Origin of the sequence: Pseudomonas hunanensis (genome assembly GCF_013393325.1) — a bacterium.
In the GTDB taxonomy this organism is placed as follows: Bacteria; Pseudomonadota; Gammaproteobacteria; order Pseudomonadales; family Pseudomonadaceae; genus Aquipseudomonas; species Aquipseudomonas putida_P.
In genome coordinates, this window is the sequence record NZ_QJRC01000071.1 from 1 (window position 1) to 57,150 (window position 57,150).

A 57,150-nucleotide genomic window follows, 5' to 3' on the forward strand; every position below is an offset into this window, starting at 1 on the left:
GCGATCTCTCGTAGCGGGAGGCGAATCATACAGCACCAAGAAGCGCTGTCAACCACCATTTCAACCGCTTGCGATCATTCGATCGTAGCCCTTCCAACACCACCTTAACTACTTAACTCATTGAATCTCAAGGAGTTTGTCGTTCCGATGTCGCTGGAAGTGGGGCGCATTATAAGGGGATTCGAAACCCCGTCAACCTTTAATTTCAAGAAACCTTCATATCGCTGAAAAACAAACCGGGGAGGCCTACCGGCCTCCCCGCTTCTATATAGCTACACCACCAGACGATCACTCGGCCTTAAGGGTAACCCGGCCAAACGACTTCTTCCCCGCCTGGCACACGTGAGTAGCACCGAGGACAAACATGAAGTCCTTGTCGACCACCGCACCATCAACCTTCACCGCACCGCCATTCAGCAAGTCACGCGCCTGTGCCGAGTTCTTAACCAGGCCAGCCCGGTTCAGCACGGCAGCGATCGGCAGGTCTTCCGACGCAGCCACTTCGATCTCCGGCAGGTCTTCCGGCAGCTCGCCTTCCTTCATGCGGTTACCCGCAGCACGGTGAGCATTGGCGGCAGCCTCTTCACCATGGAAGCGCGCAACGATCTCTTCTGCCAGCTTGATCTTGATGTCCCGCGGGTTGGCACCCTTGGCGACGTCGGCGCGGAACTGCTCGATCTCCTCCATCGAACGGAAGCTCAGCAGCTCGAAGTAGCGCCACATCAGGGTATCGGGAATCGATACCAGCTTGCCGTACATAACCCCCGGCGCTTCCTGGATACCTACATAGTTACCCAGCGACTTCGACATCTTCTTCACGCCATCAAGCCCCTCGAGCAGCGGCATGGTGACGATGTTCTGCGCTTCCTGGCCATAGGCGCGCTGCAGTTCGCGCCCCATCAACAGGTTGAACTTCTGGTCGGTGCCACCCAGCTCGACGTCCGCCTTCAGCGCCACCGAGTCGTAGCCTTGCACCAGCGGGTAGAGGAACTCGTGGATGGCAATCGGCTGGTTGGTGGTGTAACGCTTGTCGAAGTCATCGCGCTCGAGCATGCGCGCAACGGTATATTGCGACGCAAGGCGAATGAAGTCGGCTGGGGTCAGCTTGTCCATCCAGGTGGAGTTGAACGCGACCTCGGTCTTGGCCGGGTCGAGGATCTTGAACACCTGCTGCTTGTAGGTCTCGGCATTGTCCAGCACCTGCTCGCGAGTCAGCGGCGGGCGCGTGGCACTCTTGCCGCTGGGGTCGCCGATCATGCCGGTGAAGTCACCTATAAGGAAGATGACCTGATGACCCAGTTCTTGGAACTGGCGCAGCTTGTTGATCAGCACCGTATGGCCAAGGTGCAGGTCAGGTGCGGTCGGATCGAAGCCGGCCTTGATGCGCAGAGGCTGGCCGCGCTTGAGCTTCTCCACCAGTTCCGACTCGACCAGTACTTCTTCCGCACCGCGCTTGATAAGCGCCAGCTGCTCTTCAACCGACTTCATAGACAAACCCGCAAGGCTCAGATTCAGGGGGAGCCAACCATACAAGATCGGCCGTCAATTACAAGTTTCGCAAAGGAATGTGACCCGGACACAGGTTTGCGGCGTCTACGCGCCCTTGCGTGAAAATGGATTTGGTTATATTTTATACAGTTATTTCATCTTCATCATGTCATTCATCTTTTCCATTTCACCTTTTTCAAAGTCACCTTGCCCATGACCAACGAACCGCCTAAAGCGCCCCCGCTTTATCCGAAGAGCCATCTGTTGGCCGCCAGCGGCATCGCCGCCCTGCTCAGCCTGGCTTTGCTGGTATTTCCCTCCAGCGAAGTGGAAGCCAAGAAAACCACCCTCAACCTCGAGCTGGAAAGCCCTGCCGAGCAACTGAAAGACGAATCCCGCGCAGCGCCGCTGGTGCAGGCAGAAGGAGAGCAAGGCTCGCCTTTCGCCCAGATCGAAGACGCTGCCCCCGAAACCCAGAAGGCCGAACAGCAAACCCCCACCGCCGAACCCGTCGCAGAAGCCGCCAAGGAACCTGGCCACCGCGAGGTTACCGTGGCCCGTGGCGATACTCTGTCCACGCTGTTCGCCAAGGTTGGGCTGCCGGCCAATGCCGTGCATGACGTGCTGGCAAGTAACAAGCAGGCCAAGCAGTTCAGCCAGCTCAAGCACGGTCAAGTGCTGCAGTTCGAACTCGACAAGGATGGCCAACTGGCCAGCCTGCACAGTAAGGTCAGCAACCTCGAAACCATTCGCCTGACCAAGACCGCCAAGGGCTATGCCTTCAACCGTGAAATCAGCAAGCCGGTTGTGCGTACCGCCTACGCCCACGGTGTGATCAAGAGCTCGCTGTCGGCCTCGGCCCAGCGTGCCGGCCTGTCCCACAGCATGACCATGGACATGGCACGCGTATTGGGCTACGACATCGACTTTGCCCAGGATATTCGCCCAGGCGACGAGTTCGACGTGGTCTACGAGCAGAAGGTGATGGACGGCAAGGTCGTCGGCACCGGCAACATCCTGTCCGCCCGCTTTACCAACCGCGGCAAAACCTACACCGCCGTGCGTTATACCAACAAGCAGGGCAACAGTACCTACTACACCGCAGACGGCAACAGCCTGCGCAAGGCCTTCATCCGTACCCCGGTCGACTTCGCTCGCATCAGCTCGCGCTTTTCCGCTGGCCGCAAGCACCCAATCCTGAACAAGATTCGCGCCCACAAAGGCGTAGACTACGCTGCCCCGCGCGGTACGCCGATCAAGGCTGCCGGTGACGGCCGCATCGAACTGGCCGGGCGCCGTGGTGGCTACGGCAATACCGTGATCATCCAACACGGCAACCGCTACAAGACGCTGTACGGCCATATGCAAGGCTTTGCCAAGGGCATCAAGACCGGCAGTTCGGTCAAGCAGGGCCAGATCATTGGCTACATCGGTACCACCGGCCTGTCCACCGGGCCGCACCTGCACTACGAGTTCCAGGTCAACGGTGTGCACGTCGACCCGCTGAGCCAGAAGGTACCAATGGCCGACCCGATCGCCAAGAACGAGCGCCAGCGCTTCCTGCAGCAGAGTCAGCCGCTGATCGCCCGCATGGATCAGGAAAAGGCCACTCTGCTCGCAGCGAACAAGCGCTAAACCATGGCGCTCTACCTGGGGGTAATGTCCGGCACCAGCCTCGATGGGCTGGACATCGCCTTGATCGAACAAAGCGAGCAGCTTGAACTGCTCGCCACCCTTTACCTGCCCATGCCCAGTGACCTGCGTCAGGAACTGCTTGCCCTGTGCAGCAGTGGCCCTGACGAGATCGCACGTGCGGCATTGGCAGAAAACCGCTGGGCCAGCCTGGCGGGCGATGGTATCCGCCAGTTGCTGGCCCGTCAGGGGCTCCAGGCCAGTGCCATTCGCGCTATCGGCAGCCACGGTCAGACCATCCGCCACGAACCCGCACGCGGGTTTACCGTGCAGATCGGCAACCCGGCGCTGCTCGCCGAGCTTACCGGTATCAGCGTGGTTGCCGACTTCCGGCGGCGTGATGTGGCTGCCAGTGGCCAAGGTGCGCCGCTGGTACCGGCGTTTCACGAAACCCTGTTCGGGCACCTGGGCCAGCGCCTGGCGATCCTGAACGTGGGCGGCTTCAGCAACCTGAGCCTGATCGAACAGGACAAGCCGGTTCACGGCTTCGACTGCGGCCCCGGTAACGTGCTGCTGGATGCCTGGATCGAACGCAAGCGCGGTCAGGCCTACGATGCCGACGGTGCCTGGGCGGCCTCGGGGGTGGTACAGGCTGGCTTGCTCAACGCATTGCTCGCCGACCCATTCTTCGCCGGTAGCGGCCCGAAAAGCACCGGCCGCGAGGTGTTCAACCTGCTTTGGCTGGATGGCCACCTGGCGCACCTGCCCGCTTACCAGGACGAAGATGTACAGGCGACGTTGCTGGAGCTTACCGCTCGCAGCATCATCGACTCACTCGGCAGTGCCCAGCAGGGCACCGAAGCGTTGTTGGTGTGCGGGGGTGGCGCACGTAACGGCGCCCTGATGGCCCGCCTCGCCCAGCTGCTACCCAGGGCCCGTGTCGCCAGCACCGGCGCCCATGGCGTAGATCCTGACTGGGTCGAGGCCATGGCCTTTGCCTGGCTGGCCCACTGCTGCCTGGAGGGCATCGCCGCCAACCGCCCCAGCGTCACTGCAGCCAAGGGCCTGCGGGTATTGGGCGCAATCTACCCGGCATAATCGCTACGCCAGAAAGCAAAACGCCGCGCAATTGCGCGGCGTTTCGTTTTGGCCAGGCCTCAGATCGAGAACGACGACCCGCAACCACAGGTGGTGGCCGCATTCGGGTTCTTGATGACGAAGCGCGACCCTTCCAGGCCTTCCTGGTAGTCCACTTCGGCGCCGGCCAGGTACTGAAAGCTCATCGGGTCGACCACCAGGGAAACGCCCTCTCGCTCGACAATGGTGTCGTCTTCGGCCACGTCTTCATCGAAAGTGAAGCCGTACTGGAAGCCCGAGCAACCGCCACCGGTCACGAACACCCGCAGCTTCAGACGTTCATTACCTTCCTCATTGACCAGGTTCTTCACCTTCTGGGCTGCCCCATGGGTAAACTCCAGACCGGTAGGGGTGAAGGTTTCGACGCTCATGTTGATTCTCCCGGCGCGGTAGCCGCCATAAAACTCGATGACGCGCATTATCCGCTTTCCCGAGAAAATCGGTCAAGAATTGTGCGGCTTTAGTCGCGACATGCAAAAAGGCCCGCACGACGCGGGCCTTTTTCGAACGCAGGGTGATTAAGGCAGCAAGCCGGCATGGGACAGGCCCATGCGCTCATCTAGGCCGAACAGGATGTTGAGGTTCTGTACCGCCTGGCCAGAGGCCCCCTTGACCAGGTTGTCGATTACCGACAGCACCACCACCAGGTCACCACCCTGCGGGCGATGAACGGCAATGCGGCAGACGTTGGCGCCGCGCACGCTGCGTGTTTCCGGGTGACTGCCAGCGGGCATCACGTCGACGAACGGCTCGTCGGCATAACGCTTTTCGAATAACGCCTGGAGGTCGACCGACGTATCGACAACATTCGCGTACAGGGTGGCGTGGATACCCCGGATCATCGGCGTCAGGTGCGGCACGAAGGTAAGGCCGATGTCCTTGCCAGCAGCCAGGCGCAGGCCCTGGCTGATTTCAGGCAGATGACGGTGACCTTTCACTGCGTAGGCCTTCATGCTTTCGCCAGCCTCACAGAACAGCGAACCGACCGCAGCACCACGGCCAGCACCGCTGACACCCGACTTGCAATCAGCGATCAGGCGCGACGGGTCGGCCAGGCCCGCTTCCAGCAGCGGCAGGAAGCCCAACTGGGTTGCGGTCGGGTAGCAACCCGGCACCGCGATCAGGCGTGCCTGGCGGATCTTCTCGCGGTTGACTTCAGGCAGGCCGTACACCGCATCCTTGAGCAGTTCTGGCGCACCGTGCGGCTGGCCATACCACTTGCCCCACTCGGCGGCATCCTGCAGGCGGAAGTCGGCCGACAGGTCGATCACCTTCGTGCCAGCCGCCAGCAGTTCACCTGCCAGGGCGTGGGCAACACCATGCGGGGTAGCAAAGAACACCACATCGCAAGCAGCCAGGGCCTTGCTGTCGGGCACGCTGAAGGCCAGCCCGTCATAATGGCCGCGCAGGTTCGGGTACATGTCCGCCACCGCCACGCCCGCCTCGGAGCGCGAAGTGATGACCGCCACTTCGGCCTGTGGATGCTGTGCCAGCAGACGCAACAGTTCGACGCCGGTGTAACCCGTGCCGCCGACGATACCGACCTTGATCATAACGCTTGCCCCTTATCAACGAGCCGTCTGGAAAGCGCACGATAATAGGGGCGCAAGGCGCCTGTAACAACTCTTCGGGTGACCCTTCGGGCGCTTGACCACTACTATCTGACGACCGTGAATACCTGAAGGAACTCCCTCCATGCTTTACCTATGGATCAAAGCGCTGCACATCGTCAGCGTGGTCTGCTGGTTCGCCGGCCTGTTCTACCTGCCGCGGCTGTTCGTCTACCACGCCCAGAGCCAGGACAGCATCAGCCAGGAACGCTTCATCACCATGGAGCGTAAGCTGTACCGCGGCATCATGAACCCGGCGATGATCGCCACCTACGTGTTCGGTGCCTGGATGCTGTACCTCACCCCCGGCTGGCTGAGCCAAGGCTGGCTGCATGCCAAGCTGACCCTGGTGATCCTGCTGACCGGCTACCATCACGTATGCGGTGCCCAACGCAAACGCTTCGCCAGCGGCACCAATACCCGCAGCCACGTCTACTATCGCTGGTTCAACGAAGTGCCCGTGCTGTTCCTGCTGGGTATCGTAATTCTGGTGGTGGTCAAACCGTTCTGACATAGCCACCCGCTCAAGGAGCCTTGCCATGTCGTTACCTGCCTTGCTCGAACAACGCTTGCGCCTGCCTGTGGTCGCGGCGCCGATGTTCCTGATCTCCAACCCCAAACTGGTGCTGGCCTGCTGCGCCAGCGGTGTGGTCGGCAGTTTCCCGGCCCTTAACCAGCGCGACAGCGCCGGTTTCAAGGCCTGGCTGGAGGAGATCGAGGCGGGCCTGACGCAATTGCAGGCGCCAGCCCCCTATGCCGTCAACCTGATCGTGCACCCGACCAACCCACGCCTGCAGGCCGACCTGGCCTTGTGCGTAGAACATCGCGTGCCGATCGTCATCACCAGCCTGGGGGCGGTAAAGGAAGTGGTCGACGCCGTGCATGGCTACGGCGGCCTGGTGTTCCACGATGTCACCACTCGCCGCCATGCCGAGAAAGCCGCCGAAGCAGGTGTCGATGGCCTGATCGCCGTCGCCGCAGGTGCGGGTGGCCACGCCGGCACCTGGAGCCCGTTCGCCCTGGCAGCGGAAATTCGTCAGTTTTTCGACAAGACCCTGCTGCTGGCTGGTTGCATCAACCACGGCCACGAAATCCTCGCGGCACAATTGCTGGGCGCCGATCTGGCCTACATGGGCACGCGCTTCATCGCCACCGCAGAAAGCCACGCCCAGGATGCCTACAAGCAGATGCTGCTCGATGCCCATGCCGCCGACATCATCCACACCCCGGCAGTGTCCGGCATCCCTGCCAGCTTCCTGCGTTCGAGCCTGGAGCAGGCCGGCTATGACATGAATGCCCTCAAGAGCGGCCACGAGCAAGGCAAGCTCAAGCCGATCGACGACGAGGCTAAAGCCTGGAAGACCGTATGGTCGGCGGGCCAGGGCGTCGGCGAAATCCATGACCTGCCCAGCACCACTGAATTGATCGAACGGCTCCAAAAGGAGTACCGGGAAGCCTTGGAGCGCTGCCAGGTTCTGCGCATCCGCACCTTGTAGCAAAAGGCAACACCTTGCCCGGCCAAGCTGTACACTAGGCGCCCTCTTTAGCCCCCAGGAGCCTTGCATGACCCGTTACGCCATGATCACTGGTGCTTCCAGCGGCCTGGGCCTGGCCCTGGCGGAAGCGCTGGCACGGCGTGGGCGCAACCTGATCCTGGTAGCACGTCAGCGAGAAACACTGGAGCCTGTAGCCATCGAGCTTACCCAGCGCTTCGGGGTCGAGGTGCTGTTCCGCGCCTGCGACCTCAGCCAGCCGCTGCGCCTGTCTGGCTTCGTACTGGAACTGGAAGAAGGCGAACGGCGTATCGACCTGCTGGTCAACTGCGCGGGGTTACGCACCTACGGGCCGTTCCTGGCCCATGAGTGGGCCGACGAGCAAGACCTGCTGGAGGTCAACGTGCTGGCCCTGAGCCGCCTGTGCCACGCCATCGGCAACCTGATGGCCGTGCAGGGCGGCGGGCAGATCCTCAACGTCGCCGGCCTGGCCGGGATGGCACCCGGCCCGTGGATGGCAGCCTATGCCGCCAGCAAGGCGTATGTACTGAGTTTTTCCCAGGCGCTTCGCGAAGAGCTCAAGCGCACCGGCATCAAGGTCTCGGTACTGTGCCCCGGCCCAGTGCGTTCCGCGCGCCGGCGCATTGCGCGGCTCGACGGCAAACCGCGCTGCCTCAGCCCCGAGGAAGTAGCGCTGTACACCGTCCGCGCACTGGACAAGAACCGCGCGCTGATCATGCCCGGCCGGCGCAACCGCTGGCTGGCATTCGCCCCGCGCCTGCTGCCACGCTGGTTGGTGCGCAAGCTGGCCGGGGCCATCCACCGCCGCTATTGCCCGGTCGGCATGGAATAGCCACTGGGCGAGCGGCGCCCGGCTGAGTACACTCGGCCCGACCCTCACCATGGAGCAAGTGCTGTGGACGATCTATTCCTCAAAATCATCAACCGGGAAATCCCGGCGGATATCATCTACGAAGACGACCAGATCCTGGCCTTCAAGGACATTGCACCCGCGGCACCGGTACATTTTCTGGTCATCCCGAAAAAGCACATTCGTACGCTCAATGACCTGACCGAAGAAGACAAGGCCCTGGCTGGCCACATCCTCTTCACTGCCCAACGCCTAGCGGTCGAGCAAGGCTGCGAAGAGGGCTTCCGCGTGGTCATGAACTGCAACCCGAAAGGCGGCCAGACGGTCTACCACATCCATATGCACGTGCTTGGCCAGCGCCAGATGAACTGGCCACCGGGCTGATCCACGGCAAGCGACCCCGCTGCTATTGCGGTAAACTGTCGGGCACATTCTTGCGGAGGTGCCCGATGGCTACCGAACGTCACTACTCGCCGCTCGACCGCTTGTTGCTGCAGGCCGATACCGCCATGCGCACCTTGCTGCCCTTCAGCGGCCAACCCGCCCGCCCATCGCCGGCCATCATCCAGCCAGACGCCGACCTGGACGAGCAACAATCCCGCCACATTGCCGGGCTCATGCGCATCAACCACACCGGTGAAGTCTGCGCCCAAGCGCTGTACCAGGGCCAGGCACTGACCGCCAAGCTGCCCGAAGTGCGCAAGGCCATGGAGCATGCCGCCGAGGAAGAAATCGACCACCTGGCCTGGTGCGAACAGCGGATTCGCCAGCTGAACAGCCACCCGAGTGTGCTCAACCCTCTTTTCTATGGCATGTCGTTCGGCATCGGCGCACTCGCCGGGCTGGTCAGCGACAAGGTCAGCCTGGGCTTCGTCGCCGCTACCGAGCATCAAGTGTGCAAGCACCTCGACGAGCACCTGGAGCAGATCCCGCACGAAGATGAAAAATCCCGGGCCATTCTCGAGCAGATGCGCATCGACGAAGAGCAGCACGCCGAGTCTGCACTGGAAGCCGGTGGTTATCGCTTCCCGGCTCCGGTCCGTTTTGGCATGAGCTTGCTGGCCAAGGTCATGACCAAGAGCACCTACCGCATCTGAAGGCATCACCATGACGGACCGTTTCGACGCCAAGGACCTGGCACGCGCAGTACACGCTGGCATTCTCCAACCGGGCCAGGACCAGACCTTGTTGGCATTCCTGCGCCAGCAACCGGCACCACGTGGCAGTTTTCAGCTGGCCCATGTTGCCTTCTACTTTGGCGCCATGTTGATCATGGCGGCCATGGGCTGGTTGCTCACCGAGGCCTGGATGAGCATCGGTGATGGCGCGCTGTTGATCATCGCCACCCTCTACATCCTGCTGATCACCCTGTTCGCCCTCAACCTGCAGCGCCGCGCCCAACCGGTAGCTGCCGGGGTACTGGCAGCAGTGGCGGTCAGCATCGTGCCGCTGGCAGTGTTCGCCATCGAACGCCTGGCAGGCTGGTGGCCACTGGACGACGCCCAGGCCAACTACCACCAGTACTACACCTACGTGCAAGGCGGCTGGCTGGCGATGGAAGCGGCCACGGTGCTGGCCGGGTTGCTGATGTTGCGGCTGATCCCCTACCCGTTTGTGGTCATGCCGATAGCCGTGGCCTTGTGGTTCATGTCGATGGACCTGAGCGAGTGGTTCTTCGGCTCGCCGTTCAGCTGGGAGCAGCGCCGGGAGGTTTCGCTGTGGTTCGGGTTGGCCTTGCTGGTGGTGTTCCTGGTGATAGACGGCCGCACGCGTGAGGACTACGCCCGCTGGGGCTACCTGGCCGGGCTGGCGGCATTCTGGGGCGGACTGACACTGGTGGACAGTGGCAGTGAGTTGGGCAAGGCCCTGTACTGCCTGATCAACATTGTGCTGATGGGCATGGCGGTGCTGCTGCGCCGGCCGGTGTTCATGGTGTTTGGTGCGCTGGGGGTGGCGGCTTACCTGGGGTACCTGTCGTACGAGGTGTTTGCCGAGTCGCTGCTGTTCCCGGTGGTGGTGACCTTGATCGGGCTGGGGGTTATCTGGCTGGGGCTGGTTTACCAGAAGCGGCGGGAGCGGTTGAGCCAAGTGATGCGAAGGTGGTTGCCGGGGTGGGTGCAAGCTGCACTGCCCGCGCTTCGGAGCTGATAGTGTCGGGGCCGCTCCTACAGGAAGTACGCGTTCCCCTGTAGGAGCGGCCTTGTGTCGCGATGGGCCGCGAAGCGGCCCCAAAATCTCAGCTTTAACCCAGTTCTACAATCTCGTAGCCATGGGTAATCTCAACCCCGGCACGCTCGAGCATGATCGAAGCCGAGCAGTACTTCTCTGCCGACAGCTCCACCGCCCGCTTGACCTGCGCTTCTTTCAGCCCACGCCCTTTCACCACGAAGTTCATGTGAATCTTGGTGAACACCTTCGGGTCTTCGCTGGCGCGTTCCGCCTCCAGGAACGCCTCGCAGCTTTCCACCGCCTGGCGCGACTTTTTCAGAATGCTCACCACGTCAAAACTGCTGCAACCACCCAGGCCCAGCAACAGCATTTCCATCGGGCGCACACCCAGGTTGCGACCGCCGGCCTCGGGCGGGCCGTCCATCACGACGACATGGCCGCTCCCCGACTCGCCGAGAAACATTGCTTCACCGGCCCACTGGATACGTGCCTTCATCTACCCGGACTCCTGATTTTCGGAAAAGGGTGTCAGCTTAGACCTTGTGCGGCTGTGGGAAAAGCACGAGACGTGTCGGTTTAATACCGAAACATCCCGTAGTGTCTGATAAGCTGGCGCCAAATGACTGGCGCTTGCCGTCAGCCAACCTCTAAAAAAAGCCTATGCCTCGTATCGAACAGGATTTCGTGATGGTTGCCTCCGCCCTACCCGCCAAGATCAAGAACATCGACAAGTTGCTGGTGCACTGCCAGCGCCGCCGCTACACCGCCAAAAGCAACATCATCTGCGCCGGCGACCGGGCCGAGACTCTGTCGTTCATCATCAAGGGTTCGGTCACCATCCTCATCGAGGACGATGACGGCCATGAAATGATCATCGCCTACCTTAACAATGGCGATTTCTTTGGCGAGCTGGGCCTGTTCGAGCCCGTCGAGGGCGAACAGCAGCGCAGTGCCTGGGTGCGCGCCAAAACCGAGTGCGAAGTGGCCGAAATCAGCTACGAGAAGTTTCGCGAACTGGCGCGCCAGGACCCAGAAATTCTCTACGCCCTGGGCAGCCAGATGGCCCAGCGCCTACGCAACACTACGCGCAAAGTCGGCGACTTGGCATTCTTCGACGTGACCGGTCGAGTAGCCCGTTGCCTGCTGGAACTGTGCAAGCAACCCGACGCCATGACCCATCCCGATGGCATGCAGATCAAGATTACCCGGCAGGAAATCGGCCGTATCGTCGGTTGCTCGCGGGAAATGGTCGGCCGCGTCCTCAAGGACCTCGAAGAGCGCAGCCTGGTACAGGTGAAAGGCAAGACCATGGTGGTCTACGGTACCCGCTAGTCCTTGGGCAGCTCGGCCAGCACCTTGGCGTAGGCCTGTGAAAGGCGCTCGAACCAGGGCACCGCGGGCGCCACTTCGTGCAAGGCAATGTGCGCATCGGCGCGGCAGCGTTGCTCCAGCTCGCAGCATTCGTTGAAGCGGTTGACCGCCGCCACCATCGACTCACGCTCGTTGTCCAGCAGCAGCGCACCGTGCACCAGCACCACCGGGCGCTTGCCCCCCAAACCCTGGCGCCAGCGCTGGGCGGTGCCCACCAGTTTGCGGCCATTGAGGTTGACGTTGTAGCGGCCATCGCAGAAGGCCCCGTCGATTTCCCCCACCGATGCTACCCCGCCCCACTCGCGCAGCACATCGCACAGCGGCAGGCACAGGCGCTCGTAGGCATTTTCGATGCGACCGTGGTCGCCTTCACTGCGCGGGGCGGCGTAGACCAGTGCAACGTTTACCGTCGAATGCGACTGCGGCACCGGCTCACCACCCGTTTCACGCAACAGTACCGGCCAGCCGGCAATTGCCAGCTCCGCGCAGGCGGCCTCGAAGTTGTCCAGCCGGCTCATGCGTCGAGGCATGACCAGAGCGTGATCGGTCGGCCGCCAGAACAGCACGCCACTCTCGCGTTCGCCACGGCAGACGGCGGCCAGCAGTTCCTGTTCGGCGTGCAGGCCTTGTTCGACGGTCAAGGCCAGGGGTTGATCGCTCATTGATCCACCTTTGATATTGTTGTTGATGGCCCTTTCGCGGGTAAACCCGCTCCCACGGGGATATCACAGGTCCTACAGGCGGTGAACATCCTGTGGGAGCGGGTTTACCCGCGAAAGGGCCATTACAGGCATACAAAAAAGCCGGCAAGAACGCCGGCTTCGTTTGATCAGTCCAATGGCTGTACAGTTTTCTTCACCTGTTCTGGGAAGAACAACCGCTGCAATTCCAGGCCAGGCTGCTCCGCTCGCATGAACGCCTCGCCGACCAGGAACGAGTAAACCTCGTTGATCGCCATCAGTTCCACGTCCGCTCGGTTGAGAATACCGCTCTCGGTAATCGCCAAGCGATCACGCGGAATGCGCGGCAGCAGGTCGAGGGTGGTTTCCAGGCTCACCTCAAAGGTGTGCAGGTTACGGTTGTTCACCCCAACCAGCGGCGTGTCGAGGGTTTTCAAGGCGCGCTCCAGCTCATCGCCATCGTGCACTTCCACTAGCACATCAAGGCCGACATCCTTGGCAGTGGCGGCCAGTTCGGCCATCTTCACGTCGTCCAGCGCCGACACGATCAGTAGCACGCAGTCCGCGCCCAAGGCCCGGGCTTCGACGATCTGGTAAGGGTCGACCATGAAGTCCTTGCGGATTACCGGCAAGGAAACTGCTGCGCGAGCCTGCTGCAGGTACACATCGGCACCCTGGAAGTAATCGACATCGGTCAGCACCGACAGGCAGGTAGCGCCACCCTTCTCGTAGCTGACCGCGATTTCCGCCGGCACAAAGTGCTCGCGGATCACGCCTTTGCTCGGCGAGGCCTTCTTGATTTCAGCAATCACCGCCGGCTGCTTGCGCTTGGCCTGCTCGATCAGCGCGTTGGCAAAGCCACGCGGAGCATCGGCGGCCTTGGCCAGGGCCTCCAGCTCGGCAAGGCTGACGCGCGCGCTGCGCTCGGCCACTTCCTGAAACTTGCGGGCAATGATCCTTTCCAGCACTGTCGGCACACTCATGCTTCGTTCTCCACCTTGAATACTGCAGTAAAGGCACCCAGTTCCTGCAGCTTCTCCCAGGCCAGCCCGGTGTGCAGTACGTCGTGGGCCAGCTCCACACCTTGAGCCAGGGTCATTGCATGATCGGCGGCATACAGTGCCGCGCCCGCATTGAGCACGATCATTTCCGCAGCCTTCTGGCCGTTTTCGGTCTTGCGGCGGCCCAACGCATCGCGGATCAGCTCCAGCGACGCCTGCGGGTTGTCGACGGCAAGGCCATGCAAACTCTGGCTCTTCATGCCGAGGTCTTCCGGCTCGACCCAGTATTCGGTGATTTCGTCGTTCTTCAGTTCGGCAACGAAGGTGGGTGCAGCCAGGCTGAACTCATCCAGGCCGTCCTTCGAGTGCACCACCAGCACATGCTTGCTACCCAGACGCTGCAGTACCTCGGCCAACGGGCGGCACAGGGCCTGGGCAAACACGCCGACCACCTGGTGCTTCACTCCGGCCGGATTCGTAAGCGGGCCGAGCATGTTGAACAGGGTGCGCAACCCCAGCTCGCGACGCGGGCCAGCGGCATGCTTCATCGCCGAATGATGGCTTTGCGCGAACATGAAGCCGATGCCCAGGCTGTCAATGCAGCGGGCCACTTGGGTTGGCGTCAGGTTCAGATAGATGCCGGCCGCTTCCAGCAAGTCGGCACTGCCGCTCTTGCCGGACACCGCGCGGTTACCGTGCTTGGCGACCGTGCAACCCGCCGCCGCCAGGACGAACGCGGAAGCAGTGGAGACGTTGAAGATATTGGCGCCATCGCCGCCGGTGCCGACGATGTCGACCACACCATCGAGGCTTTTGAGTTCAACCTTGTCGGCCAGCTCACGCATCACCGACACCGCACCGACAATCTCGTCGATGCTTTCACTTTTCATGCGCATACCCATCAGGAAGGCGCCGATCTGCGCCTCGCTGCATTGGCCGGTCATGATCTGGCGCATGACATCGCGCATTTCTTCGGTAGAGAGGTCCAGGTGGCCGACGATACGGGCCAACGCGCTCTTGATATCCATGTTCGATCCTTAGCGGCGGCCGCCGGTCTGCTTGAGGAAGTTGGCGAACAGCTCGTGGCCCTGCTCGGTCAAGATCGACTCGGGGTGGAACTGTACCCCTTCGATATTCAACGTTTTATGGCGCAGGCCCATGATCTCATCGACCGAACCGTCCTCATGGGCAGTCCAGGCGGTCACCTCCAGGCAGTCGGGCAAGGTCTCGCGCTTTACCACCAGCGAGTGATAACGGGTCACGGTCAGCGGGTTGTTAAGGCCGGCGAACACGCCCAGGTCGCGGTGATGTACCGGGCTGGTCTTGCCATGCATGACCTGGCGTGCACGTACCACGTCGCCGCCAAAAGCCTGGCCGATGGACTGGTGACCCAGGCATACGCCGAGGATCGGCAGCTTACCGGCAAAATGCAGGATAGCCTCGATGGACACGCCCGCCTCGCTTGGCGTGCACGGGCCTGGGGATACGACGATGCGCTCAGGGTTGAGGGCTTCGATCTGGGCGATGGTCATTTCGTCATTGCGAATGACCTTGACCTCGGCGCCCAGCTCGCCAAGGTACTGAACGACGTTGTAAGTGAATGAGTCGTAATTGTCGATCATCAGTAACATGGTGTTAAACCTCTTGAATCTACTGACTTCAGAATTCGAACCTTCCAGCACCAGCCACAGGCGCGGCTTTGCCACAAAGGGCGGTAAACGGGAAGGCAAACGGGGGCGGGCCGGACGGGCCGGCAGGGGATAAAGTCAGGCGCGCCAACGCCAACGGGCGTGGGCCTTGATTACGCGCATCAAGAGTTTGCTGACGATCAACACAGGATAGGTCTCGCTCATACGTCCCGGCACAGTAGCCTACCGGGGCGACGGGCGCAATATGCCCGTAAACACGGGGAAACGAATGGACTTGGGAGCGATGCACAGCGATTTGCTAAGGTCGATGGGGTTGTCCCAATAAAAACAAAGAAAAGGATGTTCCCTGATGCGAAAAGCCCCGTTATTGCGCTTTACTCTCGCTTCACTGGCCTTAGCTTGCAGCCAGGCATTCGCTGCCCCCTCGCCCTATTCCACCTTGATCGTGTTTGGTGACAGCCTCAGTGACGCCGGGCAGTTCGGCGGCATGCGCTTTACCAACCGCGATGCCGATGGCAATTATGCCCCCGTGTCGCCAATGATCCTGGGCGGACGGCTGGGGGTGAGCCCGATCGAGCTGGGTCCTTCTACCTCGCCTCTCAACCCGGCATTAGGGCTTCCCGACGGCAACAACTGGGCAGTCGGCGGCTACACGACCCAACAGATCCTGGACTCGATCACCAGCACATCCGAAACAGTCATCCCACCGGGGCGCACCGGCGCCGGGCAGGTACTGCGTGAAATGCCGGGCTACCTGGCCAATGGCCTGCGTGCCGACCCCAACGCGCTGTACTACCTGACCGGCGGCGGCAATGACTTCCTGCAGGGCCTGGTCAACAGCCCGACCGATGCCATCGCCGCTGGCGCCCGCCTGGCTGCCAGCGCCCAGGCCCTGCAACAAGGCGGCGCCCGCTACATCATGGTCTGGCTGCTGCCCGACCTCGGCCAAACACCGAACTTCAGTGGTACGCCGCTGTCATTGCTGTCTGGCGCCTTCAACCAGTCGCTGCTCAGCCGACTGGGGCAGATCGATGCCGAGATCATCCCGCTGAACGTTCCCTTGCTGCTGAGCGAGGCATTGGCCAGCCCCAACCAGTTCGGCCTCGCCAGCGATCAGAACCTGGTCGGTACTTGCTACAGCGGCGAAGGTTGTGTGGCCAACCCGGTATATGGCATCACCGGCACCACCCCCGACCCAACCAAACTACTGTTCAACGACTCGGTGCACCCGACCATCGCGGGCCAGCAACTGATTGCCGACTACGCCTATTCGATCATTTCCGCACCTTGGGAGCTGACCCTGCTGCCAGAAATGGCCCATGCCAGCCTGCGCGCCCACCAGGATGAATTGCGCAACCAGTGGCAGACACCCTGGCAAGCCGTAGGTCAGTGGCAAGCCTTTGTCGCCACTGGCGCCCAGGACCTGGACTTCGACGGCCAGCACAGCGCGGCCAGCGGCGATGGACGTGGCTACAACCTGACTGTGGGCGGCAGCTATCGCCTGAACGACGCCTGGCGCGTGGGCCTCGCCGGTGGTGCATACCGACAGAAGCTGGAAGTCGGCGACCAAGACTCAGACTACAAACTGAACAGCTACCTGGCCAGTGCCTTTGCCCAATACCGCCAGGACCGCTGGTGGGCCGATGCCGCGCTGACCGCCGGGCACCTGGACTACAGTGACCTGAAACGCACCTTCGCCCTGGGCGTGAATGGCCGTAGCGAAAAGGGCGACACCGACGGCGAGGCCTGGGCGATGTCCGGGCGCCTGGGCTACAACCTGGCGGCCGACAGCAGCGACTGGCAGCTGGCACCCTTCATCAGTGCCGACTATGCGCGGGTGAAAGTGGATGGCTACGACGAGAAAAGCGGGCGCTCGACGGCACTGGGCTTCGATGACCAGGAACGCACGTCACGTCGGCTAGGCGTGGGGTTGCTGGGTAGTGTGCAGGTAATGCCAAGTACCCGGTTGTTCGCCGAGGTGGCGCAGGAACACGAGTTCGAGGACGACCAGCAGGATGTGACGATGCACCTGACCCGCTTGCCGGCCAATGACTTCACCCTGACCGGGTATACGCCACACAGCGACCTGACCCGAGCGAGCCTTGGGGTGAGCCATGAACTGGTGGCGGGGGTGCATGTGCGTGGGAACTACAACTGGCGCAAGAGTGATGAGTTGACGCAGCAGGGGGTGAGCCTGGGGGTGAGCGTGGACTTCTGAATGGATGGGGCCGCATTGCGGCCCCAATCCATTTATTTGGTCAACGTCTGCTCGGCCAGCGCCACCGCGCGGAACATCGCTCGGCGCTTGTTGATGGTTTCTTCCCATTCCAGCGCCGGTACCGAGTCGGCAACAATGCCACCACCGGCTTGCACATGCAGTTCACCGTCCTTGATCACGGCAGTACGGATGGCAATCGCGGTATCCATGTTGCCGTTCCAGGCAAAGTAGCCGACTGCACCACCGTAAACTCCACGCTTGACCGGCTCCAGTTCGTCGATGATTTCCATCGCGCGGATTTTCGGTGCACCCGACAGGGTGCCAGCCGGCAGGATCGCCCGCAGTGCATCCATCGCCGTCAGCCCTTCACGCAGTTGGCCGGTGACGTTGGAGACGATGTGCATCACGTTGGAATAACGCTCGATGACCATCTTCTCGGTCAGGCGCACGCTGCCGGTCGAAGACACACGGCCCACGTCGTTGCGGCCCAGGTCGATCAGCATCAAGTGCTCGGCAATTTCCTTGTCGTCCGACAGCAGGTCGTCTTCCAGAGCGCGGTCGGCCTCTTCGGTGGCGCCGCGCGGGCGGGTGCCGGCGATTGGGCGCACGGTGACCAGGTTGTCCTCGACACGTACCAGCACCTCGGGCGAGCTGCCGACCACATGGAAGTCACCGAAGTTGAAGAAGTACATGTACGGCGTCGGGTTGAAGCAGCGCAGCGCGCGGTACAGGTCGATAGGCGCAGCCTTGAAGTCGATCGACATGCGCTGTGACGGCACCACCTGCATGCAGTCACCGGCCAGAATATATTCCTTGATACGGCCGACCGCGTTCTCGTAATCCTCACGGGTATAGCTGGAGCGGAACTCCGGTTCGTCGACCTGTGGGCCGCTCAGGTCCAGGCCACGGCGCGGGGTGATCGGCTGACGCAGGGTTTCGAGCAAGCCTTGAAGGCGTGCCTGGCCCTGTTCGAAGGCCTGCTCCTCGGCCGGGTCAACCAGCACGATGGCGTGCATCTTGCCCGCCAGGTTGTCGAATACCACCACCGCGTCGGACACCATCAGCAGGATATCCGGCACGCCCAGCGGGTCCGGGTTGGGGCTGGCGCCCAGGCGCTTTTCCACATAACGCACGCAGTCGTAGCCGAAGTAGCCGACCAGGCCGCCGTTGAAACGCGGCAGGCCGGGAATGTCGGCAACCTTGTAGCGGTCCTTGAAGGTTTCAACGAACGCCAGCGGGTCTTCGACATCGTGGCTTTCCACTTCCACGCCATCCTGCAGGATGCTGACGTGGTAGCCATGCACACGCATCACCGTGCGCGACGGCAAGCCGATCATCGAGTAACGGCCCCACTTCTCGCCGCCCTGCACCGATTCGAGCAGGTACGAGTTGGGTTGGTCAGCCAGTTTCAGGTAGATCGACAGCGGCGTGTCGAAGTCGGCCAGGGTTTCGCAGGCCAAAGGAATGCGGTTGTAGCCGGCAGCGGCCAGGCGCAGGAATTCTTCGCGGTTCATGAGTAGCCTCGTGGCAAGCAGCAGTAGGTCAGGCAAACGGACGGGCCGGCACGCGCCGGCAGGCAAAAGTCAGGCGCGCCAACGCCAACGGGCCAGGGCCTTGATGACTTTCATCCAGAATTTGCCGGTAACCACCACGGTGGGCTCTCTGTCTTGTGAGGCTTGAAGGTTCGCCAACGTTATCCCAGTGGCCGGGTCTGCGCAACCAGGCAGCAAAGCGCGCAGATCGTCGATCACCAGGTTGGGGGATTCGTCGTTGATCGGCCGGCCATGGTTGTAGCCGTAGGTCAGGCCCACGCATTGCACACCAGCTGCCTTGGCGGCCAGCACGTCACTGCGCGAATCGCCGACAAACAGCGACTGCTGCGGAGTAACACCGGCCATCTGCATGACGAACAGCAGCGCCGCCGGGTCGGGCTTCTTCTGCGGCAGGGTGTCACCGCCGATGATCCAGCGGAAGTAGTTGCCGATCTTCATCTGGTCCAGCAGCGGGCCAACGAAGCGCTCAGGCTTGTTGGTAATCAGCGCCATCTCCACACCCTGCTTGCGCAGCCAGCGCAGGGTGTCCCGCACGCCGGGGTAGACCACCGTCAGCTCATGGCTTTCGGCATAGGCGTCCATGAACAGCGCCAGCGCCTGCTCGGCCAGGGCGTCGTCCACTGTGGTGTGGTCGATGCCTCCGGCCAACGCCCGACGCACCAGCACCTGGGCACCATTGCCAACCCAGTGGCGCACGGCCTCAAGGCCTGCAGGCGGGCGCCCCAGTTCGAGCAGCATACGGTCCACGGCGGCGGCCAGGTCTGGCACGGAGTCGATCAGGGTACCGTCCAGATCGAACATCACCAGCCTCGGCAGCGTCCCCGGGAACAGCTGCTCGAAGCCACTCATGGGCGGGCCAGGGCCAGTTCGGCGCGCATCTTGGCGATGACTTCCTGGTAGTCCGGGGCGTTGAAGATCGCCGAGCCAGCCACGAAGGTGTCAGCGCCAGCGGCAGCGATCTCGCGGATGTTGTTGACGTTCACGCCGCCGTCGATTTCCAGGCGGATATCACGGCCACTGGCGTCGATCAGCGCACGCGCTTCGCGCAGTTTGTCGAGGGTGCCGGGGATGAACTTTTGCCCGCCAAAGCCTGGGTTGACGCTCATCAGCAACACCATGTCGATCTTGTCCATCACATACTTCAGGGCGTCCAGGCTGGTGGCCGGGTTGAACACCAGGCCAGCCTTGCAGCCACCGTCCTTGATCAGTTGCAGCGAACGGTCGATGTGCTGTGTGGCTTCCGGGTGGAAGGTGATGTAGGTGGCGCCGGCTTCGATGAAGTCGCCGATGATACGGTCGACGGGGCTGACCATCAGGTGCACGTCGATCGGCGCGGTGACGCCGTACTTGCGCAGGGCGGTGCAAACCATCGGACCAATGGTCAGGTTGGGGACATAGTGGTTGTCCATGACATCGAAGTGAACGATGTCTGCACCCGCAGCCAATACCTTGTCGACGTCCTCACCCAGGCGGGCAAAATCGGCGGAGAGAATGGAGGGGGCAATAGCGTAGGGCTGCATGGCGCACCTGTTGGCAGAATCACGGTGGCGCGCATTGTAACTCAGGGAAACGGATAGAGGCTGATTGGTATCAATCCATGTCGACCAGCTGTTTCAACCTGTACCGGCCTCTTCGTGGCTAACGCCGCGAAGAGGCCGGTACAGGCACCTCCTCATCAGGCCGGCTGTTGGGTCCTCAGCTTCTCGCTGCGCCCACGCAGCCACTCCAGGGTCAGCAGCAACACCACCGAGAAAGCAATCAGCAAGGTTGCCGCCGCAGCAATGGTCGGGCTGAGGTTTTCGCGGATACCGCTGAACATCTGCCGCGGCAGGGTCGCCTGCTCCGGCCCGGCCAGAAACAGTGTTACCACCACTTCGTCAAACGAAGTGGCAAAGGCGAACAGCGCGCCCGAGATAACACCGGGTGCAATCAGTGGCAGGGTCACTCGGCGGAAGGTCAGCAGCGGCGAGGCACCCAGGCTGGCCGCCGCGCGCACCAGGTTGTAGTTGAAGCCCTGCAAGGTTGCCGACACGGTAATGATGACGAACGGCACACCCAGCACCGCATGCACCAGAATCAGCGAGGTAAAACTGTTGCCCATGCCCAGTGGGGCGAAGAACAGGTAACTGGCGACCCCGATGATCACCACCGGGACCACCATTGGCGATATCACCAGCGCCATCACCAGCGACTTGCCGGGGAAGTCGCCACGGGTCAGCCCGATGGCCGCCAGGGTGCCGAACACCATGGCCAGCACCGTGGCCGCCGGGGCGACGATGATGCTGTTCTTCAACGCCCGCATCCACTCGGCCGAGCCGAAGAAGTCCTGATACCACTGCAGCGAGAAGCCCTGCAGCGGGTACACCAGGAAGCTGCCACTGTTGAACGACAGCGGCACGATCACCAGCACCGGCAAGATCAGGAACAGCAGGATCAAGCCACAAAGAATGCGCAGGCTATAGAACCAGACCCGTTCCACGGGCGACATGTATGGGCTCAGCATGACAGGCTCCTCAGCTCAGGCGCAGGCGGCTGGCGCCGACCAGCCAGCTATAGATCAAGTACAACAGCACAGTCGCCAGCAGCAGCAGCCCGCCCAGCGCGGTGGCCATGCCCCAGTTGATGCTGGTGTTGGTATAGAAAGCGACGAAGTAGCTGACCATCTGGTCGTTCGGGCTGCCGAGCAGCGCCGGGGTGATGTAGTAGCCGATGGCCAGGATGAACACCAGCAGGCACCCCGCGCCAACGCCGGCATAGGTCTGCGGGAAGTACACCCGCCAGAAGCTGGCGAACGGGTGGCACCCCAGCGAGATCGCCGCGCGCATATAGCTGGGCGAAATGCCCTTCATCACGCTGTACAGCGGCAGAATCATGAACGGCAGCAGAATGTGCACCATGGAGATGTACACACCGGTGCGGTTGAACACCAGTTCCAGCGGCTGGTCGATGATGCCCATGGCCATCAGCGCACTGTTGATCAGGCCGCCCGACTGCAGCAGCACGATCCACGCCGCCACCCGCACCAGGATCGAGGTCCAGAACGGCAGCAGTACCAAGATCATCAGCAGGTTGCTCTGGCGGGTCGGCAGGTTGGCCAACAGGTAGGCCAACGGATAGGCCAGCACAAGGCAGATGGCGGTAATCACCACACCCATCCACAGGGTGCGGGCGAAGATATCCAGGTAAATGGCCTGGTCCGGGGTGGCCTTGGCCAGTTCGCCAAGGTCGTCGATACGGTGGTCGACAGAGGCCAGCAGGTAAAAAGAAGTCACCGAACTGGTATTGCGGCGTATGGCCTGCCAGTAGGCCGGGTCGCCCCAACGCTCGTCAACGGCCTGCAGAGCGTCTTTGTAAGAGGCAGGCTCAGCCTTGAATGGCAGTGCCCGGGCTGTCTTGGTCAACAAGCTGCGGTAGCCAGCCAGCTCCATGTTCAAGCGCTTGGAAAGGTCGCCAAGGGTCTGGTTCTTGCGCGATTCGGCCAGGTCCTGGCTCAGTGCCTTGTACACATCCTCGCCCGGCAGGCTCTTGCCGTCCCACTGGGTGATGATGTCTACCGTGCGTGGCAAGCCACCGACCACTTCCGGGTTGCCGACGCTCTTGTACAGCAGCGCCGCGATCGGCACCAGGAACACCAGCAGAAGAAACAGCGCCAACGGCGCGATCAACGCCTGCGCCTTCCAGCGGTTGACCCGCTCAGCGTGTTTGAGGCGCTGCTTGAGACTTGGACCTGCGCCTTCTTTTAGGGGCACTGCAATGGCCATGGCGAACTCCGCGAAACAGGGAAACGGGGAGCGCGGACCCAGCGGCCAGCGCCCCTTTGATGCGCCTTACTTCTTCGCCGCCCAGGCGTTGAAGCGTTGCTCCAGCTGCTCGCTGTTGTCAGCCCAGAAGGCCACATCGATCTGCACCTGGTTGGCGATGTTTTCAGGCGTGGTCGGCATGTCCTTCTTCACGTCTTCCGACAGCAAGCTCACGGCCTTGGCGTTGGCCGGGCCGTAGGCGATGTTCTCGGAGTAGATCTTCTGCTGCTCGGGTTTGACGCTATAGGCAATGAATTTCTTCGCTTCTTCGGCGTTCTTGGCACCTTTAGGAATCGCCCAGGCATCAAAGTCGTAGATACCGCCGTTCCACACCACTTTGAGGTTGCTTTCCTTCTGCACAGCGGCAATACGGCCGTTGTAGGCAGAACTCATGACCACGTCACCGGAGGCCAGGAACTGCGGTGGCTGCGCGCCAGCTTCCCACCACTGGATGTTGGGCTTGAGTTCATCGAGCTTCTTGAAGGCGCGGTCCTGGCCTTCCTTGGTGGCCAGCACTTTGTAGACGTCCTTGGGCGCAACGCCATCGGCCATCAGTGCGAATTCCATCGTGTACTTGGCGCCCTTGCGCAGGCCACGCTTGCCCGGGAACTGCTTGGTGTCCCAGAAGTCGGCCCAGCTGGTGGGGGCGGTCTTGAGCTTGTCGGCGTTGTAGGCCATGACCGTGGACCATACGAAGAAGCCTACGCCGCAAGGCTGGATGGCCCCAGGTACATAGTCGGCGTCATCGCCGAACAGTGCCGGGTCGAGTTCTTCGAACATGCCCTCATCGCAACCGCGCGCCAACTCCGGCGACTCGACCTCTACCAGGTTCCACGACACGCTCTTGGTGTCGACCATCGCCTTGACCTTGGCCATTTCGCCGTTGTACTCGCCTGCGACGATCTTGCCATTACCCGCCTTTTCCCATGGCTCGTAGAACGCTTTGACCTGGGCAGCCTTGTTGGCGCCCCCGAACGAGATCACGGTGAGGTCTGCGGCCATGGCCTGGCCAGCGGCGAACAGCCCCAGGGCCAGGGCGGTCAGTTTCAACTGCTTGCGCATTATTATTCTCTCCACAGTACAGGGTTGGTGAAGCAATCCATCAATGGGCTTCGGCAATCGGATCGAGCGCGCGGGCGTGCTCCACCTCCCAGCCCAGCGGTACCACATCGCCCACGGCCAATGCCGGGTCGAGCTCGGCAATCGGCTGTTTCACGAAGAAGTCGCCCTTGCCGCAAACTTCCAGGCGCACCCGCACGTGGTCGCCCAGGTAAATGAACTCGGCCACCCGGCCAGAGAAGCGGTTGACGCAGCTTTCGCTGTGGCCGTTCAGGCGCACACGCTCCGGGCGAATCGACAGGGTTACCGGCTCGCCGGCCTGGCCGACGTTCACCGCCAGCGCCTCGACCCGTTCACCGCGCGGCAACTGCACCTGGCAGCGTTTGCCATCGCTGGCCAGCAGGGTGCCGTTGATGCGGTTGTTTTCGCCGATGAAGTTGGCGACGAAGGTATTGCAGGGCTCTTCATACAGCGTGCGCGGGTCGGCAATCTGCTGGATTTCGCCCTGGTGGAACACCGCCACGCGGTCGGACATGGTCAGCGCTTCGCCCTGGTCGTGGGTCACGTACACCACGGTCACACCCAGGCGCTGGTGAATGTGCTTGATCTCCATCTGCATGTGTTCACGCAGCTGCTTGTCCAGCGCACCGAGCGGTTCGTCCATCAGCACCAGCTGCGGCTCGAACACCAGCGCCCGGGCCAGCGCCACTCGCTGCTGCTGGCCGCCGGACAGCTGGCCGGGGTAGCGCTTGGCGAAGGCATCGAGCTGGACCATGTTCAGCACGCGCTTGACCCGCTCGCTGATGTCGGTCTTGCTCAGGTTGCGCACGGTCAGCGGAAAGGCCAGGTTCTCGGCCACGGTCATATGCGGGAACAGCGCGTAGTTCTGGAACACCATGCCGATATCGCGCTTGTGCGGCGGCACGTTGTTGATCGAGCGCCCGGCCAGCTGGATTTCACCGGCGGTGGGGGTTTCGAAACCGGCCAGCATCATCAGGCTGGTGGTTTTACCGGAGCCGGACGGGCCAAGCAGGGTAAGGAACTCGCCCTTGCGGATATCCAGGTTGAGGTCTTTGACGATCAGCGACTCGCCGTCGTAGCTCTTCTGCACACCACGGAAGCTGACCAGCGTTTCGCTGGTTGCAGCGTTCGACTTCGCCTCGCTCATGCCTGCACCTTCTTGTTGGATGACTGCGTAGGCAAAAGAGTAGAAGAGGCGCAAGCGCCCGAAAATCGGGGGTGCTGAGAGAATGCCATCATCCGGATGGAAGATTCGCTGTAGGGATTGCCCTACAAAGATGACGCTTTCAGGACACTGCCGCAGTCCTTGCCGGAGCGGCCTTGTGCCGCGAAAGGGCTACGAAGCCCCCCCACAATTCAAGCGAAAGCGCTGAAACAAAGGGGCCGCTATGCGGCCCTTTCGCGACACAAGGCCGCTCTCACAAGGACCGCGAAACCACTCATTGTCGCAATCAGACCAGCTTGTGCTCCATGGCGTACTTCACCAGCTCCGCCAGCGAGTTCACCTTCAGTTTTTGCATCAAGCGCGCTTTGTGGGTGCTGATGGTCTTGCTCGACAGCGCCAGTTGCTGGGCAATGTCGTTGACGTTGGCGCCCTGAGCCAGGCGCTCGAACACCGAGAACTCCCGCTCCGACAGCAGCGTGTGCAATGGCCGAGACTCGGTCAGGCCCACTTCGAACACCATACGGTCGGCCAGCGACGGGTCGATATAACGCCCGCCACCCGCCACCCGGCGAATCGCGGTCAGCAACAGCGCCGGGTCGCTGTCCTTGGTGGCATAACCCGCCGCGCCAGCCTTCAACGCCCGCGCCGCCATCTGTGCCTCGTCGTGCATCGACAGCATCAGGATTGCCGGAGCGTCGTGCAACGCACGGATCCGCGGGATCGCTTCCAGCCCATTCACCCCCGGCATCGAGATATCCAGCAACACCACCTCGCACGGCGTGTGCCGCAGGGCTTCGAGCAACTGCTCGCCATTACCGGCCTCCCCCGCCACCTGCATGTCCTTGGCCAGGCCGATCAACTGCTTGATACCTTCACGGACAATGGTGTGGTCTTCGGCCACCAGCACTCGAATCACGCTCGCTCTCCTACTCCAACGGAATGGCCACGCTCAGGCTGGTGCCCTCGCCCGGTTGACTGTCCAGCGCCATGCTGCCACCCAACATCAGCACGCGCTCGCGCACACCCACCAGGCCAAACGAGGTGGGCCGGGGCTGGTCGCGGCAAAAGCCCTGGCCGTCGTCACTGACCGTCATGCGCAACTGACCGTCCTGGCGTACCAGCTCGATCTCCACGCTGTGCGCCTGGGCGTGACGCATCACGTTGGTCAGCGCCTCCTGCAGGATACGAAACAATCCAGTGGCCTTGGCATCGCTCAATGCTGGCAGATTATCCGGTACTTGCACCAGACAGGGGATTTGCGTGCGCGCCTCGAAGCGCCGCGCCTGCCATTCGATGGCCGAGGCAATGCCGGCATCGAGAATCGGCGGGCGCAAAGCGGTGGCCACATCGCGCACCAGCTGGAACAGCTGCGCGATCAGGCGCTTCATGCTGCTCAGGCGTTCGTTAAGGCCTGGGTCCAGCTCGGCGAATGCCAGCTCGCACATCGACACTTCCAGCTTGAGCACGGTCAGCATCTGCCCCAGTTCGTCGTGCACTTCCCGGGCGATACGGGCCTTTTCTTCTTCACGCACGCTCTCCAGGTGGGCCGACAGTTCGCGCAGCTGCTCCTGAGATTTCGCCAGGGCCAACTCTGCCCGCTTGCCTTGGGTGATGTCCCACACCACACCGTCCCACACCACCTGGCCGTTGCCCAGGCGCCGAGTACTGGCCTTGATGTCGGCCCAGCGCTGTTCACCCTGGCGAGTGAGGATGCGCCCCTGCCAGGACCAGTCCTGGTCGCTGGCCAGGGCCAGGTCCTGTACCCGATGGTAATCGGCGCGGTCCTCGGGGTGCACCAGGTTGCGCAGGCCCATCTGCGGGTGCTGAATCTCGCTGGGCGCATAGCCCACCAGGGCCTCGCTGCCCTCACTGATATAGGGGAACTCCAGGTCGCCCTCGGCCGGGTCGCGCTCCAGACGAAACACCAGCCCCGGCACGTTACCGGCAATGCCCTTGAGCCTTGCCTCGCTCTCGCGCAAGGCCGCCAGGGCGCGGTGGCGCTCGGTGACGTCGGCGAGATAGACCACCAGATATTCGGAATCACGAAAGCGCAGAAAACTCAGCGACAGCTCCACCGGCAGCACGCTGTGATCGGCCCGCCGGCACTGCGCCTCGAACTGGCCGGTACCCCCTGCCCCCGTACGCGCGCCCTTCCACAGCTCCAGCCAGCGGTCCATGTTCAGGCTTGGTTCGAAGGTACTCAGCGGCCGCTCCAGCAGCTCGCCCTCGGCATAACCCAGCATGCGCTCGGCAGCGTGGTTGGCGTAGCGCACGTGGCTGTCCCAATTGACCCAAAGGATACCCACCGTACTCTGGTCGATGGCGAACTGGCTCAAGCGCAACGCCTCTTCGCGCACCTGCCGTTCCACAAGGCTTTCTCGCGTGGCCAACAGGCTACGCTCCAGCTGGCGCTGCTGCCGGCGTTGCCATAGCAATGTGGCCAACGCGCACAGCAGCAGCATGCCGAACAACAAGGCCAGGTTCTGCCAGAAGCCCGGCGATTCACTCAGCCGTGGGTATTTGGGCTGTAACCAACGCTGGTGCAGTTGTTCCAGCTCCTTGGCTGGCAGCGCTTGCAAGCCACGCTCCAATACATCGGCCAACAGTGGCCAGTCGCGCCGGGAACCAATGCGCAGCAATTGCGGCAGGCCGATATCGCCGACCACTGCAAGCTCACTGAACTCGCTTTCGCGTGACAGACGGCTGAGCTGCGCTTCATCCAGCACCGCAAAGGCGGCCTGGCCGCCTACCACCAGTTGCAGGGCTTCACGCTCGTTGGGCACCCCCTGCAGGTTGAGGTTGCTGTAGTTGGCGCGCAGGTAGTCCGCCAGCTGGCTGGGCATGCGCACGGCCACCCGCTGTTCAGCTTCGAGTTTTTCCAGCTCCACGGCCATGGCCCCGGTGCGCGGCCCCACCACCAGTTGCGGCACACGCATGTATGGGTCGCTGAACAACCACAGGCGCAGGCTGGCCGGCGTCTGCGTAAGCCCAGGGGCGAAGTCGATTTCGCCGCTCTGCAGGGCATGTTCCAGGCTGGCCTGGTCGCTGAAGTTGCGCCAGGTGAGGTCCAGCCGCAACGCCTGCGCCAGGCTGCTCACCAGCTCTACGTTGGCCCCGTACAGTTGCTGCAAGCGCCGGTCGAACTGGGCGTACGGCACCTGCAGCACCAGGCCCACCCGCAGGCTGCGATGGGTATCCAGCCACTGCTGCTGAGCGGGCTCCAATACCACGGCGGGCGGCGCCTCGGGCCTGGCCAATGCAATCAAGGGCAGCCACAAACAGCCGATAACCAACAGGCGACGCACTCGCTTCATCTACACGCTCGTCTTGGCAAAGGCGGCCATGCAGCATGGCCGTCACGGGCAAATACTATTAGGCTGCCGGTATCATTCTGGCCTTGGGTTGACGCATGTCCACACTTTATCGCACGGGGCTGGCAGTGTGCTGCCTGGCTTCGCTCCTTCCACTCGGTGCCTTGGCCGCCGACGCCGAAAAACCACGCGCGACTACCGCGACGCCTGCTGCCGAGCCCCCACGCCCGCCCTTGCTGGAGCGCAGCCAGGAGGATGCCCAGGCGCTCGAAAGGCTGGTGCCCAAGGCCGAACAGCAGACCCTGCAGGCGGGCGCCGACAGCTTCCTGGCCCTGTGGAAGCCGGCCAACGACAGCGACCCGCAAGGGGCGGTGATCATTGTTCCCGGTGCTGGCGAAACGGCCGACTGGCCCAATGCAGTTGGCCCGCTGCGGCAAAAATTCCCTGATGTCGGCTGGCACAGCCTGAGCGTCAGCCTGCCAGATCTGCTCGCCGACAGCCCCCAGGCGAGGGTCGAAGCCAAACCCGCTGCCGAGCCAGAAAAAGCCAAGGGCGAAAGTGCGCCGGCCAAGGATGTACCTGCCGACGCCAATGCCAATATCGCCCAAGCCACCGCGGCCGATGCCGACGCGGCGCAAAACACTGACGCCGAACAGGCCAGCGAACAGGCCGACCCAGCCGACGCCGAGCGCATTTTCGCCCGCCTGGACGCCGCAGTGGCGTTTGCCCAGCAGCACAACGCACGCAGCATCGTGCTGATCGGCCATGGCAGCGGCGCGTACTGGGCGGCCCGCTACCTGAGCGAGAAGCAACCGCCGCAGGTACAGAAACTGGTGATGGTCGCCGCACAGACACCGGCTCGCGTGGAGCATGACCTGGAGAGCCTGGCGCCAACCTTGAAGGTGCCGACTGCCGATATCTACTACGTTACCCGCAGCCAGGACCGCAATGCAGCCGAGCAGCGCCTGCAGGCCAGCAAACGGCAGAAAGACAGCCAGTACCGGCAGTTGTCGCTGATTGCCATGCCGGGCAACAAGGCTGCGGAGCAAGAGCAGTTGTTCCGCCGCGTGCGAGGATGGATGAGCCCGCAGGGTTGAGCTGAAATCGACGGGGGTGCTTCGCCCCCCTTTCGCGGCGCGAGGCCGCACAAGTGTGGGAGCGGCCTTGTGTCGCGATGGGCGGCAAAGCGGCCCCGTTTTTACAGCCCCCGCCGCTTGCGGATCATGGCATACGCCTGATGCAACTCACGGGTACGCTCGGTCGCTTCACGCACCTGCGCGTCGCTGGCACCGGTACCCGCCAGTTTGTCCGGGTGATGCCGACTGACAAGCCGACGATACGCCTGCTTGACCTTGTCACTATCGGTATCCGCCTCCACCGCCAGCAAGCGCAACGCTGCCGCATAGGTCATGGGGACGCCTTCGGCTGCCGTCGCCTTGCGCGGCTCGTACTCCAGCGACATGGCCTGCACCTGGCGCCTGCTCATGCCCAGCTTCTGCCCCCAGTCCAGCAACAACTCACGCTCCTTGTTGCCCATCTTGCCGTCGGCCCAAACCATGCGCCAACAGGCACGCAAGGTGCCTTCCGCGGCATGCGGCTGCTGGCGGATACGCCGCAGGTGCCCGCCCAGCCGGTCCTTGCCTGCCTTGCCGCGGTTGAACGCATTGATAGCGCGCAGCCGGGCTGCCTCGGCCAGGTCCAGGCGCACCATTTCCTGACGCGCCTGCTGGATATGCAGCTCACCCACCCGACCATCGCACTTGGCCAGGCGCCCGAGCATCACGAACAGCAACTCGTCGTCGCGCAAGGCCGAGCGCCCGCCCAGGCGTTCGCGCATATCGTCCCAGCCTTGCAAGCGCAGCCGGCGGTCCATGGCCTGCCCAAGCAGCGCACCGAGCAAGGCACCCGGTATGCTCGCGACAGCAAAGCCGGCACCTACACCAATCACCGTGCCTGGCCACCACATGTCAGGCGCGCTCGCCAATCAAACGCTCAACCTCGGCCAGGCGTTCGAGCGTACCGACATCCACCCAGTGCCCACGGTAGTGTTCGCCAGAGACCTTGCCGGCCGTCATGGCCTGGCGCAGCAACGGTGCCAGCTTGAAGGCGCCCGCCTGGCAACCATCGAACAACGCCGGGTGCAGCAGCGAAATGCCACTGAACGTCAAGGTGCCCGGCGCGTCGTCACCATCGACCACCCGCTCACCCACCAGACGGAAGTCACCGCGCCCGTGATGGCCAGGGTTGTCGACCAGCACCAGGTGAGCCAGGCCTTGCAGGGGAGCCTGCAGACGCGCGAAATCGTAATCGGTCCAGACATCGCCGTTCACCAACAGGAAAGGCGCATCACCCAGCAAAGGCAGGGCCTTGAAGATGCCGCCGCCGGTTTCCAGCGGCTCACCTTCAGGTGAATAGCGGATGTTCAGGCCGAAGCGGCTGCCGTCACCCAGATGGTCTTCGATCTGCTGGCCGAGCCAGGCGTGGTTTATCACCACGTCAGTGACGCCCGCTGCCGCCAGGGCGCGCAGGTGGTATTCGATCAGCGGCTGGCCGGCGACCGGGACCAACGGTTTGGGGGTGTGCAGGGTCAGCGGGCGCATGCGCTCGCCCTTGCCCGCTGCCAGGATCATTGCCTTCATGCACGCGCTCCGGCCTGCAACTGCGCAATCAGCTCACCCAGCTCCGCCAATTCGGGCCGGCGACCGATCACTTCATTTATATAGGCGAAGAAACGCGGCACGTCGCCCAGGTAACGCGGTTTGCCGTCGCGGTGGCAGATACGGGCGAAGATGCCGATCACCTTCAGGTGGCGCTGCACGCCCATCAGGTCACTGGCGCGCTGGAAAGCTTCGAACTCAGCGTGCACCGGGATGCCGGCAACCTGCGCCTGCTGCCAGTAGTCACGCAGCCAGGTCTCGACCCGCGCCTGCGGCCAACTGACAAAGGCATCCTTGAACAGGCAGGTGATGTCGTAGGTGACCGGGCCATACACCGCATCCTGGAAATCCAGCACACCGGGGTTTGGGGTGCTCTGCATCAGGTTGCGCGGCATGTAGTCACGGTGCACCAGCACCTTGGGCTGGGCCAGGGCACTGTCGATCAGCAGCTGGCTGACGCGCTGCCAGGTGGCTTTCTGCGCTTCGCTCAAGGCCAGGCCAAGCTCACGCCCCACGTACCATTCGGGGAACAGCTCCACTTCGCGGCGCAGCAGGGCATCGTCGTAGCTGGGCAGCGGGGCGTCCATCGGCAAACGCTGGAATTTCAAAAGCGCATCGATGGCATCGGCGAACAGGCCATCGGCGTTGTCGGCATTGATGATGTCAAGGTATGTCTGAGTGCCGAGATCCCCAAGCAGCAGGAAGCCACGTTCCAGGTCCTGGGCGTGGATCAGCGGCACATGCACGTCGGCGCTGGCCAGCAGGTGGTCAATGGCGACGAACGGTCGGCAGTTTTCCTGCGGGGGTGGCGCATCCATGATCACGAAGCTGTGGCCAGCCCCCTGCCAGCGGAAGTAGCGGCGAAAGCTCGCGTCGCTGCTGGCAGACGTCAAGCTGCCTGCAGGCACTTCGCCCCAGGCATTGTTGCGGAAAAGTTCATTGAGCTGCTCTTCGAGCCAGACCGTCAGTTGTTGCAGGCGTACATCGTGTTCAGGCATTACAAGGGTCTCCGACGGCCCTAGCCGTCAAGCGGGTCATGCTTTATTATCCAGCATCTTTTTCAGACCATCGAGAGGCGTGCGGCCCCACACGCGGGCAGATGGCACGCAGGAAGCCCGGACTAATAAGATGGCATTGAAATCCCCCGCGTTTCGTAGAAAGTTTCCGTTGCTGGTAACCGGCGGTCTGCTGGCCCTGCAACCTCTGGCCACCTCATATGCAGTGGCAGCCGAACAGTTCGACTGCCAAGTGTCCGCCGCCGGTGGCTGGGACTGCAAGCCCAAGGCCCCAGTCAACAACCTGCCGCCACGCCCGGTGCACGAAGGTGCGGCCGTCAGCTCCGGCACTGAAGCCGCCAGCGAAGGCGAAACCGCGGACCGGCCGATGCTGGTTACCGAGGCCAAGGGCCGTGCCCTGAAGTCGCGCAGCGAAGACTACAGCCACCTGGACTGGGTGCCGCGTGAAAAGCTCACCGCCGCGCAGCTGGCCGAAACCGGCCCGTACTGCGGTGGCGCCTATGTCGAGCCAACCCGCCCGGGCATGGCCGACACCACGCCGAAGGATGAGTCGCCGACCTACATCAACGCCAAGGTATCCAAGTACCAGCAGGAGCAGCAGATCGCTACCCTCGCCGGCGACGTGGTGATGCGCCAGGGCAGCATGCAGGCCGAGGCCGACGAGGCCAACCTCTACCAGACCGAAAACCGTGGCGAGCTCAAGGGCAACGTCAAGATCCGTGACAACGGGTCGTTGGTGGTCGGTGACGAGGCGCAAATCCAGCTCGACACCGGCGAAGCCCAGGTCGACAACGCCGAATACGTGATGCACAAGTCGCACATCCGCGGCAGTGCCCTGTACGCCAAGCGTGGCGAGAACGCCATCATCCGCCTCAAGGACGGTACGTACACCACCTGCGAACCGGGCAGCAACGCCTGGCAGCTGAAGGGCAACAACATCACCCTGAACCCGGCCACCGGCTTCGGTACCGCGACCAACGTTACGCTGCGGGTCAAGGATTTCCCGGTGTTCTACACACCGTACATCTACTTCCCGATCGACGACCGTCGCCAGTCCGGCTTCCTGCCGCCATCGTTCAGCACCAGCAGCGACACCGGCTTCATGCTGGTCACGCCGTACTACTTCAACCTGGCGCCGAACTATGACGCCACGTTGTACCCGCGTTACATGGCCAAGCGCGGCCTGCTGATGGAAGGCGAGTTCCGCTACCTGACGCCTTCGAGCGAAGGCCAGTTCGGCGGTGCGTACCTGAACGACAAGGACGATGATCGTAAACTCCAGACGGATTACGAAGATCAGCGCTGGATGGTCAACTGGCAGCACAAGGGTGGCCTGGACGAGCGCCTGATGGCCGAGGTCGACTACACCGACATCAGCGACCCGTTCTACTTCCAGGACCTGGAGTCTGATCAGATCGGTGTGGAAAGCCGTGACCTGCTGAACCAGCAGGGTGCTTTGACCTATCGTGGCGACAGCTACACCGCGCGTTTGAACGTGCATGCCTACGAAATGGCCACTATCTCGCAGATCACGCCGTATGATCGTCTGCCGCAAGTCACCCTCAACGGTATGCTGCCGTACCACCCGGGTGGTTTCGACTTCAGTTACGACACCGAAGCCGTGCGCTTTGATCGCGACCTGAAGACTGGTCCGGTCTTCAACAAGGATGGGGTGCTTGACACCACCGCCGGTACCAATGGTCAACGTCTTGATGAGAACATCTTCGGTCTCGCAAGGGCTAACGGTACCCGCCTCAACGTTGCACCCTCTATCAGCTTACCGATGGATGCCAGCTATGGTTACCTCAAACCTAAGCTGACTTACATGTACACCCATTACGACCTGGACCTGGATAGCGAAGGCAAAAGCGACCTGGCCAATGCCTCGCAAGCCACCCGCGACCTACGCGGTGATTTCTCGAGCACCCAGAACCGCGATATCCCGATCTTCAGTGTCGACAGCGGCTTGTACTTTGACCGCAACACATCTCTGTTCGGTACGAACTACAAGCAGACCCTCGAACCGCGCCTGTTCTATCTCTATGTTCCGTACAAGGATCAGATGGACATTCCGCTGTTCGACTCAGGCGAAAGTCTGTTCAGCTATGACTCGTTGTTCCGCGAGAACCGCTTCAGTGGCACAGACCGCATCGGGGACGAGAACAAACTTTCGCTGGGGGTAACCACCCGCTGGATCGAAGAAAACGGCTTCGAACGCCAGAACTTCAGCATTGGCCAGGCGTACTACTTCAAGGACCGCAAGGTCCAGCTGCCAGGTATCGACTACCGTACCCGCAAAGACTCGCAGTCCGACGTTTCTCCATACGCGCTGATGTACAACTACTTCTTCAACCGCGACTGGCGCTTCAACTCGGACTTCAACTGGGACCCAGACAGCCGCAGCACCCGCTCGGGCAGCGCGATGTTCCACTACCAGCCTGAAGACAACCCGAACAAGGTGGTCAACCTCGGTTATCGCTACCGTAACGACACCATTGCCTACGACTCCCAGACCGGTACTTGGAAAGTGGGCGGTGGCGACTACGGCACCCCAGGTAGCCCGAACTACATCAAGGACTACTACAAGATCCAGCAGCATGACTTCTCGGTCATCTGGCCGATCGTTCCGCAGTGGAGCGTCATCGCTCGCTGGCAGCATGACTACAACCGCAACCGCACCCTGGAAGCCATGGGCGGTTTCGAGTACGACAACTGCTGCTGGAAGCTGCGCCTGATCAACCGCTACTGGATCGATTACGACGACTTCAGCCAAGCCCTCCCGGCGAACGAAAAAGGCGACCACGGTGTCTTCCTTCAGATCGTCCTGAAAGGCCTCGGTGGCGTAGTTGGCAACAAGGTCGAGTCTTTCCTCGACCAAGGCATTCAAGGTTACCGTGAACGTGAAGACCAAGCTTATTGATCGTCTGCGCCCAGTGTTGCTGGGCGCCGCTTTGCTGAGTGGCGCGGTGCATGCCGCGGTACAACCTCTTGATCGCGTGGTGGCCATCGTCGACAACGACGTGGTCATGCAAAGCCAGCTGGACCAGCGCGTCCACGAGGTGCAGCAAACCATCGCCAAGCGTGGCGGCGGTGTGCCACCTACTGGCGCCCTGGAACAGCAGGTACTGGAACGCCTGATCGTCGAGAACCTGCAACTGCAGATCGGCGAGCGCTCCGGCATCCGCATCACCGACGAGGAACTGAACCAGGCCATCGGCACCATCGCCCAGCGCAATGGCATGTCGCTGGACCAGTTCCGCGCCGCCCTGGCCCATGACGGCCTGTCGTTCGACGACGCTCGCGAGCAGGTCAAGCGCGAGATGATCATCAGCCGTGTGCGCCAGCGCCGCGTGGCCGAGCGTATCCAGGTGTCGGAGCAGGAAGTGAAGAACTTCCTCAACTCCGACATGGGCAAGATGCAGATGTCGGAAGAGTACCGCCTGGCCAACATCCTCATCCCTACCCCGGAAGCCGCCAACTCGGATGATATCCAGAAGGCTGCGCGCAAGGTCGGTGACGTGTACCAGCAGCTGCGCCAGGGCGCCGACTTCGGCCAGATGGCGATTGCCAACTCGGCCAGCGAAAACGCCCTGGAAGGCGGCGAGATGGGCTGGCGTAAAGCCGGCCAGCTGCCACCTGACTTCGCCAAGATGCTCAGCAGCATGCCGGTGGGTGAGATCACCCAGCCCATTCGTATCCCCAACGGCTTCATCATCCTCAAGCTGGAGGAGAAGCGCGGTGGCAGCGAGAACGTGCTGCGTGACGAAGTGCATGTACGCCACATCCTGATCAAGCCAAGCGAGATCCGCAGCGAAGCAGCCACCGAGCAACTGGCCGAGCGCCTGTACGACCGCATCAAGAACGGCGAAGATTTCGGCGAGCTGGCCAAGAGCTTCTCGGAAGACCCAGGTTCTGCGCTCAACGGCGGCGACCTCAACTGGGTAGACCCGAACAGCCTGGTACCGGAGTTCCGTGAACAGATGGCCAACGCCCAGCAAGGCGTCGTGACCAAACCGTTCAAAACCCAGTACGGCTGGCACGTTCTGGAAGTGCTGGGCCGCCGCGCCACCGACAGCACTGAGCAGGCACGTGAGCAACAGGCCCTGAGCGTACTGCGCAACCGCAAGTACGACGAAGAGCTGCAAACCTGGCTGCGCCAGATTCGCGACGAAGCCTACGTTGAAATCAAGCTGCCTGGCGCTGACCAGGCCGCCCAGTGAAGCCCCTGCGCTTCGCCGTCACGCCCGGCGAGCCGGCCGGCATAGGTCCCGACCTGTGCCTGCTGCTCGCCGCAGACGCCCAGCCTCATCCCCTGATCGCCATCACCAGCCGTGACCTGCTCGCCGTGCGGGCCACGCAGCTGGGGCTGGCCGTCAACCTGCTGTCAGTAGCCCCAGGCCAATGGCCTGAGCAGCCGGCGCCAGCCGGTAGCCTGTACGTTTGGGATACCCCCCTGGCAGCGCCCGTAACATCAGGCCATCTCGACAAAGCCAACGCCGCGTTCGTGCTGGAAACCCTGACCCGCGCGGGCAAAGGCTGCCTGGACGGGCACTTCGCCGGGATGATCACCGCCCCGGTGCACAAGGGTGTGATCAATGAAAGCGGTATCGCCTTTTCCGGGCATACCGAGTTCCTTGCCGAACTGACCCATACCGCGCAAGTGGTGATGATGCTGGCGACCCGTGGCCTGCGCGTGGCGCTTGTAACCACGCACCTGCCGCTGCGTGATATTGCCGACGCCATCACAGCCGAGCGCATCGAACGTGTAACCCGTATCCTGCATGCCGACATGCGCGACAAGTTCGGCATTGCCAACCCGCGTATTCTGGTGTGTGGCCTCAACCCGCATGCGGGCGAGGGCGGCCACCTGGGCCGCGAGGAAATCGACATCATCGAGCCGACCCTGGCCCGCCTGCGCACCGAAGGCATGGACCTACGCGGGCCGCTGCCGGCCGATACCCTGTTTACCCCCAAATATCTGGAGCACTGCGATGCGGTGCTGGCGATGTACCACGACCAGGGCCTGCCGGTACTCAAGTACAAAGGCTTCGGCGCTGCAGTGAACGTGACCCTGGGCCTGCCGATCATCCGTACATCGGTCGATCACGGCACCGCCCTGGACCTGGCCGGCACCGGCAAGGTCGACACCGGCAGCCTTCGCGTCGCGCTGGAAACCGCCTACCAGATGGCCGAGAACCGACCATGAACGAGCAATACCAACACCGGGCGCGCAAGCGCTTCGGCCAGAACTTCCTGCACGACGCCGGCGTCATCGACCGCATCCTGCGTGCCATCAACGCCAAGGCCGGCGAACACCTGCTGGAAATCGGCCCGGGCCAGGGCGCCCTGACCGAAGGCCTGCTGGGCAGCGGCGCACAACTGGACGTGGTGGAGCTGGACAAGGACCTGGTACCGATCCTGCAGCACAAGTTCGCTGATCGCGGCAACTTCCGCCTGCACCAGGGCGACGCCCTGAAGTTCGACTTCAACCAGCTGGGCGTGCCGCCACGCAGCCTCAAGGTAGTGGGCAACCTGCCCTACAACATCTCCACCCCGCTGATCTTCCACCTGCTCAGCCATGCCGGGCTTATCCGCGACATGCACTTCATGCTGCAGAAGGAAGTGGTCGAGCGCATGGCAGCCGGCCCTGGCGGGGGTGACTGGGGGCGCCTGTCGATCATGGTGCAGTACCACTGCCGCGTGGAGCACCTGTTCAATGTCGGCCCTGGCGCCTTCAACCCACCGCCAAAAGTCGATTCAGCCATCGTCCGCCTGGTGCCGCACGAAGTGCTGCCCCACCCGGCCAAGGATGCGAAGCTGCTGGAGCAGGTGGTACGCGAGGCGTTCAACCAGCGTCGCAAAACCCTGCGCAACACCATGAAGGGCCTGCTCGACAGCGCGGCCATCGAGGCCGCTGGCGTGGATGGCAGCCTGCGTCCTGAACAGCTGGACCTGGCAGCCTTCGTGCGCCTGGCCGACCAACTGGCTGATCAGCAAGCCTGATATCACCTGTACCGAGCTCTTCGCGGTTAAACCCGCGAAGAGACCGGCACCGACAACAGAAAACCCCAAGCCCCTGCACCGCTGGCCCTCGCCCCTCCCAATGGCCTAGACTGCGTTATTGCGTCAGTTCGCCCAAGGCCCTTGCATGTCCGACCCCCGCTATCAAATCGACGTCAGCGTCGTGACCCGCTACCTGAAAGAACAATCCGACCCCGAAAACAGTCGTTTCGCTTTCGCCTACACCATTACCGTGCAGAACAACGGCTCGCTCAAAGCCAAGCTGCTGTCACGCCACTGGCTGATCACCAACGGTGACGGCGAAGTCGAGGAAGTGCGCGGTGCCGGCGTGGTCGGCCAACAGCCCAACATCGACCCGGGCCAGAGCCACACCTACAGCAGCGGCGCCGTCATCAGTACCCGCGTGGGCACCATGCAGGGCAGCTACCAGATGTTTGCCGAAGACGGTAAACGCTTCGACGCCGAGATCGCCCCGTTCCGCCTGGCGGTACCGGGGGCGCTGCACTGATGGCCACTTACGCCGTCGGCGACCTGCAGGGCTGCCTGCAGCCACTCAAGTGCCTGCTCGAGCGCGTCAGCTTCAACCCCGCCGTCGACCGCCTGTGGCTGGTCGGCGACCTGGTCAACCGCGGCCCCGAGTCACTGGAAACCCTGCGCTTCCTCTACTCGATCCGCCAGTCACTGGTCTGCGTGCTGGGCAACCATGACCTGCATCTGCTGGCCGCCTGGCACAACGTAGAGCGCCTCAAGAAAAGCGACACCCTGCGCGAAATCATCGAAGCGCCGGACGCCGACCCGCTGTTCGACTGGCTGCGCCAGCAGAAGCTGCTGCATTACGACGAGGCACGCGGCATCGCCATGGCCCACGCCGGCATTCCACCGCAGTGGACGCTCGGCCAGGCCCTTGGCTATGCGGCCGAGGTGGAAGAAGCGCTACGCGATGATAGCCGCCTGAAGCTCTACCTGGACGGCATGTACGGTAACGAGCCGAACAAGTGGAGCAAGAACCTCACCGGTGTCGAGCGCCTGCGGGTCATCACCAACTACCTCACGCGCATGCGCTTCTGCACCGCCGAGGGCAAGCTTGACCTCAAGAGCAAGGAAGGCCTGGGTACCGCGCCCAAGGGTTACAAGCCCTGGTTTGCACACAAGGGCCGTCGCTCGCGGCACGTGACAATCATCTTCGGCCACTGGGCCGCCCTCGAAGGCCGCGTCGACGAACCGGGCATCATTGCCCTGGACACCGGCTGCGTGTGGGGCGGCGCCATGACCCTGTACAACGTCGACAGTGGCGAATACCACCGCTGCGATTGCGCCGACGACGGCACCCTGCGCCAACCGGCACAACCCACTACACTCAACGACCACACCTGAAGGAAGTAGTACCCATGAGCGAATTCAAGCGCATCCCTCCCGAGCAGGCCTTGGAGCTTCGCAAGCAAGAAGGTGCGGTTGTCGTCGACATTCGCGACGCACAAGCCTTCGCTGCCGGCCATATCACCGGTGCCCGGCACCTGGATAACCATTCGGTCGCCGATTTCATCCGCGGCGCCGACCTCGACGCCCCGACCCTGGTGGTCTGCTATCACGGCAATTCCAGCCAGAGCGCTGCCGCCTACCTGGTCGGCCAGGGCTTCTCCGACGTTTACAGCGTGGACGGCGGCTTCGAACTGTGGCGCGCCACCTACCCGGCCGAGACCGCCCAAGGCGCCGCCGAATAATTTTTTCATTTTTCCCGCAGCCCGCGCCCCGTGCGGGCTGGCGGGTTATCTGACGAACGGTAGTTGGTAACTTCTGCCCTCCTCGCCCCTTGACCTTGCAGATAACCAACTACGCTTAAGCTCAGGCCATCCAAAAAAGGGGAGAGCCGGTACACCGGCGTGCGGGTCATCGGTAGCGTTACAGGGTGTTCTGGGGGGTATACAGCAATCGGCGAACCCGGTTGCATGCCAGCATCAGCTGACTGATCCGGCGTCGTCTCCACGTATCGAGCGAGGTGACGTCATGAGTATTTTTAGCCACTTCCAACAACGTTTCGAGTCTACGCGCCAGGAAGAACTCTCGCTGCAGGAGTACCTCGAGCTGTGCAAAGGGGATCGCAGTGCCTACGCATCGGCGGCCGAACGGCTGTTGCTGGCCATCGGTGAGCCAGAGCTGATCGACACCTCTACCAACTCCAGGCTGTCGCGAATCTTCTCCAACAAGGTTATCCGCCGCTATCCGGCCTTTGCCGACTTCCATGGCATGGAAGAGTGCATCGACCAGATCGTGTCGTACTTCCGCCACGCCGCCCAAGGCCTGGAAGAGAAGAAACAAATCCTCTATCTGCTGGGCCCGGTAGGCGGCGGCAAGTCGTCGCTGGCGGAAAAGCTCAAGCAGCTGATGGAAAAGGTGCCGTTCTATGCGATCAAGGGCTCGCCGGTATTCGAGTCACCGCTGGGACTGTTCAACGCTACCGAAGATGGGGCCATTCTCGAGGAAGAGTTCGGTATCCCACGGCGCTACCTGAATACCATCATGTCGCCTTGGGCCACCAAGCGCCTGCAGGAGTTCGGCGGCGATATCTCCAAGTTCAAGGTGGTGAAACTCTACCCGTCGATTCTCAACCAGATCGCCATTGCCAAGACCGAACCCGGCGACGAGAACAACCAGGACATCTCTGCCCTGGTCGGTAAGGTGGATATCCGCAAGCTTGAAGAATACCCACAGAACGACGCCGATGCTTACAGCTACTCGGGCGCACTGTGCCGGGCCAACCAGGGCCTGATGGAATTCGTCGAAATGTTCAAGGCGCCGATCAAGGTGCTGCACCCCTTGCTCACCGCTACCCAGGAAGGCAACTACAACAGCACCGAGGGCCTGGGGGCGATTCCCTATACCGGCATCCTGTTGGCGCACTCCAACGAATCGGAGTGGCATACCTTCCGCAACAACAAGAACAACGAAGCGTTCATCGACCGTATCTACATCGTCAAGGTGCCGTACTGCCTGCGCGTCAGCGATGAAATCAAGATCTACGACAAACTGCTGGTCAACAGCTCGCTGTCCAAGGCTCATTGCGCACCGGATACGCTCAAGATGCTGGCCCAGTTCACGGTGCTTTCACGCCTGAAAGAGCCAGAGAACTCCAACATCTACTCGAAGATGCGTGTCTACGACGGAGAAAACCTCAAGGATACCGATCCGAAGGCCAAGTCGATCCAGGAATACCGCGACTCGGCAGGCGTTGACGAGGGCATGAACGGCCTTTCCACTCGCTTCGCCTTCAAGATCCTCTCCAAGGTGTTCAACTTCGACCCACACGAAATTGCCGCCAACCCAGTGCACCTGCTGTACGTGCTGGAGCAGCAGATCGAGCAGGAACAGTTCCCGGCCGAGGTGCGCGAACGCTACCTGCGCTACCTGAAGGAATACCTGGCGCCGCGCTACATCGAGTTTATCGGCAAGGAAATCCAGACAGCCTACCTGGAGTCCTACAGCGAATACGGCCAGAACATCTTCGACCGCTACGTGCTGTATGCCGACTTCTGGATCCAGGACCAGGAATACCGCGACCCGGAAACCGGCGAGATCCTCAACCGTATCGCCCTCAACGAGGAGCTGGAGAAGATCGAGAAACCGGCCGGCATCAGCAACCCGAAAGACTTCCGCAACGAGATCGTCAACTTCGTACTGCGCGCACGCGCCAACAACAACGGCAAGAATCCAAGCTGGCTGAGCTATGAAAAGCTGCGGGTGGTGATCGAGAAGAAAATGTTCTCCAACACCGAAGACCTGCTGCCTGTCATCAGCTTCAACGCCAAGGCCAGCAAAGAGGATCAGAAGAAACACAACGACTTCGTCACCCGGATGGTGGAGCGTGGTTACACCGACAAACAGGTACGTCTGCTGTCGGAATGGTACCTGCGGGTCAGGAAATCGCAATAAAGCGGCAAGCTACAAGCCGCAAGCTTCAAGCTGCCTAGCGCCGAGCGCAAGCCCGGCGCTGTAGCTTGCAGCAGCGGTGGCTGCTCTTTCCTGCAGCCAGAAGCTTGTGGCTTGCAGCTGCTCCCAGCTACCGGAGGGACCATGAGCTACGTTATAGACCGACGCCTGAACGGCAAGAACAAGAGCACGGTCAACCGCCAACGCTTCCTGCGGCGGTACCGCGAACACATCAAGAAAGCCGTCGAAGAGGCGGTGAGCCGCCGTTCCATCATGGACATGGAACACGGCGAGCAAATCAGCATTCCCGGCCGCGACATCGACGAGCCGGTGCTGCACCATGGTCGCGGGGGCAAACAGACCATCGTGCACCCTGGCAACAAGGAATTCACCGCCGGTGAACACATCCCGCGCCCGCAAGGCGGTGGAGGTGGCGGCGGCGGTCGCGGTAAAGCGGGCAACTCCGGCGAGGGCATGGACGAATTCGTCTTCCAGATCACTCAGGAAGAGTTTCTCGAATTCATGTTCGAGGACCTCGAGCTGCCCAACCTGGTCAAGCGTCACCTGACGGGCGCCGACACCTTCAAGACCGTGCGCGCCGGTATCGCCAACGAAGGCAACCCGTCGCGTATCAACATCGTGCGCACCCTGCGTTCGGCCCACGCCCGGCGCATCGCCCTGACCGGCAGCAGCCGCGCCCTGTTGCGTGAAGCGCAAAAGGAACTGGACCGCCTGCGGGTCGAAGAGCCAGACAACTTCACCGATATCCAGGAAGTCGAACAGGAAATCGAACGCTTGAAGGCGCGCATCAACCGCCTGCCCTTCCTCGATACCTTCGACCTCAAGTACAACCTGCTGGTCAAACAACCCAACCCCAGCTCGAAGGCGGTGATGTTCTGCCTGATGGACGTATCCGGCTCGATGACCCAGGCCACCAAGGACATCGCCAAGCGCTTCTTCATCCTGCTGTACCTGTTCCTCAAGCGTAACTACGACCGCATCGAAGTGGTGTTCATTCGCCATCACACCAGTGCCCGTGAAGTCGATGAGGAAGAGTTCTTCTACTCGCGGGAAACCGGCGGCACCATCGTCTCCAGCGCCCTGAAGTTGATGCAGGAGATCATGGCCGAACGCTACCCGGCCAGCGACTGGAACATCTACGCCGCACAAGCCTCCGACGGCGACAACTGGAACGACGACTCGCCGATCTGCCGCGACATCCTCTCCAAGCAGATCATGCCGCATGTGCAGTACTACACTTACGTTGAGATCACCCCCCGTGAACACCAGGCGCTGTGGTATGAATACGAGCGCATCGGCGAAGCCTACCCCGACACGTTCGCCCAGCAGCAGCTGGTATCGGCCGGCGACATCTACCCGGTCTTCCGTGAACTCTTCCAGCGCAGGTTAGCCACATGACCGCCAGAGCACAGAGACGCCAACCCATTTCCACCGGGTCCGAGTGGACGTTCGAGCTGATCCAGACCTACGACCGGGAAATCAGCCGCCTGGCCGAGCGTTACGCCCTGGACACCTACCCCAACCAGATCGAGGTCATCACTGCCGAGCAGATGATGGACGCCTACGCCTCGGTCGGCATGCCGCTGGGCTATCACCACTGGTCCTACGGCAAGCAGTTCCTCAGTACCGAAAAGTCCTACAGTCGCGGCCAGATGGGCCTGGCCTACGAGATCGTGATCAACTCCGACCCGTGCATCGCCTACCTGATGGAAGAAAACACCATGTGCATGCAAGCACTGGTGATCGCTCACGCCTGCTATGGCCATAACAGTTTTTTCAAAGGCAATTACCTGTTCCGCACCTGGACTGACGCCAGTTCGATCATCGACTACCTGGTGTTCGCCAAGCAGTACATCGCCCAATGCGAAGAGCGCCACGGCATCGATGCGGTGGAAGACCTGATTGACTCCTGCCACGCGCTGATGAACTACGGCGTCGACCGCTACAAGCGGCCTTACCCTATTTCCGCCGAGGAGGAGCGGCGCCGGCAACAGGAGCGCGAAGAGCACCTTCAGCGCCAGATCAACGACCTGTGGCGGACAATTCCGAAAAGCGCGGAAAAGGGCAACGACCGCGATGATGGGCGCTTCCCCGCCGAACCGCAGGAAAACATCCTGTACTTCATCGAAAAGAACGCGCCGTTGCTCGAACCTTGGCAGCGTGAAGTGGTGCGCATCGTGCGCAAGATCGCCCAGTACTTCTACCCGCAGCGCCAGACCCAGGTGATGAACGAAGGCTGGGCAACCTTCTGGCATTACACCCTGATGAACGACCTGTACGACGAGGGGCTCATCACCGAAGGCTTCATGATGGAGTTTTTGCAGTCGCACACCAGCGTGGTGTTCCAGCCCGGTTTCGACAGCCCCTACTACAGCGGCATCAACCCCTATGCTTTGGGGTTCGCGATGTACACCGACATCCGCCGCATGTGCGAAAACCCGACCGAGGAAGATCGCCACTGGTTCCCCGACATTGCCGGCAGTGACTGGCTTTCTACCATCAAGTTCGCCATGAGCAGCTTCAAGGACGAGAGCTTCATCCTGCAGTACCTGTCGCCCAAGGTAATGCGCGACCTGAAGCTGTTCAGCATCCTCGATGACGACCAGCGCGACGACCTACTGGTACCTGCCATTCATGACGAAGCCGGCTACCGGGTGATTCGTGAGCAGCTGGCAGCGCAATACAACCTGGGCAACCGTGAGCCGAACGTGCAGATCTGGAGCGTCGACCGTCGCGGCGACCGCTCACTGACCCTGCGCCACCAGCAACATAACCGCAAACCACTGGGCGACTCGACCGATGAAGTGCTCAAGCACCTGCATCGCTTGTGGGGCTTCGATATTCACCTGGAGACCGTACAGGGCGAGCAAGTGATGAAAACCCACCACATGCCCCCGCGCGGCGAGCACGGCGAAAGCGCCGACTATGGCCGCATGGACCTGGCCGTTATCCACCATCTCTGATGCAACCCCATAACTGCCGACAGGTTATCCTGTCGGCAGTTATGGAGAGCTGCACATGCACATCTACAAAGTCGGCGGCGCCGTGCGCGACCGCCTGCTCGGCCGCCCGGTCAGCGATATCGACTGGCTGGTGGTTGGCGCTACCGTCGAAGAAATGCTTGCCAAGGGCTACCGGCCGGTCGGTGCCGATTTCCCGGTGTTCCTGCACCCGAAAACCGGCGAGGAGTACGCCCTGGCGCGCACCGAGCGCAAGAGTGGGCGCGGCTACGGTGGGTTTACCTTTCATGCCAGCCCCGACGTCACCCTGGAAGAAGACCTGATCCGCCGCGACCTCACCATCAATGCGATGGCTGAAGATGAAGCGGGCACGGTGTACGACCCCTACCATGGCAAGGACGATCTCGATCAACGCCTTTTGCGCCATGTTTCCCCGGCATTCGCCGAAGATCCTCTGCGCGTACTACGCGTCGCGCGCTTTGCTGCTCGTTATGCGCCTCTGGGTTTCCGGGTTGCCGACGAGACCCTGGAACTGATGCGCCAGATCAGTGCCTCAGGCGAACTGCAGGCACTGACCGCCGAGCGCAGCTGGAAGGAAATCGAGCGCGCGCTGATGGAGGCTCGCCCCCAGGTGTTCTTCCAAGTGCTGGGCGCTTGCGGCGCCCTGCACGAGCTACTGCCTGAGCTTGTCGACGATACACAGGCCCTGGCGGCGCTGGAGCAAGCCGCAGCGCACGAACAGCCGCTGCACGTGCGCTGGGCCTGCCTGTTGCGAGGGCTGGCACCGGCGCCGATCAAAACCGTCAACCAGCGCCTCAAGGCACCACGGGAATGCCAGGAACTGGCCTTACTTACCGGAGAGTGCCTGGCGCAGGGTAACCAGGCGCAGGAGCTACCAGCCACGGCACTGCTGGAGCTGTTGCAGAAATTCGATGTGTACCGGCGACCGCAGCGGTTCGAGGATTTCATTGTCGTGTGCGAGATGGCGGCGCTGGGCGATGGCAAGTCGAGTTATCCACAAGCCGATTATCTGCGTGGCGCAGCAGCAGCGGCGCGAGCGGTGGATGTGAAGCCGCTGGTGCAAGCCGGGCTGACGGGCCAGGCGCTGGGCGAAGCGCTCAAGCGTGAGCGGCTGAAGGCTGTCGAGGCTTACAAACGCAGTTGACCAGCGCGGTACCTGTGGGAGCGGGCGCGCCCGCGAAGAACCCAATGCGGTGGATGGCACCGGCTATGCCGGTGTTCGCGGGTCCGCCCGCTCCCACAATGACCGCGAAAGCCGTTAGTTAGATAGGCGTCAGCTGCAACCCGCGCCACTCGAAGGCTACCGGGGCCAGCACCTGATCGATCTGCGCCTCCTGCCATAACTGCGCCATGCCCTTGCCCGCCGCCGGATGTACCAGTTCGGGGGCCAGCAGCGACAGCGGCCACAACACAAAAGCGTTTTTCAAGATCTCGGCGCGAGGCAGCACCAGCCCGTCGAAAGTACCGTGCAAATCGTCATACATCAGCACGTCGATATCCAGTGGCAAGCCTTTGCGGTCCGGGGCATAGCGGCCGTTGTCGGCCTCGATGAACTTCAGTCGACGGTCCAGCTCGATCAACGGCAACGCGGTTTTGCCGGTCACCACGAAGTTGATGAACGGCCCGCTCTTGATCCCCACCGCCTGGCTTTCGAACGCCGGCGAGCAATGCATGTCCGTCAGGATACCGGCCAACGCATCGAGCCCGGCGCACAAATGCGCTTCACGGTCGATGTTGCTGCCGAGCCCCAGGTAAACCGTGCTCAGAGACATCCGCGCTCGATCTCCACGCCTACACCACCACGGGCCGCCGGCACCGCACCCGGTTTGGTCAGCTTCAACCGTACCCAAGGGATGTGGAATTCCTCCATCAGCGTTGCCACCAGGCGCTCGGCAAAGGTTTCCACCAGCTCGAAACGGGCCTGCTCGGCGAACGCCTGGATGCGTGCCGAGACACTGGCGTAGTCCAGCGCCAGGTTCAGGTCGTCACCGGCGGCAGCCGGGCGGTTGTCCCAGGCAAAGCTCAGGTCCAGGCGCAAGCACTGGCGAATATCCCGCTCCCAGTCATAGGCACCGATGACGGTATCGACTTCCAGGCCTTCGATGAACACTCTGTCCAAGCACTTCTCTCCACAGCACGACAAGGGCGACTGGCGCCGTTAGAATCAGGGCGTCCTCGCCCGGAATAGTTAGCATGTTTTGGTTACTGGCGTTGCTCGCCTACCTGCTCGGCTCGCTGTCCTTCGCCATTGTCCTCAGCCGCCTTTCAGGCAGCCCGGACCCGCGTTCCAGCGGCTCAGGCAATGCCGGCGCCACCAATATGCTACGCCTGGCAGGCCGTAAACTGGCGATCCTGACCCTGCTTGGCGACCTGTGCAAGGGCCTTTTGCCGGTATTGCTCGCCCGCGCTGCCGGGCTGGACCTGCATGCGCAGGCCTGGGTGGGCGTGTGCGCGGTGCTGGGCCATCTGTTCCCCCTGTACTTCCGTTTCCAGGGCGGCAAAGGCGTGGCGACAGCTGCCGGCATGCTCATGGGCCTGTATTTCCCGGCCGCACTGCTGGCTATCGGTGCCTGGCTGCTGACCTTCTACCTCACCCGCACCAGCTCGCTGGCGGCACTGATCGCCACACCACTGACGTTGCCATTGCTGGCCTGGCGCGAGCCCGAGGCCCTGCTGCCGATCACCGTGCTGACAGCGATGATCGTGTGGCGCCACCGTAAAAACCTGCGCGACCTGTTTGCAGGGCGCGAACGGCACTTCTGAACCTTCGGCGGTAAACCTTACAGTGGCGGCAACTGCTCCATCGGCCAGCGTGCCTGCACGCTGATCGCCAGGTCCTGCTGCTGCCCGGCCAACAGTCGCTGGCAACCGGCATAGGCGATCATCGCGCCATTGTCGGTACAGAACTGTGGGCGCGCGTAGTACACATTGCCCTTCATTCCGGCCAGCATCTCTTCCAGCGAGGCACGCAGCGCTTTGTTGGCACTCACGCCACCAGCGATGACCAGGCGCTTGAGGCCAGTCTGCTTGAGGGCTCGCTTGCACTTGATGGTCAAAGTTTCCACCACCGCCTGCTGGAATGCCAGGGACACGTCGCAACGGGTTTGCTCACCGTCGTCGCCAGCATTCTTGCATTGCTGCCAGGTGTTGAGGGCGAAGGTCTTGAGGCCGCTGAAGCTGAACTCAAGACCCGGACGATCGGTCATCGGCCTTGGGAAAACGAAGCGCCCAGGTACGCCCTGCTCTGCGAGGCGCGCGATTTCCGGGCCGCCTGGGTAATTGAGGCCGATCAACTTGGCGGTCTTGTCGAACGCCTCGCCGGCAGCGTCGTCCAGGCTCTCGCCCAGCAGTTCGTACTGGCCGATGCCATCGACCCGAACCAACTGCGTGTGACCACCGGAAACCAACAAAGCGACGAACGGAAACTCGGGTGGGTTTTCTTCCAGCATGGGCGCCAGCAGGTGGCCTTCCATGTGGTGCACACCTATCGCCGGGATGTCCCAGGCAAAGGCCAACGCCTGGGCGCAGGAAGCCCCGACCAGCAAGGCACCGACCAGGCCAGGGCCCGCGGTATAGGCGATGGCGTCGATCTCGGTGGCGACGCAGCCAGCCTCGTCCAGCACCTGGCGAATGAGCGGCAGCATGCGCTTGACGTGATCACGCGAGGCAAGCTCGGGCACTACGCCGCCGAACACGCGGTGCAGGTCGATCTGGCTGAACAGTGCGTCGGCCAACAAACCGCGTTCACTGTCGTATAATGCGACGCCAGTTTCGTCGCAGGATGTTTCCAATCCCAGTACTAGCATGGGTTCGTCCCTTGTGGGGGCTGAATTCGAAGCCGCGCATGATAGTCCCCGTGTCGGATGCCGACCAGCGGTTTTCGATCAGAGGCTTTGCATTCCTGCTTGCTAAGGGTTAACATCCGCAACCCTTGAAAACCGACGTTCTCCAGCACACCTTTGTTTTGCCAGGAGCACGTCTACCCCGGTAATGAATTAAGGTAGCCCTGGATGCCAGCCGTCAAAGTTAAAGAGAACGAACCCTTCGACGTAGCTCTGCGTCGTTTCAAGCGCTCCTGCGAAAAAGCCGGTGTACTGGCTGAAGTTCGTAGCCGCGAGTTTTACGAGAAGCCGACCGCCGAGCGTAAGCGTAAAGCAGCTGCTGCTGTTAAGCGTCACGCCAAGAAAGTTCAGCGCGAACAGCGCCGCGCCGTTCGTCTGTACTAATACAGGCGTTCAACGCAAAGCTTCTGCCCTGCCCGGCTAACCGCCGGGCGATGGCAGTGGTCGCTTCACACTTGAGCAGCTAGCTCAAGGCCCTGCACAAGCTTCATGCGAACTGCTCATGGGCAACCTGCCTGAAACGTCAGAGCTGGTCTTTCTTGCTGTATGACCAGACGTGCACGTCCGACTGACGGGCCCTTAGGGGCTGGCGACGAGCACACACCCCCTCGCACTTCCCCAAGCAACACTCGCCCCATTCGGCGCGTGAGCGATTAGACTTGCCAGTTGCCAGATGACGAGACTGCCATGGCCGGGCTGATTCCCCAGAGCTTCATTGACGACCTTATCAACCGCCTCGACATTGTCGACGTGGTGAGTTCGCGCGTCCAACTGAAAAAAACCGGCAAGAACTACTCCGCCTGCTGCCCGTTCCACAAGGAAAAGACCCCTTCCTTCACGGTCAGCCCCGACAAGCAGTTCTACTACTGCTTCGGCTGCGGCGCCGGTGGCAACGCCCTGGGTTTCGTCATGGACCACGACAACCTGGACTTCCCCCAGGCCGTCGAGGAGCTGGCCCGCGCCGCTGGCATGGAAGTGCCCCGCGAACAAGGCCGCCGCGACCAGAAGCCGCGCCAGCCCACCGATTCGCCGCTGTACCCGCTACTGGACGCTGCCTCGGAGTTCTACCGCCAGGCCCTGCGCAACCACCCGACCCGCAAGGCGGCGGTGGATTACCTCAAGGGCCGCGGCCTGTCCGGCGAGATTGCCCGCGATTTCGGCCTGGGTTTTGCCCCGCCCGGCTGGGACAACCTGCTCAAGCACCTGGGTGCCGACACCCTGCAGCAGAAAGTGATGATCGATGCCGGCCTGCTGATCGAGAACGCCGAAAGCGGCAAGCGCTACGACCGTTTCCGCGACCGGGTGATGTTCCCGATCCGCGACAGCCGCGGGCGCATCATCGCCTTCGGCGGCCGGGTACTCGGCGACGACAAGCCCAAGTACTTGAACTCCCCTGAAACCCCGGTGTTCCACAAGGGCCAGGAGCTGTACGGGCTGTACGAGGCACGCAAGCACAACCGCAACCTCGACGAGATCATCGTCGTCGAGGGCTACATGGACGTCATCGCCCTGGCCCAGCAAGGCCTGCGCAATGCCGTGGCCACCCTCGGCACCGCCACCAGCGAAGAGCACCTCAAGCGCCTGTTCCGCGTGGTGCCCAGCGTGTTGTTCTGCTTCGACGGCGACCAGGCCGGGCGCAAGGCCGCCTGGCGCGCACTGGAATCGGCCTTGCCGAACCTGCAGGATGGCCGCCGCGCACGTTTTCTGTTCCTGCCCGAAGGCGAGGACCCGGACAGCCTGGTACGCGCCGAAGGCACCGACGCCTTCATGGCCCGTATCAACCAGCACGCCCAGCCGCTGGCCGATTACTTCTTCGAGCAACTGAGCGTCGAAGCCGACCCACGCTCGCTGGAAGGCAAGGCACACATGGCGACCCTGGCGGCACCGTTGATCGAAAAGATCCCTGGCGCCAACCTGCGCCAGCTCATGCGCAACCGCCTGAAGGAAATCACCGGCCTCGACCCGCAGCAGGTCGAGCAACTGGCGCAACAAGCACCCACGGTTAGCAGCGTGCCGGACTACGACCCTGGCTACGACTACGACGCCATGGCCAGCTACACCCCCGATTACGGCGACATGCCGCAACACGACTTCGCCCCCGTTCATCAGGAGCAGGCCTGGAAGCCCAACAAGAGCGGCGGTAAGAAGCCATGGAGCGACAAGCCCTGGGACAAGAACCGCAAGGGTGGCAAGCCGTGGCAACAACGTGACGAAGCGCCACCCCGCGTGCCGGCGCCGGTCGAGCCACCAACCCTGGCCGCCCTGCGCACCCTTCTGCACCACCCGCTGCTGGCCGGCAGGGTAGAAGATGCCAGCCACTTCGCCGACGAAGAACACCTGTACAGCCAGCTGCTGGTGGCATTGATCGAAGCCGCACAGAAAAATCCTGGGCTAAGCTCAATGCAGTTGATCGCACGCTGGCATGGCACCGAGCAGGGTCGCCTGTTGCGGGCCCTGGCGGAAAAGGAATGGCTGATCGTGGCCGACAACCTTGAACAACAGTTTTTCGACACTATAACTAGCTTGTCCGCCCGCCAACGCGAGCGCAGCCTGGAACAACTGCTCAGGAAATCACGTCAAAGCGAATTGACCAGCGAGGAAAAAACCCAGCTCCTCGCCCTGCTGAGCCGGAATGTTCCCGCACAAACGCCGACCTCATCTGGCGCGTGAGGCCCATGCTCGGGTATAATCCTCGGCTTGTTTTTTGCCCGCCAAGACCTTCAGTGGATAGGGTGTTATGTCCGGAAAAGCGCAACAGCAGTCTCGTATCAAAGAGTTGATCACCCGCGGTCGTGAGCAGGGCTACCTGACTTACGCGGAGGTCAACGACCACCTGCCTGAGGATATTTCAGATCCGGAACAGGTGGAAGACATCATCCGCATGATCAACGACATGGGGATCAACGTATTCGAGAGTGCTCCGGATGCGGATGCCCTTCTGTTGGCGGAAGCCGACACCGACGAAGCCGCGGCCGAAGAAGCCGCTGCTGCGTTGGCGGCCGTTGAAACCGATATCGGCCGCACGACCGACCCGGTGCGCATGTACATGCGCGAAATGGGTACTGTCGAGCTGCTGACCCGTGAAGGCGAGATCGAAATCGCCAAGCGTATCGAGGAAGGCATTCGTGAAGTCATGGGCGCCATCGCCCACTTCCCGGGCACTGTCGATTACATTCTCGGCGAATATGACCGCGTCACCACCGAGGGTGGCCGCCTGTCGGACGTTCTCAGCGGCTACATCGACCCTGACGACAACATTGCTGCGCCGACCGAAGAAGTGCCGATCCCAGGCACCAAGGCCGCTGCTGCGAAGGAAGAGTCCGACGACGAAGAGGAAGAGTCCGAAAGCGGTGACGACGAGGAAGAGGCCGAGAGCGGCCCGGACCCGGTAGTCGCGGCTCAACGCTTCGGTGCGGTATCCGATCAACTTCAGGCAACCTCCAAGGTCCTGAAGAAAAACGGTCGTGGCCACAAGGAAAGCATCGAGGCCCTTCAGGCCCTGGCTGACCTGTTCATGCCGATCAAGCTTGTACCGAAGCAGTTCGAGGTACTGGTCGAGCGTGTACGTGACGCCCTGAACCGTCTGCGCCAGCAAGAACGCGCCATCATGCAGCTGTGCGTCCGTGACGCCCGCATGCCGCGTGCCGACTTCCTGCGCATGTTCCCGAGCAACGAAACCGACCAGACCTGGAGCGGTGACCTGGCCAAGCGCAACACCAAGTGGGCTGCTGCCCTGGGTGAAAAGGACGCAGCCATCGTCGCTTGCCAGCAGAAACTGATCGACCTTGAGACCGAAACCGGCTTGACCGTTGCCGAGATCAAGGAAATCAACCGTCGCATGTCGATCGGTGAAGCCAAGGCCCGCCGCGCCAAGAAAGAAATGGTCGAGGCGAACCTGCGTCTGGTGATCTCCATCGCCAAGAAGTACACCAACCGTGGCCTGCAGTTCCTCGACCTGATCCAGGAAGGCAACATCGGCTTGATGAAAGCGGTGGACAAGTTCGAATACCGCCGCGGCTACAAGTTCTCGACCTATGCCACCTGGTGGATCCGTCAGGCGATCACCCGCTCGATCGCCGACCAGGCACGCACCATCCGTATTCCGGTGCACATGATCGAGACGATCAACAAGCTCAACCGTATTTCCCGCCAGATGCTGCAGGAAATGGGTCGCGAACCGACCCCGGAAGAGCTGGGCGAGCGCATGGAAATGCCTGAGGACAAGATCCGCAAGGTACTGAAGATCGCCAAAGAGCCGATCTCCATGGAAACCCCGATCGGTGACGACGAAGATTCGCACCTGGGCGACTTCATCGAGGACTCGACCATGCAGTCCCCGATTGACGTGGCCACGGTCGAAAGCCTCAAGGAAGCCACCCGCGACGTGCTCTCGGGCCTGACCGCACGCGAAGCCAAGGTGCTGCGCATGCGTTTCGGTATCGACATGAACACCGACCACACCCTCGAAGAGGTGGGCAAGCAGTTTGACGTAACCCGTGAGCGGATTCGTCAGATCGAAGCGAAGGCGTTGCGCAAACTGCGCCACCCGACTCGCAGCGAGCACCTGCGCTCCTTCCTCGACGAGTGATGACAAAACCCCGGCCCAGGCCGGGGTTTTTCTTTAGCGGCCCGTAACATAAAGCCCGCCTTCCACAGCACACCTGCCGCAATGCCCGTCTACACTCGACTTCAGACCACCTGAATGCGAGGCTGCCATGCCCTTGAAGCCGGCCATTCTGTTGCTGCTCCTGATTTTATGGAACACAACGGCCGGCGCCCTGACCCTGACAGATGAGGAGAAAGCCTGGCTGGCTGCTCACCCGCAGTTGAGCCTGGGCGTAGACGCCTCTTGGCCACCGTTCGAGTTTCGCGACCAGGAGGGCCGGTACCAGGGATTGGCCGCCGATTACATCGCCACGATCCAGCAGCGCCTGGGCGTGACACTCAAACCGGTCGAACCCAGCAGCTGGACCGAGGTACTGGCACAGGCACGGGAAAGCCGCATCGACCTGCTGCCCGGCATCATGTCCACCCCCGAACGCCAGGGCTATCTGGCCTTCACCCGCCCGTACCTCGACTTCCCCATTGTCATCCTGGCCCACAAAGGCGGCGCACAACCACGCAAGCTGGATGACCTGTACGGCCTGAAAATCGCCGTGGTCGAGAACTACGCCCCGCACGAGCTGCTGCGCACCCACCACCCCGACCTCAACCTGGTGGCGCTGCCCAATGTCAGCTCCACGCTGCAGGCCCTGGCCACCGACCAGGTGGACGCCGTGGTCGGCGACCTGGCTTCCAGCATCTGGAGCCTGCGCCAGCTCAAACTCGACGGCCTGTACGTCAGCGGCGAAACACCCTACCGCTACCAGCTGGCGATGGCCGTCCCCCGCGACAAGGCCGTGCTGGTCGGTATTCTCGACAAAGTGATGGCCGACATGAGCAGCAGCGAAATCAGCCAGATCCAGCAGCGCTGGGTGGGCAATGTAGTCGACCAGCGGATGTTCTGGTCTGACCTGCTGGTATATGGCTTGCCAACGGTGCTGTTGCTGATGGCCGTGCTGGCCGTGGTCATCCGCATCAACCGCCGCCTCAGCTCGGAAATTTCCAGGCGCATCGCCCTGGAGCAAGAGCTGCGCAGCAGCGAATACCACTACCGAGGCCTTGTAGAGAGCCTGTCAGCCATCGCCTGGGAAGCCGATGCCAACGACTTCACCTACAGCTACGTTTCACCGCATGCCGAAGACCTGCTCGGCTACCCCTTGAGTGACTGGCTCCGGCCCGGCTTCTGGCGCAGCATCCTGCACCCAGAGGACGCCCTCTGGGCCCAGGCGTACTGCGACAGCGAAACCGCAGCCGGACGCGACCACAGCCTGGACTACCGAGTGATCCGCGCCGACGGCCAGCCCCTTTGGGTACGCAACATCGTCAGCATGATCGAACACGGCCACCAACCGGTGATGCGCGGCCTGATGATCGACATCAGCGAAACCAAGCACACCGAGGACGCCCTGCGCCTGTCCGAGCAGAAGTTCGCCTCGGTGTTCCAGCAATGCCCAGACATCCTGCTGATCGCCCGCCACAGCGATGGCTGCCTTCTGGAGGTGAACGAAGCCTTCGAAGAGCAGATCGGCCTGACCCAAAGCCAGGTGATTGGCCGTACCGCCACCGACCTGAACCTGTGGGGCGTCGAAGGCAGCGGCCTACGAGTGCTCGAACACCTGCACCAGGGCGGCATCCGTAACCTGGAAATGAGTTTCCGCCGCAGCAATGGCCAGCTGTTCACCGGCCTGACCTCGGCCGAAACCTTCGAACTCGACGGCACCCCCGCGCTGGTAGTGGCGGTGCGCGACATCAGCCAGCTCAAGGAAACCCAGCAACAGTTGCAAACCTCGGAAGAGAAATTCGCCAAAGCCTTCCACGCCTCCCCCGACGGCCTGCTGCTGTCGCGCCAGAGCGACGGTCTGCTGCTGGAGGTGAACGAGGGCTTCTGCCGCCTGACCGGCTATGACCTCAACCCGACCATCGACCAGACCTCGCTGGACCTGGGCATCTGGGTAGACCTCAACGAGCGCAAGCGCCTGGTCGAGCAGCTCAACCGCGACGGCTTCGTGCGTGATTTCACCTGCCACATCCGCCGCAGCGACGGGCAGATCCGCCTTTGCGAGCTGTCCGCCCGGCCCCTGCCGATTACCGGCGTCGACTGCATGCTGACCATCGCCCGCGACATCACCGAGCGCCACCTGATGCAGGAAAAACTGCAGTTGGCCGCCACCGTGTTCGAAAACACTGCCGAAGGCGTACTGATCACCGACATTGACCAGCACATCAGTGCTGTCAACCGCGCCTTCAGCGAAATCACCGGCTACAGCGAAATCGAAGCCCTCGGCCAGACCCCGCGTCTGCTCGCGTCCGGCCAGCACGACAGCGCCTTCTATGCGGCCATGTGGCACCAGCTGACCGACGAAGGGCACTGGCAGGGCGAGATCTACAACAAGCGCAAGAACGGCGAGCTTTACCCAAGCTGGCTGACCATCAGCGCCGTGCGCAACAGTGAACGCGAGATCACCCACTTCGTGGCGGTTTTCGCAGACATCTCCAGCATCAAGCACGCCCAGGCCAAACTCGACTATCAGGCCCACCATGACCCGCTGACCGGCTTGCCCAACCGCGCCCTGTTCGAGAACCGCCTGCAGGCTGTACTCACCTGCGCGCAAGTCTCCAACCGCCAGGGCGCGGTACTGTTCCTCGACCTCGACCGTTTCAAGCACATCAACGACAGCCTCGGCCACCCGGTCGGCGACCTGCTGCTTAAAGGCATCGCCCAGCGCCTGAAGGAGCAGGTGCGCGACGTCGACACCGTGGCCCGACTGGGCGGCGACGAGTTCATCATCCTGCTACCTGGCCTGCACAAGCCCAGCGACGCCAGTACCATCGCCAACAAGCTGCTGGCCTGTTTCGCCGCGCCGTTCCAGGCCGGTGAACACGAGTTCTTCACCAGCGCCAGCATCGGCATCAGCCTGTATCCACAGGACGGCACCGACGTTGCCACACTGATCCGCAACGCCGACGCCGCCATGTACCGCTCCAAGGCCAAAGGCCGCAACCGCGTCGAAGCCTACACCCGCGACCTCACCGCCCAGGCCAGCGAGCGCATCGCCTTGGAGCATGAACTGCGCCGCGCCGTCGAACGCAACGAAATGAGCCTGTGCTTCCAGCCCAAGCTCAGCCTCAAGACCCAGAAGCTGGTGGGCGCCGAGGCGCTGATCCGCTGGAGCCACCCAACCTTTGGGGAGGTGCCACCGGAGCACTTCATCCACCTGGCGGAAGAGAATGGCACCATTCTCCAACTCGGTGACTGGGTTCTGGAGCAAGCCTGCCGACAGATGCAGGCCTGGAAACAGCACTACCAACCCTTCGGCCCGCTGTCGATCAACCTTGCCGGCGCCCAGCTGCGCCACCCGCACCTGGCCCGACGCATCGAACAGTTGCTCAAGCACTACCAGCTAAAGGCCGGTGACCTACAGCTGGAAATTACCGAGAACTTCATCATGAGCCAGGCAGAAGAGGCCCTGGCCGTGCTGTACCAGTTGAAGAAACTGGGCGTGCAACTGGCTATCGATGACTTCGGCACCGGCTACTCCTCGCTGAGCTACCTCAAGCGCCTGCCGCTGGATATTCTCAAGATCGACAAGTCGTTCATCCGCGGCCTGCCCGACGACCCACACGATGCCGCCATCGCCCGCGCGATCATTGCCCTTGGCCGCAGCATGCAGCTGACGATCATTGCCGAAGGCGTGGAAAACCAGGCCCAGCAGCGTTTTCTGGCAGCGGAAGGGTGTGAGCAGATCCAGGGCTACATCGTCAGCCTGCCGCTGCCACCAGACGAGTTCGCGGCCGCGTTCCTTCGCATAGCACTATCAGATCTTTCAGATGGCACAGGTGCGAAACCCTCGTTATAAT

50 protein-coding genes are annotated in these 57,150 nt (G+C 62.2%); 27 read left to right on the forward strand and 23 right to left on the reverse strand.

From position 1 onward, the window contains the following. Positions 1-288 precede the first annotated feature (288 nt). Positions 289-1,488, reverse strand: a complete 1,200-nt coding sequence (tyrS, locus tag DM807_RS04355) for a tyrosine--tRNA ligase (RefSeq protein ID WP_012270227.1) — start codon at positions 1,486-1,488, stop codon at positions 289-291. A 213-nt stretch (positions 1,489-1,701) separates the two neighbouring features. Between tyrS and DM807_RS04360 the strand changes: the two genes are divergently transcribed. Further along, positions 1,702-3,123 (forward strand): peptidoglycan DD-metalloendopeptidase family protein, encoded by a 1,422-nt coding sequence (locus DM807_RS04360; protein ID WP_012270226.1) that lies wholly within the window; start codon positions 1,702-1,704, stop codon positions 3,121-3,123. A 3-nt stretch (positions 3,124-3,126) separates the two neighbouring features. Further along, positions 3,127-4,218 (forward strand): anhydro-N-acetylmuramic acid kinase, encoded by a 1,092-nt coding sequence (locus DM807_RS04365; RefSeq protein ID WP_012270225.1) that lies wholly within the window; start codon positions 3,127-3,129, stop codon positions 4,216-4,218. A gap of 59 nt (positions 4,219-4,277) precedes the next feature. Here the strand turns inward: DM807_RS04365 and erpA are convergent, their stop codons facing one another. After that, positions 4,278-4,628: an iron-sulfur cluster insertion protein ErpA gene (gene erpA / locus DM807_RS04370; protein WP_003255511.1), complete on the reverse strand. Its 351-nt coding sequence runs from the start codon at positions 4,626-4,628 to the stop codon at positions 4,278-4,280. Between the two features lie 147 nt (positions 4,629-4,775). After that, positions 4,776-5,810, reverse strand: coding sequence for an N-acetyl-gamma-glutamyl-phosphate reductase (argC, locus tag DM807_RS04375; protein ID WP_012270224.1), 1,035 nt, complete (start codon positions 5,808-5,810; stop codon positions 4,776-4,778). A 142-nt stretch (positions 5,811-5,952) separates the two neighbouring features. Between argC and hemJ the strand changes: the two genes are divergently transcribed. The 6 genes from hemJ to DM807_RS04405 all read left to right on the forward strand — a co-directional run bounded on the left by hemJ (position 5,953) and on the right by DM807_RS04405 (position 10,379). Continuing rightward, positions 5,953-6,378: a protoporphyrinogen oxidase HemJ gene (hemJ, locus tag DM807_RS04380; protein ID WP_012270223.1), complete on the forward strand. Its 426-nt coding sequence runs from the start codon at positions 5,953-5,955 to the stop codon at positions 6,376-6,378. Between the two features lie 28 nt (positions 6,379-6,406). Next, positions 6,407-7,363 (forward strand): NAD(P)H-dependent flavin oxidoreductase, encoded by a 957-nt coding sequence (locus DM807_RS04385; protein WP_012270222.1) that lies wholly within the window; start codon positions 6,407-6,409, stop codon positions 7,361-7,363. A gap of 67 nt (positions 7,364-7,430) precedes the next feature. After that, positions 7,431-8,213: an SDR family NAD(P)-dependent oxidoreductase gene (locus DM807_RS04390; RefSeq protein ID WP_060494469.1), complete on the forward strand. Its 783-nt coding sequence runs from the start codon at positions 7,431-7,433 to the stop codon at positions 8,211-8,213. 63 nt (positions 8,214-8,276) lie between these two features. Continuing rightward, complete coding sequence (locus DM807_RS04395) at positions 8,277-8,615, forward strand: histidine triad nucleotide-binding protein (protein WP_003255518.1); 339 nt, start codon at positions 8,277-8,279, stop codon at positions 8,613-8,615. A gap of 65 nt (positions 8,616-8,680) precedes the next feature. Beyond that, positions 8,681-9,328 (forward strand): 2-polyprenyl-3-methyl-6-methoxy-1,4-benzoquinone monooxygenase, encoded by a 648-nt coding sequence (coq7, locus tag DM807_RS04400; protein WP_012270220.1) that lies wholly within the window; start codon positions 8,681-8,683, stop codon positions 9,326-9,328. 10 nt (positions 9,329-9,338) lie between these two features. Continuing rightward, the gene (locus DM807_RS04405) at positions 9,339-10,379 is read left to right on the forward strand and encodes a hypothetical protein (RefSeq protein ID WP_060515753.1); all 1,041 of its coding nucleotides are present in this window, start codon (positions 9,339-9,341) and stop codon (positions 10,377-10,379) included. Between the two features lie 94 nt (positions 10,380-10,473). Here DM807_RS04405 and DM807_RS04410 read toward each other — a convergent pair whose 3' ends face one another. Continuing rightward, on the reverse strand, positions 10,474-10,896 hold the full coding sequence (locus tag DM807_RS04410; protein ID WP_004376171.1) for an OsmC family protein: 423 nt from the start codon (positions 10,894-10,896) through the stop codon (positions 10,474-10,476). A 191-nt stretch (positions 10,897-11,087) separates the two neighbouring features. Between DM807_RS04410 and crp the strand changes: the two genes are divergently transcribed. After that, positions 11,088-11,732, forward strand: coding sequence for a cAMP-activated global transcriptional regulator CRP (gene crp / locus DM807_RS04415; RefSeq protein ID WP_012270218.1), 645 nt, complete (start codon positions 11,088-11,090; stop codon positions 11,730-11,732). Here crp and DM807_RS04420 read toward each other — a convergent pair. From DM807_RS04420 to DM807_RS04435, 4 genes are all read right to left on the reverse strand, one after another. Then, positions 11,729-12,433, reverse strand: coding sequence for a lipoate--protein ligase family protein (locus tag DM807_RS04420; RefSeq protein ID WP_012270217.1), 705 nt, complete (start codon positions 12,431-12,433; stop codon positions 11,729-11,731). The genes crp and DM807_RS04420 overlap by 4 nt on opposite strands. Positions 12,434-12,600: 167 nt before the next feature. Then, positions 12,601-13,434: an indole-3-glycerol phosphate synthase TrpC gene (gene trpC, locus DM807_RS04425; protein WP_012270216.1), complete on the reverse strand. Its 834-nt coding sequence runs from the start codon at positions 13,432-13,434 to the stop codon at positions 12,601-12,603. Next, on the reverse strand, positions 13,431-14,480 hold the full coding sequence (gene trpD, locus DM807_RS04430; RefSeq protein ID WP_012270215.1) for an anthranilate phosphoribosyltransferase: 1,050 nt from the start codon (positions 14,478-14,480) through the stop codon (positions 13,431-13,433). The genes trpC and trpD overlap by 4 nt, the downstream gene beginning before the upstream one ends. A 9-nt stretch (positions 14,481-14,489) precedes the next feature. Beyond that, positions 14,490-15,083, reverse strand: coding sequence for an aminodeoxychorismate/anthranilate synthase component II (locus DM807_RS04435; RefSeq protein ID WP_012270214.1), 594 nt, complete (start codon positions 15,081-15,083; stop codon positions 14,490-14,492). Between the two features lie 367 nt (positions 15,084-15,450). Between DM807_RS04435 and estP the strand changes: the two genes are divergently transcribed. Beyond that, complete coding sequence (estP, locus tag DM807_RS04440) at positions 15,451-17,319, forward strand: esterase EstP (RefSeq protein ID WP_179027083.1); 1,869 nt, start codon at positions 15,451-15,453, stop codon at positions 17,317-17,319. 32 nt (positions 17,320-17,351) lie between these two features. On the opposite strand, the gene trpE is transcribed toward estP, so the two are convergent. From trpE to DM807_RS04485, 9 genes are all read right to left on the reverse strand, one after another. Next, on the reverse strand, positions 17,352-18,833 hold the full coding sequence (gene trpE / locus DM807_RS04445; protein WP_012270212.1) for an anthranilate synthase component I: 1,482 nt from the start codon (positions 18,831-18,833) through the stop codon (positions 17,352-17,354). A 69-nt stretch (positions 18,834-18,902) separates the two neighbouring features. Then, a complete protein-coding gene (locus tag DM807_RS04450) occupies positions 18,903-19,721 on the reverse strand; it encodes a phosphoglycolate phosphatase (RefSeq protein ID WP_012270211.1) in 819 nt (272 codons plus the stop codon). After that, positions 19,718-20,392, reverse strand: coding sequence for a ribulose-phosphate 3-epimerase (rpe, locus tag DM807_RS04455; protein WP_003255539.1), 675 nt, complete (start codon positions 20,390-20,392; stop codon positions 19,718-19,720). Before rpe ends, DM807_RS04450 begins: the two co-directional genes overlap by 4 nt. A 155-nt stretch (positions 20,393-20,547) precedes the next feature. Continuing rightward, positions 20,548-21,375: an ABC transporter permease gene (locus DM807_RS04460; RefSeq protein ID WP_003260880.1), complete on the reverse strand. Its 828-nt coding sequence runs from the start codon at positions 21,373-21,375 to the stop codon at positions 20,548-20,550. Positions 21,376-21,385: 10 nt separating this feature from the next. Next, positions 21,386-22,633 carry an ABC transporter permease gene (locus DM807_RS04465; protein ID WP_012270210.1) on the reverse strand — a complete coding sequence of 416 codons (1,248 nt, stop codon included), beginning with the start codon at positions 22,631-22,633 and terminating at the stop codon, positions 21,386-21,388. A 66-nt stretch (positions 22,634-22,699) separates the two neighbouring features. Continuing rightward, positions 22,700-23,734 carry an ABC transporter substrate-binding protein gene (locus DM807_RS04470; RefSeq protein WP_012270209.1) on the reverse strand — a complete coding sequence of 345 codons (1,035 nt, stop codon included), beginning with the start codon at positions 23,732-23,734 and terminating at the stop codon, positions 22,700-22,702. 40 nt (positions 23,735-23,774) lie between these two features. Further along, positions 23,775-24,899 (reverse strand): ABC transporter ATP-binding protein, encoded by a 1,125-nt coding sequence (locus DM807_RS04475; protein ID WP_012270208.1) that lies wholly within the window; start codon positions 24,897-24,899, stop codon positions 23,775-23,777. A 304-nt stretch (positions 24,900-25,203) separates the two neighbouring features. Next, positions 25,204-25,833 carry a response regulator gene (locus tag DM807_RS04480; protein WP_179027084.1) on the reverse strand — a complete coding sequence of 210 codons (630 nt, stop codon included), beginning with the start codon at positions 25,831-25,833 and terminating at the stop codon, positions 25,204-25,206. A gap of 10 nt (positions 25,834-25,843) precedes the next feature. After that, on the reverse strand, positions 25,844-28,231 hold the full coding sequence (locus DM807_RS04485) for a PAS domain-containing sensor histidine kinase (RefSeq protein ID WP_060494200.1): 2,388 nt from the start codon (positions 28,229-28,231) through the stop codon (positions 25,844-25,846). Positions 28,232-28,326: 95 nt separating this feature from the next. Here DM807_RS04485 and DM807_RS04490 point away from each other — a divergent pair, with 95 nt between their 5' ends. Further along, positions 28,327-29,325: an alpha/beta hydrolase family protein gene (locus DM807_RS04490; RefSeq protein WP_179027085.1), complete on the forward strand. Its 999-nt coding sequence runs from the start codon at positions 28,327-28,329 to the stop codon at positions 29,323-29,325. A gap of 101 nt (positions 29,326-29,426) precedes the next feature. On the opposite strand, the gene DM807_RS04495 is transcribed toward DM807_RS04490, so the two are convergent. From DM807_RS04495 to DM807_RS04505, 3 genes are read right to left on the reverse strand one after another with little or no spacing between them, the layout of a single operon-like run. Beyond that, positions 29,427-30,194: a TerB family tellurite resistance protein gene (locus DM807_RS04495; protein ID WP_012270205.1), complete on the reverse strand. Its 768-nt coding sequence runs from the start codon at positions 30,192-30,194 to the stop codon at positions 29,427-29,429. A gap of 1 nt (position 30,195) precedes the next feature. Continuing rightward, positions 30,196-30,867 (reverse strand): N-acetylmuramate alpha-1-phosphate uridylyltransferase MurU, encoded by a 672-nt coding sequence (gene murU, locus DM807_RS04500; protein WP_060494198.1) that lies wholly within the window; start codon positions 30,865-30,867, stop codon positions 30,196-30,198. After that, positions 30,864-31,883, reverse strand: coding sequence for an aminoglycoside phosphotransferase family protein (locus DM807_RS04505; RefSeq protein WP_012270203.1), 1,020 nt, complete (start codon positions 31,881-31,883; stop codon positions 30,864-30,866). The genes murU and DM807_RS04505 overlap by 4 nt, the downstream gene beginning before the upstream one ends. A gap of 130 nt (positions 31,884-32,013) precedes the next feature. On the opposite strand from DM807_RS04505, the gene DM807_RS04510 reads away from it, so the two are divergent. From DM807_RS04510 to DM807_RS04560, 11 genes are all read left to right on the forward strand, one after another. Further along, entirely contained in the window at positions 32,014-34,821 is a 2,808-nt protein-coding gene (locus DM807_RS04510; protein WP_179027086.1) for an LPS-assembly protein LptD, read from the forward strand. Further along, a complete protein-coding gene (surA, locus tag DM807_RS04515) occupies positions 34,802-36,121 on the forward strand; it encodes a peptidylprolyl isomerase SurA (protein WP_041166352.1) in 1,320 nt (439 codons plus the stop codon). Before DM807_RS04510 ends, surA begins: the two co-directional genes overlap by 20 nt. Further along, positions 36,118-37,107, forward strand: a complete 990-nt coding sequence (gene pdxA / locus DM807_RS04520) for a 4-hydroxythreonine-4-phosphate dehydrogenase PdxA (protein WP_179027087.1) — start codon at positions 36,118-36,120, stop codon at positions 37,105-37,107. The genes surA and pdxA overlap by 4 nt, the downstream gene beginning before the upstream one ends. Then, the gene (rsmA, locus tag DM807_RS04525; protein ID WP_012270199.1) at positions 37,104-37,904 is read left to right on the forward strand and encodes a 16S rRNA (adenine(1518)-N(6)/adenine(1519)-N(6))-dimethyltransferase RsmA; all 801 of its coding nucleotides are present in this window, start codon (positions 37,104-37,106) and stop codon (positions 37,902-37,904) included. The genes pdxA and rsmA overlap by 4 nt, the downstream gene beginning before the upstream one ends. A gap of 145 nt (positions 37,905-38,049) precedes the next feature. After that, the gene (gene apaG, locus DM807_RS04530) at positions 38,050-38,430 is read left to right on the forward strand and encodes a Co2+/Mg2+ efflux protein ApaG (RefSeq protein WP_012270198.1); all 381 of its coding nucleotides are present in this window, start codon (positions 38,050-38,052) and stop codon (positions 38,428-38,430) included. Continuing rightward, positions 38,430-39,296, forward strand: a complete 867-nt coding sequence (locus DM807_RS04535; RefSeq protein ID WP_012270197.1) for a symmetrical bis(5'-nucleosyl)-tetraphosphatase — start codon at positions 38,430-38,432, stop codon at positions 39,294-39,296. The genes apaG and DM807_RS04535 overlap by 1 nt, the downstream gene beginning before the upstream one ends. Positions 39,297-39,310: 14 nt before the next feature. After that, the gene (gene glpE, locus DM807_RS04540) at positions 39,311-39,643 is read left to right on the forward strand and encodes a thiosulfate sulfurtransferase GlpE (RefSeq protein ID WP_060494195.1); all 333 of its coding nucleotides are present in this window, start codon (positions 39,311-39,313) and stop codon (positions 39,641-39,643) included. A gap of 283 nt (positions 39,644-39,926) precedes the next feature. Continuing rightward, positions 39,927-41,849: a PrkA family serine protein kinase gene (locus DM807_RS04545; RefSeq protein ID WP_012270195.1), complete on the forward strand. Its 1,923-nt coding sequence runs from the start codon at positions 39,927-39,929 to the stop codon at positions 41,847-41,849. A 141-nt stretch (positions 41,850-41,990) separates the two neighbouring features. Then, entirely contained in the window at positions 41,991-43,265 is a 1,275-nt protein-coding gene (locus DM807_RS04550) for a YeaH/YhbH family protein (RefSeq protein ID WP_012270194.1), read from the forward strand. Next, positions 43,262-44,830 (forward strand): SpoVR family protein, encoded by a 1,569-nt coding sequence (locus DM807_RS04555; RefSeq protein ID WP_012270193.1) that lies wholly within the window; start codon positions 43,262-43,264, stop codon positions 44,828-44,830. The genes DM807_RS04550 and DM807_RS04555 overlap by 4 nt, the downstream gene beginning before the upstream one ends. A 55-nt stretch (positions 44,831-44,885) precedes the next feature. Further along, complete coding sequence (locus DM807_RS04560; RefSeq protein WP_012270192.1) at positions 44,886-45,992, forward strand: multifunctional CCA addition/repair protein; 1,107 nt, start codon at positions 44,886-44,888, stop codon at positions 45,990-45,992. A 118-nt stretch (positions 45,993-46,110) separates the two neighbouring features. Here the strand turns inward: DM807_RS04560 and folK are convergent, their stop codons facing one another. Together folK and folB are read right to left on the reverse strand one after the other, a co-directional pair. After that, positions 46,111-46,620, reverse strand: coding sequence for a 2-amino-4-hydroxy-6-hydroxymethyldihydropteridine diphosphokinase (folK, locus tag DM807_RS04565; RefSeq protein ID WP_012270191.1), 510 nt, complete (start codon positions 46,618-46,620; stop codon positions 46,111-46,113). After that, a complete protein-coding gene (gene folB / locus DM807_RS04570) occupies positions 46,611-46,967 on the reverse strand; it encodes a dihydroneopterin aldolase (RefSeq protein WP_004375185.1) in 357 nt (118 codons plus the stop codon). The genes folK and folB overlap by 10 nt, the downstream gene beginning before the upstream one ends. A 74-nt stretch (positions 46,968-47,041) precedes the next feature. Between folB and plsY the strand changes: the two genes are divergently transcribed. Continuing rightward, a complete protein-coding gene (gene plsY, locus DM807_RS04575; RefSeq protein WP_012270190.1) occupies positions 47,042-47,611 on the forward strand; it encodes a glycerol-3-phosphate 1-O-acyltransferase PlsY in 570 nt (189 codons plus the stop codon). 17 nt (positions 47,612-47,628) lie between these two features. Here plsY and tsaD read toward each other — a convergent pair whose 3' ends face one another. Continuing rightward, positions 47,629-48,654: a tRNA (adenosine(37)-N6)-threonylcarbamoyltransferase complex transferase subunit TsaD gene (gene tsaD / locus DM807_RS04580; protein WP_012270189.1), complete on the reverse strand. Its 1,026-nt coding sequence runs from the start codon at positions 48,652-48,654 to the stop codon at positions 47,629-47,631. Between the two features lie 204 nt (positions 48,655-48,858). Here tsaD and rpsU point away from each other — a divergent pair, with 204 nt between their 5' ends. The 4 genes from rpsU to DM807_RS04600 all read left to right on the forward strand — a co-directional run bounded on the left by rpsU (position 48,859) and on the right by DM807_RS04600 (position 57,149). After that, on the forward strand, positions 48,859-49,074 hold the full coding sequence (gene rpsU / locus DM807_RS04585) for a 30S ribosomal protein S21 (RefSeq protein ID WP_003255575.1): 216 nt from the start codon (positions 48,859-48,861) through the stop codon (positions 49,072-49,074). A gap of 303 nt (positions 49,075-49,377) precedes the next feature. Beyond that, on the forward strand, positions 49,378-51,360 hold the full coding sequence (gene dnaG / locus DM807_RS04590) for a DNA primase (RefSeq protein ID WP_012270188.1): 1,983 nt from the start codon (positions 49,378-49,380) through the stop codon (positions 51,358-51,360). A 67-nt stretch (positions 51,361-51,427) separates the two neighbouring features. Continuing rightward, positions 51,428-53,278: an RNA polymerase sigma factor RpoD gene (gene rpoD / locus DM807_RS04595; protein ID WP_012270187.1), complete on the forward strand. Its 1,851-nt coding sequence runs from the start codon at positions 51,428-51,430 to the stop codon at positions 53,276-53,278. A gap of 127 nt (positions 53,279-53,405) precedes the next feature. After that, positions 53,406-57,149 (forward strand): bifunctional diguanylate cyclase/phosphodiesterase, encoded by a 3,744-nt coding sequence (locus DM807_RS04600; protein ID WP_012270186.1) that lies wholly within the window; start codon positions 53,406-53,408, stop codon positions 57,147-57,149. Position 57,150 lies beyond the last annotated feature (1 nt).

What these genes read in the sequence shown, in the direction of transcription:
- tyrS (WP_012270227.1), bottom strand. Translation starts at nt 1,488, where the DNA reads ATGAAGTCGGTTGAAGAGCAGCTGGCGCTTATCAAGCGCGGTGCGGAA.
- DM807_RS04360 (WP_012270226.1), top strand. Translation starts at nt 1,702, where the DNA reads ATGACCAACGAACCGCCTAAAGCGCCCCCGCTTTATCCGAAGAGCCAT.
- DM807_RS04365 (WP_012270225.1), top strand. Translation starts at nt 3,127, where the DNA reads ATGGCGCTCTACCTGGGGGTAATGTCCGGCACCAGCCTCGATGGGCTG.
- erpA (WP_003255511.1), bottom strand. Translation starts at nt 4,628, where the DNA reads ATGAGCGTCGAAACCTTCACCCCTACCGGTCTGGAGTTTACCCATGGG.
- argC (WP_012270224.1), bottom strand. Translation starts at nt 5,810, where the DNA reads ATGATCAAGGTCGGTATCGTCGGCGGCACGGGTTACACCGGCGTCGAA.
- hemJ (WP_012270223.1), top strand. Translation starts at nt 5,953, where the DNA reads ATGCTTTACCTATGGATCAAAGCGCTGCACATCGTCAGCGTGGTCTGC.
- DM807_RS04385 (WP_012270222.1), top strand. Translation starts at nt 6,407, where the DNA reads ATGTCGTTACCTGCCTTGCTCGAACAACGCTTGCGCCTGCCTGTGGTC.
- DM807_RS04390 (WP_060494469.1), top strand. Translation starts at nt 7,431, where the DNA reads ATGACCCGTTACGCCATGATCACTGGTGCTTCCAGCGGCCTGGGCCTG.
- coq7 (WP_012270220.1), top strand. Translation starts at nt 8,681, where the DNA reads ATGGCTACCGAACGTCACTACTCGCCGCTCGACCGCTTGTTGCTGCAG.
- DM807_RS04405 (WP_060515753.1), top strand. Translation starts at nt 9,339, where the DNA reads ATGACGGACCGTTTCGACGCCAAGGACCTGGCACGCGCAGTACACGCT.
- DM807_RS04410 (WP_004376171.1), bottom strand. Translation starts at nt 10,896, where the DNA reads ATGAAGGCACGTATCCAGTGGGCCGGTGAAGCAATGTTTCTCGGCGAG.
- crp (WP_012270218.1), top strand. Translation starts at nt 11,088, where the DNA reads ATGGTTGCCTCCGCCCTACCCGCCAAGATCAAGAACATCGACAAGTTG.
- DM807_RS04420 (WP_012270217.1), bottom strand. Translation starts at nt 12,433, where the DNA reads ATGAGCGATCAACCCCTGGCCTTGACCGTCGAACAAGGCCTGCACGCC.
- trpC (WP_012270216.1), bottom strand. Translation starts at nt 13,434, where the DNA reads ATGAGTGTGCCGACAGTGCTGGAAAGGATCATTGCCCGCAAGTTTCAG.
- trpD (WP_012270215.1), bottom strand. Translation starts at nt 14,480, where the DNA reads ATGGATATCAAGAGCGCGTTGGCCCGTATCGTCGGCCACCTGGACCTC.
- DM807_RS04435 (WP_012270214.1), bottom strand. Translation starts at nt 15,083, where the DNA reads ATGTTACTGATGATCGACAATTACGACTCATTCACTTACAACGTCGTT.
- estP (WP_179027083.1), top strand. Translation starts at nt 15,451, where the DNA reads ATGCGAAAAGCCCCGTTATTGCGCTTTACTCTCGCTTCACTGGCCTTA.
- trpE (WP_012270212.1), bottom strand. Translation starts at nt 18,833, where the DNA reads ATGAACCGCGAAGAATTCCTGCGCCTGGCCGCTGCCGGCTACAACCGC.
- DM807_RS04450 (WP_012270211.1), bottom strand. Translation starts at nt 19,721, where the DNA reads ATGAGTGGCTTCGAGCAGCTGTTCCCGGGGACGCTGCCGAGGCTGGTG.
- rpe (WP_003255539.1), bottom strand. Translation starts at nt 20,392, where the DNA reads ATGCAGCCCTACGCTATTGCCCCCTCCATTCTCTCCGCCGATTTTGCC.
- DM807_RS04460 (WP_003260880.1), bottom strand. Translation starts at nt 21,375, where the DNA reads ATGCTGAGCCCATACATGTCGCCCGTGGAACGGGTCTGGTTCTATAGC.
- DM807_RS04465 (WP_012270210.1), bottom strand. Translation starts at nt 22,633, where the DNA reads ATGGCCATTGCAGTGCCCCTAAAAGAAGGCGCAGGTCCAAGTCTCAAG.
- DM807_RS04470 (WP_012270209.1), bottom strand. Translation starts at nt 23,734, where the DNA reads ATGCGCAAGCAGTTGAAACTGACCGCCCTGGCCCTGGGGCTGTTCGCC.
- DM807_RS04475 (WP_012270208.1), bottom strand. Translation starts at nt 24,899, where the DNA reads ATGAGCGAGGCGAAGTCGAACGCTGCAACCAGCGAAACGCTGGTCAGC.
- DM807_RS04485 (WP_060494200.1), bottom strand. Translation starts at nt 28,231, where the DNA reads ATGAAGCGAGTGCGTCGCCTGTTGGTTATCGGCTGTTTGTGGCTGCCC.
- DM807_RS04490 (WP_179027085.1), top strand. Translation starts at nt 28,327, where the DNA reads ATGTCCACACTTTATCGCACGGGGCTGGCAGTGTGCTGCCTGGCTTCG.
- DM807_RS04495 (WP_012270205.1), bottom strand. Translation starts at nt 30,194, where the DNA reads ATGTGGTGGCCAGGCACGGTGATTGGTGTAGGTGCCGGCTTTGCTGTC.
- murU (WP_060494198.1), bottom strand. Translation starts at nt 30,867, where the DNA reads ATGAAGGCAATGATCCTGGCAGCGGGCAAGGGCGAGCGCATGCGCCCG.
- DM807_RS04505 (WP_012270203.1), bottom strand. Translation starts at nt 31,883, where the DNA reads ATGCCTGAACACGATGTACGCCTGCAACAACTGACGGTCTGGCTCGAA.
- DM807_RS04510 (WP_179027086.1), top strand. Translation starts at nt 32,014, where the DNA reads ATGGCATTGAAATCCCCCGCGTTTCGTAGAAAGTTTCCGTTGCTGGTA.
- rsmA (WP_012270199.1), top strand. Translation starts at nt 37,104, where the DNA reads ATGAACGAGCAATACCAACACCGGGCGCGCAAGCGCTTCGGCCAGAAC.
- apaG (WP_012270198.1), top strand. Translation starts at nt 38,050, where the DNA reads ATGTCCGACCCCCGCTATCAAATCGACGTCAGCGTCGTGACCCGCTAC.
- DM807_RS04535 (WP_012270197.1), top strand. Translation starts at nt 38,430, where the DNA reads ATGGCCACTTACGCCGTCGGCGACCTGCAGGGCTGCCTGCAGCCACTC.
- glpE (WP_060494195.1), top strand. Translation starts at nt 39,311, where the DNA reads ATGAGCGAATTCAAGCGCATCCCTCCCGAGCAGGCCTTGGAGCTTCGC.
- DM807_RS04545 (WP_012270195.1), top strand. Translation starts at nt 39,927, where the DNA reads ATGAGTATTTTTAGCCACTTCCAACAACGTTTCGAGTCTACGCGCCAG.
- DM807_RS04550 (WP_012270194.1), top strand. Translation starts at nt 41,991, where the DNA reads ATGAGCTACGTTATAGACCGACGCCTGAACGGCAAGAACAAGAGCACG.
- DM807_RS04555 (WP_012270193.1), top strand. Translation starts at nt 43,262, where the DNA reads ATGACCGCCAGAGCACAGAGACGCCAACCCATTTCCACCGGGTCCGAG.
- DM807_RS04560 (WP_012270192.1), top strand. Translation starts at nt 44,886, where the DNA reads ATGCACATCTACAAAGTCGGCGGCGCCGTGCGCGACCGCCTGCTCGGC.
- folK (WP_012270191.1), bottom strand. Translation starts at nt 46,620, where the DNA reads ATGTCTCTGAGCACGGTTTACCTGGGGCTCGGCAGCAACATCGACCGT.
- plsY (WP_012270190.1), top strand. Translation starts at nt 47,042, where the DNA reads ATGTTTTGGTTACTGGCGTTGCTCGCCTACCTGCTCGGCTCGCTGTCC.
- tsaD (WP_012270189.1), bottom strand. Translation starts at nt 48,654, where the DNA reads ATGCTAGTACTGGGATTGGAAACATCCTGCGACGAAACTGGCGTCGCA.
- rpsU (WP_003255575.1), top strand. Translation starts at nt 48,859, where the DNA reads ATGCCAGCCGTCAAAGTTAAAGAGAACGAACCCTTCGACGTAGCTCTG.
- dnaG (WP_012270188.1), top strand. Translation starts at nt 49,378, where the DNA reads ATGGCCGGGCTGATTCCCCAGAGCTTCATTGACGACCTTATCAACCGC.
- rpoD (WP_012270187.1), top strand. Translation starts at nt 51,428, where the DNA reads ATGTCCGGAAAAGCGCAACAGCAGTCTCGTATCAAAGAGTTGATCACC.
- DM807_RS04600 (WP_012270186.1), top strand. Translation starts at nt 53,406, where the DNA reads ATGCCCTTGAAGCCGGCCATTCTGTTGCTGCTCCTGATTTTATGGAAC.